Source organism: Curtobacterium sp. PhB190 (assembly GCF_004365385.1).
In the GTDB taxonomy this organism is placed as follows: Bacteria; Actinomycetota; Actinomycetes; order Actinomycetales; family Microbacteriaceae; genus Curtobacterium.
Genome location: NZ_SODN01000001.1, coordinates 400,043 through 456,995, shown reverse-complemented (window position 1 = coordinate 456,995; position 56,953 = coordinate 400,043). Strand labels below are relative to the sequence as shown.

The window sequence follows — 56,953 nt, the reverse complement described above, 5'->3', positions numbered from 1 at the left end:
GCGATCGCTGCCGAGATCGCCTCGGTGACCCGCGCGAGGTCGGCCGGAGCCACCTCGATGTCGAACCCGCGGCGCCCGCCGGAGACGAAGATGCTGTCGTACGCCAGGGCCGACTCGTCGAGCACGGTCCGGATCCGGGACTTCTGGCCGACCGGGCTGATGCCACCGACGACGTACCCGGTGCGCTTCTCGGCGAGGGCCGGATCGGCCAGTGTCGCCTTCTTACCCCCGACCGCCGCTGCGATGGCCTTGAGGTCGAGCCGGTTCGCCACCGGCACGATCGCCACCGCCAGTGCGCCGTCGACCGAGACGACCAGGGTCTTGAAGACCTGCTCCTCGCGGAGGCCGAGTGCGGCGGCGGCCTCCTCGCCGAAGTTCGTGGCGCTCTCGTGGTGGTCGTACACGTGCGGCGTGTACGACACCCCGGCTCGGTCGAGCGCGACGGTCGCTGGGGTGCTCGGCGAACCTGCGGTCATGCGGCGATCCTCTCCCGCGCTGCCGTCCTGTCCGTGGCGGCACGCGGGCGTTACGCTGAACCGACCATGACCGTCGCCCTGCTGATCCTCCGCGCCGCCGCCGCGCTGGTGCTCGGGGCGCCCGCGGTCGGCGACCCCGCAGCCGGCGCCCTGCCGCTGCTGGCAGTGGCCGCGCTCGGCCTGACGGCCGTCGCCGTGGCGGTCGTCGTTGCACAGGTCCTGGCCACGGTGCTGGCGACGGTGCTCGGGCTGCGGTCGACGGGCGTCGAACCCGCTGCGGTACCGGATCTCGTCACCCGCATCGCGTGGAGCCACCCCGATGCCGACGGGCACGTCCGATCGCGTGCTCCGGGAGTCGTCGCCCCGGCCTGACCACCGACCGGTGGCCGGGCCCCTCGTGACCCCTCCTGCGAACCACCACCGATCGGAACCGTCATGGACCTGTCCACCCTGCCCCTCGTCGGCCCGCTGCTGCAGGGCGGCGCGGACCTCGTCGCCGCCCTGACCGCGGCCCTCTCCCCCGCCACCGGATCGTTCGCCGCGGCGATCGCCGTCGTGCTCCTCACCCTGGCCGTCCGGGCCGTGCTCGTGCCGCTGTCCGTCCTGCAGGTCCGAGCGGAGCGCGACCGACGTCGGCTCGCGCCGCAGCTCGCCGCCCTGCGGAAGCGCCACGGGAAGAACGCCGAGCAGCTGCAGCGCGCCGTCCAGCAGCTCTACACGAACGAGAAGGTCTCACCCCTGGCCGGATGCCTGCCCGTCCTCGCGCAGGCTCCGGTGCTGTCCCTCGTCTACGCCCTGTTCACGCACGCGTCGATCGGCGGAACGGCCAATGCCCTGCTCGAGGCCACCTTGGTCGGGGTCCCGCTCGGGCACTCGCTCGTCGTCACGCTGACGTCGCCGCTCTGGGTGCACGCTTGGGTCGTCATCCTCCTGCTGGCCGTGCTCGCCGTCGTCGTGGAGCTCAGCCGCCGCGCGAACCTGCGCTGGAACCCGCTGCCGACACCCGAGCGGGGCGCCCAGGTGCCCGGTGCGGCAGCGACCACCGCGATCGGACGGTTCGCGCCGTTCATCACGGTCGTGTTCGCCGCGCTCGCGCCACTCGCCGCCGCGCTGTACGTCGTGACGAGCGCCGCGTGGACGGCGGGCGAGCGGGCCGTGCTGCGCCGGGTGATCCGGTAGCGCGGGCGCGTGACGTCGGGCCCGGCGTCAGCCGCCCTGGCCCTCCTGCTGCGGCCCCTGGTCCACCGGGTCGTACTCGGTGCCGCGACCCTGTTCCTCGTCGGCGGTCGGCACGTGGCGCTCCGTGCCGGTCCCGCCGGGGCTCGTGGCCACGTAGTCGGCCTCGCCGGACTGGGTGTCGTGGCTCAGCGGCTCGAGGGTCTCCGGGGCGACGTCGTGTCGCGGTTCGGGTTCGGTGCTCATGCGTCACGCCTACTCCCCTCGTTCTGGGTGCGCGCCGCCGCCCCGGCAGTGCCACGATGAAGGGAGTCCACGCGACCGGCAGATCGGGAGTGCGCATGGCCCACGACGACGTGGCAGCGGAACGGGCACGGCTCGAGGCCGTCGCCTGGGGAGCGGCATCGAGCCCCGCCGACGCGGCGCGCGCCCGGATCGCGCTGCAGGACCTGGCGAGCGGGCGGCGGCCGGGTGGACGGCGAGCGGTCGCGGGAGTCGCCTCCGACACGGGGCCCGACGGGCGGCCGGGAGGCACGGCCCCGGCCAGCGGGCAGGTCGCGTCCCCCGAGCGGTCGGCTCCACTGCCCGGCTCGTCGCCAGAACGGTCGGCTCCACCGTCCGTGCCCTCGCCGGAGCGCCCGGCCCCGCAGCGCGCGACGGTTGCTGCCGAGCCGGATCCATCGCTGCGAACGGACCCGACCCCGCGAACGGATGCCGGACCGTGGGCGGCGACCGAAGCCCGAGAACCCGACCGTCCCGACGACACGGGTGACGACGGCGGGGGTGAGCCGGGCCTCCCGGTCGGACCGACGCGACGGTCCCGGTGGCGCACGCTGCTCTGGACGGAGCGGCCACGCGTCTGGATCGCGCTCGGCGCGGCAGCGGCGGTCGGGGTGGCGTTCGCCGCCGGCACCGTCGTCGGGCCCGTGCGCGGCGACGTCGCAGCGGCACCGAGCGTCACGCCGACGGCGGGCACGGTCACGCTCGAGCAGCTGCTCGACGTGCCGCAGACGTACGCCGACCAGCTGCCGGGGCCGGTGGAGGCACCCGTGAGCCTGCACTCCACGCGGCTCCTGTTCACGAACCGTGCGTTGGACGGCGGCTCGTTCGACACGCCGTGGGCCGTGTGGGCCGGGGTCGGCACGGACCGGTCGACGATCTGCCTGGTGGCGACGGCGAACCGGATCGAGTCGTCGACGGCGTGCTTCCCCCGCGAGGCGGCACTGCACGGCTCGGTGTCGATGTCCGCGCAGTCGATGAGCGGGACGTTGACGATCGCGCTCCGGGGCGGCGGCGTGCAGGGTCGGGTGACGAACGAGAACTGAGGGCGCGGATTGTTGGAGCGCTCCGAGAATCTCCGCTGACCCCTCGCGGGCTGCGGTCCATCGTGCCACACTGGATGAGCGCACTCGCCGTGGAGTCGTACCCACATCACCCACATCCACAGCGAGCGCGCCCCGCAGACCTCCCGGTCATCGTCGTTCCCCCGAACGGCACCGTCGCGCGCTCGCCCGTGCCCCGGAGGAGGTCAGCAGCGTGTCCACCAACACCACCACCTCGGCCGTGTCGACGAACACGCGGCCGATCACCGTCACCACCCAGTCCATCGTCGGCATCGCCGTCCTCGGGTTGGCGACGTTCTTCGCCATCACCACCGAGCTCATGCCCGTCGGGCTGCTCGGCACGATGAGCGCCGACCTCGGTGTGTCCGAGGCCACCATGGGCATCGTCGTCACCGTGTACGCGGGCGCCGTGGCACTCCTGGCGCTCCCGCTCACCGCCTTCACCGCCAAGCTCCCCCGCAAGGCCGTGCTCGTGTCGACGCTCGTCGGCTACACGGTGTCGAACCTCATGATCGCGTTCGCACCGTCGTTCGCCGTCGTCTGCGCCGGCCGGGTCGTCGGCGGCATCGCGCACGCGCTGTTCTTCTCGGTCGCCTCGGCGTACGCCACCCGGATCGTGCCGCCGCGCCTGGCCGGTCGCGCCATCGCGTTCGTGTACTCGGGCAGCTCGCTCGGCTTCGTGCTCGGCGTGCCCGTCGCCACCTGGGTCGCGCAGCACATCGGCTGGCGTCCCGCCGTGTTCTCGATCGGTGTCGCCGCCGCCGTGCTCGCCGCCGTGGCGCTGCTGTTCCTGCCCGCCGTCAGTGGTGCCTCGTCGCCGCACATCGGGTCCCCGAAGGCCTGGGCACGCACCGGGCTGCTGTCCGTCGTGATCGCCGACCTGCTCCTGTTCGCCGGGCACTACGTCGTCTACACCTACGTCGGGCCCTACGCGATCGACGCGGGACTCGACGCCTCGATGGTGAGCGGTGCGCTGCTCGTCCTGGGCGGCACCGGGGTGATCGGCCTCTGGCTCGCGGGCATGTTCGTCGACCGGGCGCCCCGCCAGACCCTCATCGCCGCCGTCGCCGTGATGGCCGTCGCGTTCGCCGCGATGCCGTTCGTGCACGGCTCCCTGGTCGGCACGATGGTCGTCGCCGGCGTGTGGATGGCCGCGAACGGCACGACGGGCACGCTCTTCATGGCTGCCGCGATCCGTTCCGGAGGCGTCTCCCCCGACATCGCCGGCGCGCTCATCAACGGTGCGTCGAACATCGGCATCGCGGGCGGTGCAGCCATCGGTGGGCAGGCGCTCGGGATCGTCGGGTTGCAGTACCTGCCGTTCGCCGGTGGTGCCGTGCTGCTGGGGTCGCTCGGGGTCGTCGTGCTGGCGCGTCGGGGCTTCCCGGTGCACACGGTCGGGCAGGAGCACCTGTCGACGTCGTCGATCGAGGCGATCACGTCCTCGCTCGCGGTGGTCACCACGTCGGTTCCCGTCGTCGGTCGGGCGATCCAGACCCTGACGGGCTCGGTCGCGACGGTCACGGGCTCGCACCGCACGCAGTAGCGCGGCGCGCGGGCGGCGCGGCGTCGGGTGGCGTCGTCGTCGTCGTCCTCGTCGGCCTCGCGCTGCGCCGAGGTTCCGAAATCTCGGCATCTCGGCGGTCCTGGCGGCGATCCGTGGAACCTCGGCGGTGCAGCGGCGGCATGCCGTGGAACCTCGGCGTCGAGGCCCGGGCGTGGCGTCGTCGCGGCGGCGCGTGGCGGCGTGTGGCGAGGGGCCGCGGCGACATGCCATGCGCGCGGCGTCGAGGTTCCACGAACTGCCGTTCGCGTTGCGCTGAGGTTCCACGAACTGCCGTTCGGGACGCCGAGATGGGCAGATTTCGGAACCTCGGGGGTGGGGCGGCGGCGTGTCGCGGGCGACGGCGGGGCCTCGGGTCGTGCACCAACGACGAAGGGCGGGCCGGCATCGCGCCGGGCCCGCCCCTCGTCGTGACCGATCAGTCCTGCAGGTGGCTCCGGCGACGGTTGCGCACCGCGCGGTAGGTCAGCAGCGCCGCACCGAGCAGCACGAGCACCCCGGCCGCGATGAGCCCGGGCTTCAGGTCCGCACCGGTGTAGGCCAGCGTCCCGCCGTCACCGACGTCACCCGAACCAGCGGCCGGCGCGTTGCCCGATCCTCCGGCAGCCGGCACGGTCGGCACCGCGGTCGGCGAGTTGCTCGGCGTCGGTGCACTGGGCGACGGCGACGGAACCGGGGTCACCGCGGCCTCGACCACGAAGGCGAGCGGGGTCGCAGCGCCGTCCTCGGGCGTGACGACGGTCACCGGGGTGGCGCCGTCGACGTCGACCGTGATCGTGTACTCGGTCGTCGGCTGCAGGTCGACCAGGTCGAACGCGCCGTCGGAGTCGGTGGCCACGGTCACCGGCGGGCCGGCTTCCGGGTCGGTCGGCGTCGCGACGACGTCCACGCCGGCGACCGGGTCGCCGTTCGTGTCGACCACGGTGCCGGGCTGGTCGGTCGTGATGACCTCGGGCGCGGCGGCGGACGTGAACGGCAGGTCCGACGTGACGCTGGTGCCCGCGACCGCGGCGATGCCGGTGTTCGCGGTGTCACCGGTGGCACCCGCAGCGGGGACCACCGTGCGGGCCGTGTAGGTACCGGCGGACGTGGCGAACGTGTAGCGGCCGTCGGCGTCGGTGGTGTCCGATCCGACGACGGCGCCGCTCTCGTCGAGGAGCTCGACGACCACGCCGGCGGGCACGGGCGTCCCGTCGAGGGAGACGACGCCGGTGATCGTCGCGATCACGGCGGGCGGGGCGACGATCGGCTCCGGCTCGACCGGTGCTGCATCGGCGTCACCGGTGGTGATCGACACGGGCGGCTCGTCGGCGACGGAGACGTCCAGCTCGGTGCCGGCGGGCAGGTCGGAACCGGTGTAGACGCCGTCGCTGTTCGTCGTGGTGTCGACCAGCGTGTCGCCGGTGTCCGGGTCGGTGATGACGACCGGGACGTTCGAGACCGGGTTGCCGTCGTCGTCGGTCACCGTCCCGATGACGGACGTCGTGTCGTCCGGCGACGTGAACGCGAAGTCGGCGGTCTTGTCGACGCCACCTGGTGTGCCGGCGACGGCGAGCGAGACACCCGTCACCGTGGCGTCACCGTCAGCACCAGCGGGCGGGGTGATCTCGACGCGGTAGTTCGCGATCACCGGCAACTGCGGGAACACGTAGTTGCCGTCGGCGTCGGTGGTCGTCGTGTAGACGGTGCCGCGGGGTGCGGTCACGGTGACGGTGGCTCCCGGGATCGGCGTGCCGTCGAGGGTCGCGGTGCCGCTGATCGCCGCGGTGCGGTTGGCGAACCAGGTCTGGTACACCGGGAACCCGCTGCGCTGCTGGTACGTGATGGTCAGGCTCGTCAGCGACGCGGTCGGCGTGAACCAGGCCGAGGCGCCCGCGGTGTCCGACGCGGCGGCGTTGCCGGTCAGCGTACGCGTGGCGGCGTCCCAGGTCGGCTGGTCCTTGCCGGTGGTGCCGTCGGGGTCGGGGGTGCACGACCAGCCGCCGGCCGTCGGAGCAGCCGAGCACGAGTTGTAGGAGCCCTGGTACCCGAGCTGCTCGGCGGTCGCGGCACCACCGCCGGCCACCGTGGCGGAGATCGTCGCCTGGTCGGCGTCGATGTCCCCGAGGACGAACGACCAGCTCTGCGCGCCGGGCGTCGCGCCGTCGAACGTGTAGGTGGTGGTCGAGGCCGAGTCCCCGTTGGGACGATCAGCCTGGGGCCGCTGGTTCATGTACGTCTGCGCACGACTCGTGCCGTAGACCCCACCGACCGGCGTCCCCGCGGACTGCCACGTCGACGCCCCGCTGATCACGGTCGACTGCCGCGAGTTCGAGGTGAACGTCGTGGCGGGGAACCCGGGCAACGTCATCGTGCCCGTGTACGCCTTCGACGCCCCGCTCAGGGTGAACGTGCCCCAGTTGCCCGCGGGCTCCGCCGAGGCGCTCGTCGCGCCGCCGATCGCGAGTCCTGCTCCGAGCGCGAGGGCGGTGAACCCTGCTGTGACCGTGCGCCAGCGCCGCATGTGTACTCCCCTGGTGGTCGCGCCGGCCCACCCGACACCCGGTCAGGTTATCCACGCCCCGTGACCCTGTCCGCACCGTCACCACATCGTGACTCACCCGCAACGGGCGATGCGCTCACCGGGCCGCATCCGGCCCATCGAGCAGTGCATCCACCGCGGCGACCTGGCCCGCGACGAGCAGCTCCCGCGCCTCGGCGACCGGCACCCACCGGGCGTCGTCGACCTCCGGCACGTCGACGAACCGTCCTGAACCGCGTGGCAGCTCGAGCCGGACGGTGTTGCTCCGCACGACGACGACCTCGAACGCCGGGGCCGGGGCGGCGAACACCCGGACGCGCTTGCCCGAGGCCTGCCGGAACTCGCCCAGGTCCGTGACGTCGTCGGCGGCCACGGGTGCGGGGACCCCGATCTCCTCACCGAACTCACGCAGGGCCGTCTCGAGCGGGTCCTCGCCGGGTTCGACGAGTCCCTTCGGGACCGACCAGGCACGTGGCCGGCTCCGCCAGAACGGCCCGCCCATGTGCGCGACGAAGACCTCCGGCCCGGCCGGACCGGTCCGGTGCAGCAACAGTCCGGCGCTCACCACCACGCCTGCGAGACTACGCGGCGTCGGACGGGAGGCCCGGCTCACGTCCGCCGCTCGCGGTCACCACCGCGCACGGCCGGTTCCACCGCTGCGCACGGTCGGTTCCACCGCCCCCGACCGGAGTACCGTGTGGCGCACGGAGCGCCAGGTGACGCCCCCGAAGCCTGCGACGGAGGAGGCCGATCGGGATGGACGAGCGATGGACGACGGTGACGTTGGCCGCCGATGCGGCGATGCCCCACGACGAGGCCCTGCGGTGGATCGTGGCCCGCGCCGACGCCGGTGTCGAGCGGCTGCGGATCATCGGCGCCGACCACGCGCTGGAGGGCCGGACGCCGGTCGCCGACCAGCTCGCCGAGGCCGCGCGGACCGCTCTGCCCGGTGTGGCGGTCGAGGTGCACCGGCACGCGGGCCCGTTCGCCGCAGCCCTGGTCGAGGAGTCGGACGGCGGCGACCTGCTCGTGATCGGGAGCTTCCGCCACCGGCGCGGATCGACGGCCGGCGGTGACCCGGCGCGGGTCGCCGAGCGTGCTGCCGTCCCGACCGTGGTCGTGCCGGAGGGTCCGCACCCGATCGACGGTGACGTGGTGCTCGCGGTGGAGGACCCGATCGACGAACGTGCGGTGTCGATCGCCGTCGACGAGGCCGTCCGGCGGAACCGACGGCTGACGCTGCTGCGCGCGTGGGAGATGCCCGTGCTCACCCGGACCGGGCTGACCGACTTCGCCGAGGACCCGCTCCGGTGGCGTACGAGCAACGCCGAACTGCTGCAGCGGGTGACGTCCGTGCTGGCCGCACGGTACCCGTCACTCCGCCTCCGTCCGCTGCTGGTCGAGGGCCACCCGGGTCACGCGATCGCCTCGCACACCCGCCGGGCGTCGCTGGTGGTGCTCGGTCGCGGGCACGTGCGCGCGCTCTCGGGCTCGTTGCTCCACGACGTCGTGCGCGAGACCGCCGCCCCGGTCTGCGTGGTCCCGCCGGCGGCGCACCCGGACAGCCGAGCGGCCACGGCGACCGAGACCGCCGGTGGGATCAGCCGGCGAGGGCGCGGATCGCGGCGGCCATCCGCGCGGTCAGGTACGTGACGCCGCGCTCGTTCGGGTGCAGGGCGCCGGCCTTCAGGTCGATCTTCCGCAGGTCGCCGGAACCAGTGAGGGTCACACCGGCCACGTAGCGCTTCGACGCGGCGCACGGCGAGTGGTCCTGCGTGCTCGCGAAGACGTCGACGAACCGCACCCCGGCGGCGGCGGCAGCGGACCGGGAGACCTCGTTGAGCTCGTCCTGGACACCGTGCAGGTACTCGACGTCGGTGTCCGTGAAGGGGTAGGTGTCCGACGGGAACGAGCCCGCCAGGGTGCCGAGGTCGAGTGCCGACCGGAAGCAGCCCTTCGCGGGGGTGTCCTCGGCGTCCGGGAAGATCGCCGGGTACCCGAGGAACACGACGACGGCGTTCGGGGCGGCCCGCTGCACCGCGCCGAGTGTGTCGGCGATGCCGAGTGCCACGCGCGACTGGATCTTCACGGCGAGCTGGTCGACGCCGTCCTGCACGAGGGTGCTCTCGCACGACGGGGCGTCGCGGCCAGAGAACACCGGGCCGTTCGCGGAGATCGCCAGGCACGAGGCCGCCGTGCCGAACAGGTCGGCGTCGTTGCCGCCGATCGTCAGGGTCACCAGTCGGGTGCGGTCGGACAACGACTCGATCTGCGGCGGGACGCCCTTGAACTGGTGGCCCGTGGTGACGTCGTCGCTCGTCGCGCCGGCGCACGTGACGTCGGTCAGGGTGAGCCCGAACTGCGCCGCGAGCCGGTGCGGGTAGTCGCGCGCCGACTGCACGCAGGCGTTCGTGGGCAGCCCGGTGCGGTCCCTCAGGCCGTACCCGGCCGAGTAGGAGTCGCCGAGCGCCACGTACTCACTGCCCGGCGGGATCGCGTCGAGCGTCTCGGTGGGGTCGGCGGTCACGGGGTACGGCTCGGGCACCGGCCACATCGGCGCCGCGGAGGCCGGCGGCGCGCCGACGGACCCGCCGAGGCCCGCCGCCACGAGACAGACGGCGCCGACCACCGCCAGGGCAGTGCGCAGTGGTCGGCGGGCGATCCGGAGCAGTCCCGGCCTCAGCGGCGTCCGAGACGACGCTCGCCGCCGCTGCCCGTGCGGTACTCGAGGCCGTAGTGCTGGAACAGCTCGGGCTCGGTCGCGGCGTCGAGTTCACCGTCGGTCGCGATGGAGGGCGCGTCCTTCACGAGCTTCTTCGGGAAGGTCACGCGCAGGTGCTTCGGTGCGACGGTCGCCCCGACGAGGGGGACGAACACGAGCTTCTGGAAGCCGACCATCCCGGTCGTGAGCGCACCGAACGCCGGCTCGGACGTGGCGGTGTCGTAGTAGATGCTCTCGAGCGTCCCGACCTTGTCCTCGGCCTCGTCGACGACCGGCAGGCCGATCCAGTCACGGATGTTGGCGGCTTCGAACACGAAGGACTCCTTCCGAGTGCCCGGTGGGTCCGGGTGGCTCTCGGTCGACGCTACCGGTCGGTCGCCTGTGCGGTCACCCCGAGCACGTCGAGCCGGTCCACCGCGGCGAGCACGTCGGCCGCGCCGACCGCCAGGATCGCCGGGTCGGGGTCCTCGGCGAAGACGTCGCCGCGCCGGACCGAGGCATCGGTGAGGACGATGTGCGGACCCGATGCGGGCGGTCCCCAGGCCTCCGGCGGCGCCGGTCCGAAGAGCACCACCGACGGCACGCCGTAGGCGGTCGCGAGGTGCGCCGCACCGGTGTCGACGGTGACGACGAGCCGCGCCGCGGCGATGACGCCCGCGAACTCCTGCAGCTCCAGGGAGCCGGCCAGGACCGCCCCCGGCGCCAGGCCGGCTGCGTCCGCGACGGCACGTGCACGGGCGACGTCGTCCGCGCCTCCCGTCAGGACCACGTCGGCACCGCGCTCCCGCAGTCCGCGCACCACGTCGGCGAAGCGGTCCGTGGGCCAGTGCCGCGCCCCGTGGAAGGCACCGACGTGGACGACCGCGGCGTCGGCGACCACGGGCGGTGCCGCCGGGCGGTCGACGGCCACGTCGTCGGCGTCGGCGGGGACGCCGTGCCAGGTGAGCAGGTCTGCCCAGCGGTCGCGTTCGTGCACGTCCGTCGGCCACTCGGGACCGTCGTGTCCGTGGGTCGGGTCGGCGTGCCCGATGACCCGACGGGGCTGCAGGGCGGCGATCAGGTCGGACGACTCGGGGCCGGCGCCGTGCAGGTTCACCGCGACGTCGACCGTGCCGGCGGGAAAGATGATCGGGTGGTCGAGGCCGTGCTGCGCCAGGTGGACGTCCACGGCGGGGACGAGCTCGACGACGGGCGCCAGCCACGCCGTCGTCGCGAGGGTGATGCGGTGGTCGGGGAAGGCCCGTCGCAGGGCGCGGAGCGCGGGGACGGCGACCAGGAGGTCGCCGAGCTTGATGGCGCGCAGGACGACGAGTTCCGGGCGTCCGTCGGCGGCGGGCAGGGTCTCGAGTGCGGTCACGGGCGCGACGGTAGGCGGTGCCCGCTGGTGGCGTCGGCAGCGGGCGCGTTCCCCGGCTGTCCTGAGCCGGCACGCGGCCGCCGACCGGTACTCCGGTGCCATGCCCCTCGCACCGGACCGCGCGATCCGCGGCCTGCTCTTCGACCGCGACGACACCCTCGTCGTGGACGTCCCGTACAACGCCGACCCGCGCCTGGTGGTGCCCGTCCCCGGTGCCCGTCGTGCCGTGGAGCGGGCTCGTGCAGCCGGGCTGCTGCTCGGCGTGGTCACGAACCAGTCCGTGATCGCGAAGGGCCTCGCGACGCGCGAGCAGGTCGACGCGACGAACGCCCGCGTGGACGCGCTCGTCGGGCCGTTCGACGTCTGGTGCGTCTGCCCGCACGACGCCGGCGACGACTGCGCGTGCCGGAAGCCGCGGCCGGGCATGGTCCTCGACGCCGCCGAGCGACTCGGGGTCCCGCCGGAGGCGCTCGTGCTGGTCGGCGACATCGGCGCCGACGTGCAGGCGGCGCGGGCCGCAGGGGCGCAGGGCGTGCTCGTGCCGACCCCGCGCACGCGGCCCGAGGAGGTCGACGACGCCGAGACCGTCGCGGCGACCCTCGCCGAGGCCGTCGCCCTGGTGATCGCCGCGGCCGGACCGTCGACCGTCGAGACGGACCGCACGTGAGCCGTCCCCGCGTCCTGGTGGCGCGCCTCGACTCGTTCGGCGACGTCCTGGTCGCCGGCCCCGCCGTCCGCGCCGTCGCCGCCGGGGCCTCGCACGTCACGATGCTGTGCGGGCCGCAGGGCGCCCCGGCCGCCGAGCTGCTGCCCGGCGTGGACCGCGTCCGGGTGTGGGCAGCGCCCTGGGTCACCGAGACGGCGCGGCCGATCGACGACGCCGTGCTCGCCGAGTTCCGCGCGCTCGTCGCCGAGGAGCGACCCGACGAAGCGGTCGTCCTCACCTCGTTCCACCAGTCGCCGCTGCCCCTGGCGCTGCTCCTGCGCCTCGCCGGTGTCCCCCGCGTCTCCGGGGCCTCGGTCGACCACCCGGGGGCGCTCCTCGACGTCCGCCTGCGACCCGGCGAGGACCTGCCCGAGGACATCCCAGAACCCGAGCGTGCGCTGCGGATCGCCGACGCGGCCGGGTTCCGGCTGCCGCCGGAGGACGACGGGAGGCTCGTGGTGCGTCACGACGCCGTCGCACCCCGGTCCGTGGCCGGGCTGGGACGGTACGTGGTCGTGCACCCCGGCGCCAGCGTCCCCGCCCGGTCGTGGCCGGCATCGCACCACCGGGAGCTCGTCGCCGCGTACGCCGAGCGTGGCGTGCCCGTCGTCGTCACCGGCTCGCCCGGGGAACGCGACCTGACCGCGGCCGTCGCCGGTGCCACCGGCATCGACCTCGGCGGTCGGACCACGCCCGCCGAGCTCGCTGCGGTCCTGGCCGGTGCGGAGGTCGTCGTCGTCGGCAACACCGGGCCGGCGCACCTCGCCGCGGCGGTCGGCGCACCGATCGTCAGCCTCTTCTCACCCGTCGTCCCCGCCGTCCGGTGGGCACCGTACGCACCGCTGGTCGAACTGCTCGGGGACCAGGCCGCGCCGTGCCGGCTCAGCCGGGCCCGGGAGTGCCCCGTCGCGGGGCACCCGTGCCTGTCCACGGTGCGCATCGAGGACGTGCTCGCGGCCCACGAACGGCTGCTCGACCGCGCTTCGCGGATGGAACCGAGAAGTCTGCGGAGCGCGCCAGAAGGTGCTGCGTAGCGTCCGCCACTGCTCCCCCTTCTGCTCGTGCCCGACCGACCGAAAGGCTCCGCATGCGCATCCTCGTCTGGCACGTGCACGGCGGCTGGATGGACGCGTTCGTCCGCGGCCCGCACGAGTACCTGATCCCCACCACGCCGGCGCGCGACGCCTGGGGCCTTGGTCGTGGCGGGCGCGCCTGGCCGGCGTCGGCGATCGAGATCGACCCCGCCGACGTCGCCGACGCCGAGGTCGAGGTGGTCGTCCTGCAACGCACCGAGGAACTCGACGCGGCGAAGCGCCTGCTCGCCGGACGCGACGTGCCGATCGTCTTCGTCGAGCACAACGCGCCCCGCGTCGACGTGCCGAACAGCCTGCACCCGTTCCGCGACCGCGACGACCTGACCATCGCGCACGTCACGCACTGGAACGCGCTCATGTGGGACTGCGGCACCACGCGCACCACGGTCGTCGAACACGGCGTCGTCGACCCCGGCCCGCGCTACACCGGCTCGCTCGACCGCCTCGGCGTCGTCATCAACGAGCCCGTCCGTCGGGACCGCGTCGTCGGCACCGACCTGCTCCCCCGCTTCGCGGCCGTGGCACCCGTCGACGTCTGGGGCATGGGCACCGAACGGCTGCCCGAGCTCGGCTTCGGGGACGCCGTGGTCGCCCGCGGTGACGTGCCCTCGGACCCGATGCACACGGCCCTCGCCGAACGCCGCGCGTACGTCCACCCGAACCGGTGGACCTCGCTCGGCCTGTCGCTCCTCGAGGCGATGCACCTGGCGATGCCGGTGCTGGTGCTCGCGACGACGGACGCGGCCCGCACGGTGCCGGGCGAGGCCGGCGCGATCGCGACGGACGTCGAGGAGCTGGTGCGGGCCTCCCGGATCCTCGTCGAGGACCCCGACGAGGCGCGCCGACGGGGTGCCGTGGCGCGGGAGGCCGTGCTCGCACGGCATGCGCTCGGCCGCTTCACCGCCGACTGGGACGACCTGCTCGACGACGCCGTGACCCGCGGCGCCCGGCGCGACCGGGCGGCGTCGGCCCCGACTTCGGCCACGACTTCGGCCGCGACTTCGGCCACGACTTCGGCCACGTTCGAGGGGAGCCTTCGATGAAGATCGCGATGGTGTCGGAGCACGCGAGCCCGCTCGCCGTGCTCGGCGGCGTCGACGCCGGTGGACAGAACGTCCACGTGGCCGAACTGTCCGGGGCGCTCGCGGACCGCGGGCACCAGGTGACCGTCTACACCCGGCGTGACGACGCATCCGCGCCGGTCCGGGTGCCGCTGCGACCCGGGGTCGACGTCGTGCACGTCGACGCCGGTCCGGCGCGGCACGTGCCGAAGGACGAGCTGTTCCCCTTCATGGGGACGTTCGCGTCGGTGCTCGCCGCGGAGTGGTTCGTGGACCGGCCCGACGTCGTGCACGCCCACTTCTGGATGTCCGGGCACGCGGCACTCGACGCCGTCGCGCAGGTGCAGGCCCGGACCGGCGGCACCCGCATCGCCGTCGCGCAGACCTTCCACGCGCTCGGCGTCGTGAAGCGTCGGCACCAGGGCTCGGCCGACACGAGTCCCGCCGAGCGCGAGTGGCTCGAACCGGCCGTCGGACGGAGCGCCGACCAGGTCGTCGCGACGTGCTCCGACGAGGCCTTCGAGCTCAAGGCCCTCGGCGTCCCCCTGCAGCGCATCTCCGTCGTGCCGTGCGGCGTCGACGTGGCGCTGTTCCGCCCCGACGGACCCGTCGAGGAGCGCGGCCGTCCGCAGCGGGTGCTCACCGTGTCGCGGCTGGTCCGGCGCAAGGGCGTCGGCACGACCATCGCCGCACTCGCCGCCCTGGTCGCCGAGGGGCGCGACGTCGAACTCGTGGTCGTCGGCGGTGCCGGTGTCGCCGGGGCCGACCTGGTGGACGACCCCGAGTACCAGCGGCTCGACGCCCTCGCCCGGTCGCTCGGGATCCGTGACCACGTGACCTTCCGCGGACAGCTGGCGCAGCACGAGATGCCCGCCGTGTACCGGAGCGCCGACGTCGTGGTCTGCGCACCCTGGTACGAGCCGTTCGGCATCGTCCCGCTCGAGGCGATGGCCTGCGGTCGACCCGTCGTCGCGTCGAGTGTCGGTGGGCTCATCGACACCGTCGTCGAGGACGGCACGGGCCTGCACGTCCCGCCGCGCGACGAGGCCGAGGTCGCCGCTGCCGTCGGCGCCCTGCTCGACGACCCGGACCGCCGCGGATCCCTCGGCCGGGCCGGCCGTGCACGCGCGGAGTCGCGGTACACGTGGCAGAAGGTGGCCGCGGACAGCGAGCGCGTGTACGAGCGGCTGCTGGCCGGTGCCGTCGCCGTGGCCGCGCCGACCACCACGGCGGGCACACCGCAGCGCGCCGCCACGGCGGGCGCACCGCAGCGCGCCGCCACCCACGCCGGACGGGTCCCGCGTGCCGCACAGCAGACCGAGAGGACCGCCCGATGACCATCGACCAGCAGCCCGGCATCGACGAGCACACCACCGCGAGTGCGCGCATCGTGCTCGACCACGTCGCCGCCTCGGTCCCCGTGATCGCCTCGCTCGTCGACCACCACGACCACATCGCCGCCTGGGCCGACGACATCGCGGCCCGACTCGTCGCAGGTCGGCGCCTGCTCGCTGCGGGCAACGGCGGGTCGGCCGCCGAGGCGCAGCACCTGACCTCGGAGCTGACCGGACGCTTCGACGGCGACCGCCCCGCCTACTCCGCGATCTCGCTGCACGCGGAGACCTCGGCCGTCACGGCGATCGGCAACGACTACGGCTTCGACGAGGTCTTCGCCCGACAGGTGTCGGCGCACGCACGGGCGGGTGACGTCGTCGTGCTGCTGTCGACGAGCGGCAGGAGCCCGAACCTGCTCCGCGCCGCGGAGGCCGCCCGTGCCGTCGGCGCCCGGACGATCGCCATGACCGGGCCCCGGCCGAACCCCCTGGCCGAGGCCGTGGACGACGCGATCTGCATCGCTGGGCAGTCCGCCAACGTGCAGGAGGCGCAGCTCGTGCTCGTGCACGCCCTGTGCCGGGCGATGGAGCCCGCTCTGCGCCGCGGGGTCCGGCGATGACGCCGCAGCGACCGGCCGCGCAGCACCCTGCGGATCGTCGTCGCCTGCGGATCGTCGTCGTCGGCGACACGTTGCTCGACGTCGACGTGGCCGGCACCAGCGATCGGCTCAGCCCGGACGCACCCGTGCCCGTCGTCGACGTCACGACCGACGACCGCCGCGCCGGGGGTGCCGGACTCGTCGCCACGATGCTGGTGCGCGACGGACACGACGTCACCCTGGTCACCGTCCTGGGCGACGACAGTCGTGCGCAGGAGCTCCGCGACCTGCTCCCCGACGTCACCGTGGTCGCCGGGCCCTCCGGCGCCCCGACGCCGGTGAAGACCCGCGTGCGCGTCGTCGACCACGCGCTGGTCCGCATCGACGAGGGCTGTGCGACCCCGCCCGTGCCCGAGGCCACCGACGCCATGACGGCCGCCCTCGACGACGCCGACGCGATCGTCGTCGCCGACTACGGCCGCGGGGTCGCCGCCGCTCCGGCGCTGCGGGAGGCCCTCGCACGCGTCGCCGAGCACACCCCCGTGGTCTGGGACCCGCACCCGAAGGGCGCCGCACCCGTGCCCGGCATCACCGTGGCCACCCCGAACGCCGCCGAGGCCCGCCGGTTCACCGACGTCGAGGGCCACGGCGTGCCCGTCGCCACCGTGCCCTTCGCCACCGTGCCCTTCGCCACCGTGCCCTTCGCGACCGTGGCCGCGGCGGCCCTCGTCGAGCAGTGGGGTGTCGGTGCCGTCGCGGTGACGCTCGGCGACCGCGGAGCACTCCTCGCTGACGACCGTTCGGACAGCCGCTTCGTGCCGGCACCCTCCGTCACCGCCGGCGACCCGTGCGGCGCCGGGGACCGGTTGGCGGCCGGTGTCGCCGTGGCACTGGCCGGTGGAGCGGACGTCCCTGGAGCCGTCGCCGCCGGCGTGGTCGCGGCCTCCGAGTACCTGGCCGCCGGCGGCGTCACCGCGCTCTTCGCCGACGACGGCCCTGCGCCGCTGCGGGTACCGGGCGCCGACCGCGACGCGCTGCGCACCGTGCACGAGGTCCGGAGCGCCGGCGGCACCGTCGTCGCGACCGGCGGCTGCTTCGACCTGCTGCACGCCGGGCACGCCCGCACCCTGTCGGCCGCGCGGGCACTCGGCGACTGCCTGGTCGTGTGCCTCAACTCGGACAGTTCGGTCCGCGCGCTCAAGGGTCCGGAACGGCCGATCATGACCCAGGACGACCGCGTCGAACTGCTGCTCGCCCTGGACTGCGTCGACGCCGTCGTGGTGTTCGACGAGCACACCCCCGACGAGGCACTCCGCCGGTTCCGCCCGGACGTCTGGGCGAAGGGCGGCGACTACACCGCGAGCGAGCTGCCCGAGGCCGCAACCCTCGCCGAGTGGGGCGGACGAGTCGTCACCGTCCCGTTCCACCCCGGCCGCTCGACGACCCGCCTGGCTGCAGCCCTCGAACACGTCGGCTGAACCCGACGGACCCACGCCCCTACGGAAGGAAGTCCATGCCCGTCCCCACCACCCCCATCGGCCGCGTCCTCGTCACCGGCGGCGCCTCCGGACTCGGCGCGGCGGTCGTCGCCGCGGTCGTCGAGGCCGGCGGCACCCCGATCGTCCTCGACCTGCGCGTCGACGCGGTGTCCGAGGGCATCGACGCCGTGGCCGTCGACGTGTCGGACACCGACGCGGTCGAGCAGGCGGTCCGCCAGGCGGCCGACCGTCACGACGGACTCGACGCGGTCGTGACCGCCGCGGGGATCGACACCCCGGCACCGATCGACGCGATCTCGTCCGGCAACTGGGAGAAGATCGTCGCGGTCAACCTCATCGGCACCGCCTCGGTCGTCCGCGCCGCACTGCCCGCCCTCGAGGCAGCGCACGGACGTGTGGTCACGATCTCGTCGTCGCTCGCCCTGCGCGGCGTCGGCGACGGCACCGCGTACTCGGCGTCGAAGTTCGGCGTCCGCGGTTTCTCGCAGGCCCTGGCCGCCGAGACCGCCGGCCGCATCGGTGTCACCAACGTGATCCCGGCCGGCATGCGCACGAACTTCTTCGCCGACCGCACCGAGCAGTACAAACCGGGTCCGGACGCGCAGCTCATCGAGCCCGAGTACGTCGCGAACGCGATCCTCTTCGCGTTGTCGCAGCCGGCCGGCTGCGAGATCCGGGAGCTGTCGATCATGCCCGCGACGGAGCCGAGCTGGCCGTAGGCGCTCGCTGCGCGCCGCGCCGCTGCCAGGCGCGTTGGTCGTCGCCACGGTGCGGCCGGGAGGCGCGGTGCCGGTCGTGCGCCGGGCTTCCCGTCCGTCGGTCTTGTCACGTTGCCTGCGCGGTGCGGCGTGCGCCAACTGGTGCGGGGTTGACGGCGTGGTGCGCGCCTGTGGCGCCGCACTCAGCGGTCAACGGCGCACGGGGTGGGGACGTGCGCACGGTGCGGACGGGAGGCGCGGTGCCGGTCATGCGCCGGGCCTCCCGTCCGTCGGTCTTGTCACGTTGCCTGCGCGGTGCGGCTTGCGTCGTCTGGTGCGGGGTTGACGACGTGGTGCGCGCTTGCAGCGCCGCACGCAGCGGTCAACCGCGCACAGGGTGGGGACCTGCGCACGGTGCGGCTTGCGTTGCCTGGTGCGGGGTTGACGGCGTGGTGCGCGCTTGCAGCGCAGCACGCAGCGGTCAACCGCGCACGGGGTGGGGACGTGCGCACGGTGCGGTCAGACGGTGCCGCGGTCAGACGGTGCGGAGCAGGTCGGCGACGTCGTCGAGGACCAGTTGCGGGTCGATCTCGTCGACGTAGGACGGGTCGTGCGCGCAGCGCTCGGCCGTCCACCCCACCTGCGTGACGTCGATCCCGCAGACCGGGCAGCGCGTGACGAAGGACAGGTGCACGCGGTGGCGCCCGCGGTCGAAGGGCCCGGCGTTGACGACGTTGCCGAACCAGAACACGCCGACCGTGGGGGTCCCGACGGCGACCGCCAGGTGCCGCGGGCCGGAGTCGTCGCCGACCATGACGTCGGCGGCGGCGAGCACGGCGGGGAGCTCGCGGAGCGGCACGGCGGCGGTCAGGTCGTGCACGCGTCCGGCGAGGTCGGCGGGCAGCGCGTCGACGATGGCGGTCGACGCCTGCACGTCGGACGCATCGCCGACGAGCACCACGTCGTCCCCGGCGGCGAGCCGGACACGGGCGACCTCGGCGAAGCGCGAGGGGCTCCAGCGCCGGCGCGGGTCGGTCGCTCCGGGGTGGATCGCCAGGAGCCGGGTGCCGTCCCCGGCGACCCCGAGCCGCTCGCGGACCGCCGCCCGCTCGTCGTCGGACACGTGCACCCGCGGATCGAGCGTGACGGGGGCGGCCCCCGCGAGCGACACGACCTCGAGGGCACGCAGGACCTCGTGCTGGTAGTACACGTAGCGCACCCAGCGCTCGAGGACCTCGGCGTCCTCGGTCGCGGTGCCGACGGTGTGCCGGGCGCCGAGCCGGAGCAGGAACGGGTTCGAGTTGCGACCCCCACCGTGCAGCTGCACCGCGAGGTCGAACCGGCCGGACAGCCGCGCGAAGAAGTCCTCGGCATCAGGAGCGTCGTCGCCGGCGTCGCGGACACCCGGCGCGACCGGGAGTTCCTCGAAGGCGTGCACGGCGTCGGTCCGACCGCCCAGGACGGCTGCCGCGGCGGGCGTGCCGAGGAGGGTGGTGCGCGCGTCTGGGTAGGCCGCGGCGAGGGCTTCGAGGGCGGGCACGGCGAACATCAGGTCGCCGAGGCCCCCGCCGCGGAGCACCGCGATCTCGGTCACGCCGTCGAACCGTTCTCCGCCCACACCGATCTGCTGCACGTCTCTCGTCTACCGGTCGGGTGCCTGAGGGACGTCCAGCACCGGGCGGCGGACGGCCACCGATGGACACGAAGCGCGGAGTCGAGTCGGCACACAGCGGTGTCCGAGCACCGTCTGACCCCCGCCCGCCCTCCGGAAGGACACCATGACGATCGCACCCGCTGCTGCCGACGCCGCCACGGACCTGGTGGTGACCGACCCCGTCGACGGGACGGTCGCGTCGACCGTGCCCCGTGCCTCCGAAGCCGAGGTCCGCGATGCGGTCGCCCGCGCCCGGGCCTCTACCGGCGCCTGGGCGCGCACCGCCCCGGCCGAGCGCGGGGCGCTTCTCCACGCGGCGGCCGAGCACGTGCGCGCGCACGCCCAGGAGCTCGCCGACCTGAACACCCGCGAGACCGGCAAGGTGCCGGGTGACGCACTCGGTGGGGTCGAGGCCGGCGTCGGAACGCTCGTGCAGTACGCCGAGCTCGGACCGGTGCACCGCGGCGAGGCGCTGCGCGGGCAGTTCGGGGCCGCCGATTGGGCCGTCCCACACTCCCGCGGGGTCGTCCTCGCGCTGACGCCGTGGAACGACCCGGTCGCCGTGGCCTGCGGGATCCTCGGTGCCGCGATCGTCACCGGCAACACCGTGGTGCACAAGGGCAGCGAGCGGTCCCCCGCCACCATCGCACGCCTGAACGCACTGCTCGCCGAGGTCCTGCCCGACGGCGTGCTCGTCGGCGTGGACGGGGACGGGTCCACCGGCGAGCTGTTGCTCGCCCAGGAGGGCATCGACGCGTACGCGCACGTCGGGTCCACCGCGACCGGTGACCGGCTGTCCGAGGTCGCCGTCGCGACCCGAGCCCACGTGGTCCGTGAGAACGGCGGGAACGACGCGGTCGTCGTCGATGCCGACGTCGACCCGGCGTGGGCGGCCGCCCAGGTGGCGCTCGGCGCGTTCGCCAACACCGGGCAGATCTGCACCAGCGTCGAGCGCGTCTACGTGCACCGTGACGTCGCCGAGCCCTTCGTCGCCGCCCTCGTGGCCGAGGCGGAGCGGCGCACCGCCGCACCCGCGACGACCTACGGTCCGCTGGTCGACGACCGGCTGCGCAGCACCGTGCAGGCGCACGTCGACGACGCCCTGCAGCGCGGTGCCTCGGCGCGGACCGGTGGGGTCACCCCGGACGGCGTCGGATCCTTCTACCCGGCGACCGTGCTCACCGGGTGCACCGACGACATGCTCGTGATGACCGAGGAGACGTTCGGGCCGATCGCGCCGGTCCGCGTCGTGGCCGACTTCGACGAGGGGCTCCGGCTCGCCGCCGCCGACCGCTACGGCCTGGCCGCCACCGTCCTGACGAACGACACCGGCCACGCCCTGCGCGCCGCCGCGGAGCTGCCGGTCGGCACCGTCAAGGTCAACGCGGTGTTCGGTGGTGCGCCGGGCGGCAGTGCCCAGCCACGAGGAGCCTCGGGAGCGGGTTTCGGGTACGGCCCGCACCTGCTCGACGAGATGACCACCACCACGGTCGTGCACCTCGAGCCTGCCCCCGCACGCACCGTCGGCGGCACACGATGAGCGTCGACGTCCGGCTCGTCCGCGACCTGGTCGCCACGATCGACGACCGCGAACCGCTCGTCGTCGTGATCGGCGACTGCATCCTCGACCGGTGGACCGTGGGCGAGGCCGAGCGGGTCTCACGCGAGGCACCGGCACCGGTCGTCCGGGTCACCGGGACCATCGCGGTGCCCGGCGGGGCGGCGAACACCGCGGTGAACGCCCGCGCGCTCGGCGCCCGCGTCCGGATCGTCGGACTCATCGGCGACGACGAGGCCGGTGACGTCCTGCGCGAACGGCTCGAGACCGCGGGCGTCGACACCGCGTTCCTGGTCGAGATCGCCGGTGCGCGCACCACCACGAAGTCCCGCGTGGTCGGTGGCGACCGGGTCGTGGTGCGGGTCGACGACCTGGCCGGCACACCGACCGCCGACCACAACGAACGGCTGGCACGTGCCGTCGCCCGAGCCGTCCGCTGCGCCGACGCCGCGGTCGTCTGCGACTACGGACTCGGCGTCCGTGCCGAGGACGTCGTCCCGGTGCTCGACCGCGACCGCCCTGGGTCGATCGTCGTCGACGCGCACGACCTGCCCCGCTGGGCGTCGTTGCGACCCGACCTCGTCACGCCGAACGCCGGCGAGGCCGCAGCACTGCTCGGACGCGACCTCGGGACCGGCGCCGACCGGGTGGCCGCCGTCCTGGGCGCACGCGCCGACGTCCTCGCCCGGACCGGTGCCCGCGCGGCCGTCGTCACGCTCGACCGCGACGGCACCGTGCTGCTCGAGCGCAGCACGGACGAGGGTTTCCGCACCCGTGCGGTGCCGGCCTCGGAGCAGCAGGCGTCCGGAGCCGGGGACACGTTCTGCGCCGCCGCGACGGTGGCGCTCGCGGTCGACGCGTCCGTCCGCGACGCCGTGTCCGTTGCGCAGGCCGCCGCCGACGTCGTCGTCCGCGAGGCCGGTACGTCGGTGTGCAGCGCCGCCGCCCTGCTCGACTCGGTGTCGGCACCGGCAGCCACCGTCGTCGACCACGACGAACTCGCGGCCGCCGTCGAACAGGCCCGTCAGGCCGGTCGGCGCGTGGTGTTCACGAACGGCTGCTTCGACGTCGTGCACCGTGGGCACACGACGTACCTGCGCCAGGCCCGGGACCTCGGTGACCTGCTCGTCGTGGCGCTGAACGACGACGACTCGGTGCGACGGCTGAAGGGCCCGGAACGCCCGATCAACCCTGCCGAGGACCGCGCCGGGGTGATCGCCGCCCTGGCCTGCGTCGACCTGGTGACGGTGTTCGCGACCGACACCCCGATCCCGCTCATCGAACGGCTGCGCCCCGAGGTCTACGTCAAGGGCGGTGACTACTCACCCGAGATGCTCCGCGAGACGGCGGTCGTGCGCGGGTACGGCGGTGAGGTGGTCATGGTCGACTACGTCCCCGAGCACTCCACGACGGCCGTTGTCCGGCGCATCCGCGAAGCCGCGGCCGCATCGGCCGGGTCGGCGAAGCCACCCGCGGCGTCGGCCGGGTCCGCGGTGCCAGCCGCCGCGACCACCGCGACCGCAGCCGCGACCGACCCCGAGGGGACCACGCACGGAAAGGTCATACCGCAGTAGGGGGTCGTCGAGACCCCGGCGGGATGGCAGCGCTCCCGGCGCTCCGTAGCGTCGAACCCGTCGACGAGGTCCGTCGGCGGAGGGAGCGTCGCCGTGTTCGACCAGATCACCCCGTTCGTCGTCGAGTTGGCCGCGAGTCCGCTCGTCTACGTCGTGCTCGTCGCCCTGTGCTTCGTCGACGGCTTCTTCCCGCCGGTCCCGAGCGAGTCCGCGCTCGTAGCCGTCGCCGCCATCGCCGCGACGTCCGGCCAGCCCGTCCTGGCCGGGGTCCTGGTGGCCGCCGCGGTGGGTGCGATCGCGGGTGACTCGGTGGCGTACTGGATCGGCCGTCGGATCGGACTCGCCCGCCTGGCGCAGTCCCGACGGCCGCGGATCGCCGCGGCGTTCGCGTTCGCCGAACGGCAGATGCAGCGCCGGTCCGCGAGCCTGATCCTGGTCGGCCGGTACATCCCCGTCGGCCGGGTCGCGGTGAACATGACCGCCGGCGCGATCCGGCTGCCCTACCGTCGCTTCCTCGCCATCAGCGCGATCGCCGGGACGGCGTGGTCCGCGACCTCGGTCGGGATCGCCCTGGCCGCGTCGCAGGTGCTGCACGAGCCGCTCGTCGCCGCCCTGGTGTCGATGGTGGTCGCGGGCGGCCTCGGCATCGCGGTCGACCGGGTGATCGGTAGCATCAGCCGCAGGCGCGACACCCGTGCCGCCCGAGCGGCCGCCGCGATCGTCCCCACGACCGGCGTCCCCACGACCGACGTCCCCACGACCGACGTGCCCGCGACCGACGTGCCCACCGCGAGCACAGCACCCGTCACGCACGCCCCGTCCGCCACACCCCGAATCGTCCCCACCGGAGAGATCGTCCGACCGTGACCACCGCCCTGCTCCGCCCGCGACCGACCTGGCTGCCGCTGGCGACCCGGATCGCTCTCGTGGTCGCCGTGGTGTCCCTGTTCAGCGTCGCCGCCCCGGTGACCTCGGTCTACTACGCCGTCGCGGTCCCGCTCTCCCTGCTCGTGTCGGCGGTGCTCGCGGTCAGCATCGGCATCGCCCCGTTCGTCCCCCGCACCGCCGCCGCCGCCCACCTCGTCGGACTCGTCGTGCTCGGCCTGCTCACCGCCCCGGTCGAGACGAGCCCGTGGCCGATCCCGGTCACCGGCATCATCGGCCTGAGCGTCCTGCTCGTCGTGCTCGGGGTCCGCTCGACCTGGCGGCTGACCGCGATCGTGTGGGCCGTCGCCGCCGTGCTCCCCCTGCTGCTCGTCGCCGTGACGCCGGGCCGCTGGGACCAGCCCGCCGTGTGGGCGACGAGCTTCGTCGTGTCCGCCGGCGACACGCTCCTGGTCGCCGCGGCCGCCGTCGTCATCGGGCAGCGCCGCAGCATCCGCCAGGAGCTCGTCGCCGCCCGCCGCGACGCCGAGCTCGAGCAGGCCCGGCGCCGAACGGTCGAGGAACGCTCCCGCATCGCCCGCGAGCTGCACGACGTCGTCGCGCACAGCATGTCCGTCGTGCACATGCAGGCGGAGTCGGCCCCGTACCGTGTGGCCGACCTGCCGCAGGAGGCCCGCGCCGAGTTCGCCGCGATCGCCGAGACCTCGCGTACCGCGCTGCGCGAGATGCGCCAGCTGCTCGGCACCCTGCGCGGGGACACCGCCGCCGAGCGCGCACCGCAGCCGGACCTCGCCGACCTGCCCGCGCTCGTGCAGGCCACGCGCGCCGCCGGCATCCCGGTGGAGCTCGACGTCGACGTCGCCGACGACGTCGACCGGCTCGCACAGCTCACCGTCTACCGGGTCGTGCAGGAGGCGCTCGGCAACGTCGCCCGGCACGCGCCCGGCGCGTCCACCGTCGTGACGGTCAGGAGGCACGGCTCGCGTCTCCGGGTGGACGTCGCCAACACCGCTCCACCCGCTGGCACCGTGCCGGCCGCACCGCCCGACGACGGTGGCTTCGGCCTGGCCGGGATGCGCGAGCGGGTGACGGCGCTCGACGGCACGATCGACCACGGCCCCGTGGCGGACGGCGGCTTCACGGTCGTGGTGACCCTGCCCGTCCGCGTACCGGCGGGCGACGGGGGAAGCCGATGACGCGGGTGATGGTGGTGGACGACCAGCAGATGTTCCGCATGGGACTGCGGGCGATCCTCCAGGCCCAGGACGACGTCGAGGTCGTCGGCGAGGCCGCGAACGGTGCCGAGGCGGTGGTCGCGGCGATCCGGCTGCAGCCGGACGTGATCCTGATGGACGTCCGGATGCCGGAACTCGACGGGATCGAGGCGACCCGACGGATCACGGCGGCGCCGACGGACCGACCCGTCCGCGTGGTCATGCTGACGACGTTCGACATCGACGACTACGTGTTCGACGCCCTGCGGGCCGGGGCCAGCGGCTTCCTGCTCAAGGACGCGAGCGCCGACGAGCTCGTCGCGGCGGTGCGCACGGTGGCCGCGGGCGAGGCGCTGCTCGCGCCGCGCGTGACCCGGCACCTGGTCGAGGCGTTCGTCGCCGGACCGGTCACCGCCGCTCCGCGCACCGAGGTGCTCGACGTCCTGACCGACCGGGAGCGCGACGTGTTCCTGCTCATGGCGCGCGGGCGGTCGAACGGCGAGATCGCGGGCGACCTGTTCATCGCGGAGCAGACCGTCAAGACCCACGTGGGGCGGGTGCTGGCGAAGTTGCAGTTGCGCGACCGGGTGCACGCCGTGGTGCTGGCGTACGAGGCCGGTCTGGTCCGCCCGTCCGCCTGACGCGCCGCCGCCGTCCGCCGGGCCCCCGTCCGCCGCGCCGCTCACGTCCCCCGAGGTTCCGAAATCTGCACATCTCGCGCGCCGAAACGTCGGTCCGTGGAATCTCGGCGTCGCGTCAGCGGCGTGTCGCCCAGCCGCGCACGGGGTCGACGCGGGTCGCGGTGGGCAGACGCGACGACAGACAGACGGGAGGCCCGGTGCCAGCTGGCATCGGGCCTCCCGTCAGGGGTTGGTCGCGACTCAGGCGGCGAGGTGCGCCTGCAGGAACCAGCGGTCCTTCGTCAGACCGCGCTCGATCTCGATGACGACGTCCTGGCTGTTGAGGTCGACCTCGTCGAGACCCTCGACGGCGCGACGGACCTGCAGCAGGGCCGCGTCGATCTGGGCGATGACCTCGGTGATGGTGACGTCGGAGTTCTGGAAGCCCTGCGACAGCGGCGGCAGCGTCGTGTTGGCGGCGACGGTCGCGATGCGCGAGTCGACCGGCAGGCCGAGGGCGACGATGCGCTCCGCGGCGGTGTCGGCGTAGGCCTGGGCGTGCTCGACGATGTCGTCGAGGAGCTCGTGCACACCGACGAAGTTGCGGCCGCGGACGTGCCAGTGCGCCTGCTTGCCGTTGACGACGAGTGCCTCGAGGTCGATCACGACGGGGGCGAGGAACTGTGCCACTCCGGCGGCGAGCTCCGGCGTCGTCGAGAACGGGGACGTGGTGGTCGTGGTGCTGGTGGTGGTCGTGGTCATGTCTGAACCTCCTGCGTCGTGGTTACACCGGATCGCTGGGCCTGTCCTGACCAGTTCGGTGCTGCCGATGGACACAACCATGCCCGCTTCTCTTGTATGCCGCAAGGAAGCGGAGGCTGCCCTTACCGGCGGCGAGCAGCCGCCAGCCGGCAGCGGTCAGCCGACGAGCGTGTCGAAGCCGGCGTCGCTCAGCTCGATCTGGACGGCGGAACGCGCCCGCTCGACCCAGGGGCTGTCGGTGCACCCGATCCAGACGCTCGTGCGCGGCTCGCAGTCGGCGACGCACCACTCGGCCGCCCAGCCGGTCAGGGCGTGCGCGAGGGCCTCGCCGTGGTCGGCGAAGACGAGCGGCGACACCGCCGAGGTGCGGGCGCTGCGGACCAGCCACGTCACGGTCACGCGGGGCGGCGCGGGCAGGATGCGGATCTGCTCGTCGAGGGCGACCTCGACGAAGACCTGTCCGTACGCGTTCTCCGGCAGGTCTTCGAGCTGACGGCGGATCTCCGGCAGGTCCTCGACGCCGCCGGCGATGAGGATGCGTTCGCTGGGCTGTCGCCGGGTCCGTGCCATGCTGCAACGGTAAGGCAAGCCTTACCTCATCACAAGGGCTGCTGGCCGGTTCCGGCGATCTCCACAGCCGGCACACCGAGTTCGTGCGCCAGGAAGGTCCACATCCACGACAGCGCGACGGTGTTCGTGAGCCCCGGGACGCCCTGCGCGATCTGCGTCGCGACACCGTCGCTGTAGGCCGCGAGCTTCAGCGCCACGGTGTCCGGCTCGATCGGTCCGGCGCCGCCCGGGAACGTGCCGGCGTCGGCACCGCGGCGGATCACCCGGACCAGACAGGCCTCCCAGACGCGGATCCGCTCGGCGTACTCGGCGGCCACCTCGGGCCGGCGGGCGACCGCGGTCCAGTAGTCGGACCAGATCCGCCAGTGCTGCCGGACCTGTTCGGTGTCGTCGAACAGGGGCGCGACGAGCATCCGCAGCGCCTCGACGGGGTCGGACTCGGCGTCGACGGCGATGACGATCGCCCCGTAGAAGCGCTCCGTCTCGAGCACGACGACCTCGTTGAGGATCTCCGCCACGCTGCCGAAGTGGTACGTCACGGTGCCGACGGACACTCCGGCCTCGGCGGCGATGTCGCGCAGCCCCGTTGCGCCGACACCGTTCCGGACGATCACGGCACGGGCGGCCGCGACGATCATCGCGCGCCGGACCGCGGGACGCTGCCGGACGCGCGGCGCCGCACCCGCTGCGGCGTCCGGTGCAGCCCCCGCTGCCCCGGTCACGCCGAGGTCCTCGGGACGTCGTCGGCGAAGGTCTGCTCGGTGACCAGCACCTCGGGGGCGTCGGGGCCGCCGTCACGGGCCCAGGCCCGCACGGTGTTCACGACGTGGAAGGCCTCGGCGTCGGCGGTGACCTCGGAGGACGTCTCGAGCCGTGCCGACCAGTCCGGCTTCTCCAGGCCGATCGCCCAGCGCGACGATGCCACGGCCGAGTTCGGGTCGTCCGACCGGATGCGGTACGTCTCGCGGGCGTCCTCGCTGAAGACGAGCCCGTCGGGGTAGACCCGTCCACCGCCGTACCCGGGGTCGACGTCGAGGGTCCACTCCCCCGTCTCGACGTCGTGCGTGACGGTGCGCTGGGGCAGCTGCTCGGTCGGTGCAACGAGCTCGATCGCGAGCGGCGTCGACCGCTCGGGCTCGTCGAAGCGCACGTCGTCGTCGGTGTCGCGCGTCCAGACGGGCAGGCACACCTCGGACGCCGTCGGGTCGATCGTGACGGTGGCCTCGGTGCCGTGCGGCCAGACCCAGGGCCAGTAGGACGACGACACCGCGATCCGCAGGCGGTGCCCGGCGGCGAACCGGTGACCGGTCGCGACGAGCTGCACCGGCAGCGACGCCGGCTCACCGGGGACCAGCGGGTCGTTCCGGTCCATGCCGTCCCGCTTCGCCGCGTTGAGCACCCCGCGCGTCACGAGGGTCGACGAGCCGTCCGGCGCGACGTCGCACAACCGCACCGTCAGGGTGGCGCGGGGCTGGTCGCTCGTGACCGACAGGGTGACGTGCGCGTTGCCGAGCAGGTCGAACGCCCGGCCGACGGGCAGGTCGAAGCAGACGGAGCGGCCGTCCTCGGCACGCTGGTCGGGTGGCAGGTCGGTCGCGTTGCCGAACGGGAAGAACCGTCCGGCGTCGGCGCCGGTGTGCTGCGGCGACCGGACGACGACCGGCCCGTCCTCGCCGCCGCGGAGCGTCGCGAGCGGCAGCGCACGCCGGTGCGTCGCCGCCGAGGGCCACGCCTCGGCGCCGACCCACCGGCCCCGTCGCGACGCGTAGTAGGTCGCCGGGGCTTCGCCCTCGTTGATCCAGGCGCGGAGCGCGGGGTCCGCCTCGACGCCGGTGTCGATCCCGCGGAGCCAGCGGTCCCACCAGCGCAGCGTCTCCTGCAGGAACCCGATCGACGGTCCGGGTGCGAGACCGCGGTCCGGGTACTGGTGCGACCACGGTCCGACGATGCCCTTGACCGGGGACTGCACGTTCGACACCAGTCGGAGCACGGCGTCGCGGTACGGGTCCGCCCAGCCACCGACGGCGAGGACCGCTGCACCGATGTTGCCGTAGTCCTCGGCGGCGCTGCCGTGCCGCCAGTAGTCGTCGCGTTCCTGGTGCGCGAGCCACACCGGCGTCATCGGGCGGTTCGACTCCAGCCGCTCGCGCCACCGGTCGACCCAGTCCGTGCCGACGACCTCGGGCCGGGGCGGCCGCGAGTTGAACGCGAACATCGTCGCGCCCCACGCCGCCATGTCGATGCCGAGCACCGCTCCGCCGACGTAGTGCACGTCGTTGTCGTACCGGTCGTCGGTCGAACACACCGTGACGATGGCCTTGAGGGCAGCGGGCGCACGCGCCGCCAGCTGCAGGGCGTTGAACCCGCCCCACGAGATGCCGAACATGCCGACGGCACCCGTCGACCACTCCTGCTCGGCGAGCCAGGCGATCACGGCCTCACCGTCGCGGAGCTCCTGCTCGCTGTACTCGTCGTCGAAGAACCCGTCCGACGAGCCGCTGCCCCGGATGTCGACCCGGACCGAGGCGTACCCGTGCTGGGCGTACCAGGGGTGCCGTTCCGAGTCGCGGGGCGCGGTCCAGTCGTCGAGCCGGTACGGCAGGTACTCGAGCAGCACCGGCACCGGACCGTCGGGCGACGCCGGCGACCAGATCCGGGTGTGCAGCCGGAGGCCGTCGGGCATCGGGATCCACTCGTCGCGCACGGTCACGCCGTCCGGCAGCGAGTCCGGCGCGCCGATGGCGGTGAGGGCCGAAGCGTCGGCGTACTCCGAGCGATCGCGGCTCATGCGTCCTCCCAGTTCCGGGTCAGGTGTCCGTCGCCGTGGTCGGTCCAGCCCTCGGTGTGCCGCCAGCGCGGCACCCCGTCGCCGACGTCGGGCAGCTCGGTGCTGCCCGGCTCGAGCGTCGCGGCCAGCAGCGTCGACGTGTACGGGTGGTTCGGGCCGGTGAAGACCCGCTCGGTCGGTCCGATCTCGACGATCCGGCCGCCAGTCATCACGGCGACCCGGTCGGCCACACCCCGGACGACGGCCAGGTCGTGGCTGATGAACAGGCAACTGAGCCCGCGCGAGCGCTGCAGGTCGGCGAGGAGCGCGAGGATCCCGGCCTGCACCTGCACGTCGAGCGCGGTGGTGATCTCGTCGGCGACGACCAGGCGCGGCTCGGCGGCGAGGGCCCGGGCGATGCCGACGCGCTGCCGCTGCCCACCGGAGAGCTGCGCCGGCAGCCGCTCGGCGAACTCCGGGCCGAGGCCGACCTGGGTGAGCAGCTCGCCGACGCGCTGCCGCGAGGACGTGCCCGTGAACAGCTTGAGCGGTCGCCCGATCGCCGCGCCCACGGTGCGCCGCGGGTTGAGCGACGTGTCGGCGTTCTGGAACACGAGCTGCACCGCACGACGAAGGTCCGGGGACCGTCCGGCGATCGGCTCGCGCAGGTCGCCGCTCACCGTCCCGTCGTCGAACGAGAACGTGCCCGACTCGGCTGGAACCAGGCCGGCGAGGGCGGTCGCGAGCGTCGACTTGCCACTTCCGGACTCCCCCACGACCGCGAGCGTCTCACGCGGTGCGATCGTGAAGGAGACGCCGTCGACGGCGGCCGGCAGGCCGCGTCCGTAGCGGATCACCAGGTCCTCGGCGGTCACCACGGGACGGACGAGCGGTTCGGGAGGAACGGTTCGGCCGGCCGTGGAGGCGACCGTCGACGAGACGGTCGCCGTCTCGGGCACGTGCCCCGATCCTCCCGGCCGTCGCCCGTCCGGCACCGCGGCCAGCAGGGCACGCGTGTACTCGTGCTGCGGGGCGGCGAAGAGCGCCGCCGTGGCGGCGTGCTCGACGATCTCGCCATCGCGCATGACGGCGATCTCGTCCGCCATCGCCGACACGACCCCGAGGTCGTGGCTGACGAGCAGGACGGCCATGCCGAGCTGGCGGCCGAGGTCAGCGATCAGGTCGAGGACGGCGGCCTGGGTGACGACGTCGAGCGCCGTCGTGGGCTCGTCGAGCACGAGCACCCGCGGGCGTGCGGCGACGGCCATCGCGATCGCGATGCGCTGCTGCTGCCCGCCGGAGAGCTGGTGCGGGTAGCGGCGGACGATCGCGTCGGGGTCTGGCAGCCGGACCAACCGGACCAGCTCGGCGACGCGCTCGGGGCCGTCGGGTTCGCGGTGGGCGCGCAGGGCCTCGCGGATCTGCTCGCCGACGCGCATCGACGGGGTGAGCGCCTGGCCGGCGTTCTGCGCGACGACGGAGGCGACGCCGCCGCGGAGCTCGCGGCGGCCGGACGGTGACAGCGCGAAGACATCGTCGCCGCCGACGCGGACCGAGCCGCCGACGATCGTCGAGCCCGCCCGGAGGTGCGCGAGCAGGGTCCGGGCGACGGTGGACTTGCCGCTGCCGGACTCCCCGACGAGGCCGAGGGTGCGCCCGGCGGGGATCGCGAAGGAGACGCCGCGCACCACGGGGACCAGGCGCTTGCCGGCCGCGTAGGAGATCGCGAGGTCGTCGACGCGGACGATGGGGTCCGTGGCGGTCGCCGGTGCGGCCGGTGCGGTGTCGGTGTGCGTCATGCGCTCACTCCCTTCGTGGCGCGGTCGACGCCGAGCGACTTGCTCAGGCCGTCGGCGGCGAGGTTGAGCCCGATCACCAGGGTCGCCAGGGCGACGATCGGTGCGAGCGTGCCGAGCGGCACCACGGTCAGCGCGGTGCGGTTCTCCTGCACCATCAGCCCCCAGTCGGGCGTCGGTGGGTTGGCGCCGAAGCCGAGGAAGGACAGCGACGCGACGAGCAGCACGATCCACGAGGCCCGCATGGCGTACTCGACGAGCACCACGTCGAGGACGTTCGGCAGGATCTCGCGGAACACGATCGACAGCGCGCGTTCACCCCGGGCCCGGGCGGCCGTCACGTAGTCCTGCGTGATGACGGTGCGGGCGGCACCGCGGACGACGCGGGTCACGGCGGGCGCGTAGACGACGGTGACGGCGAGGACGATCACCCAGAGCCCGGCGTCGAAGACGGTGACGACGACCAGCAGGGCGAGGATCGACGGCACGCTGAGCAGGGCGTCGACGACGCGCATGACGGCCTCGTCGAACCAGTTGTCCGCGTACGCCGTGATGCAACCGAGCACCGTGCCGACCGCGACGGCGATCGTCGTGGCCAGGAAGGTCACGAGCAGGGCGTACCGGCCGCCGTTGAGCGTCCGCGACAGCACGTCACGGCCGTACTGGTCGGTGCCGAGCCAGTGCGTCCAGGTCGGGCCGGCGAGGACGTCGCCGGCGTTCGTGGCCACCGGGTCGTACCCGGCGATGACCGGTGCGAGCAGGGCGAGCACGACGTGCAGGGCGATGAGGCCGAGGCCGATGCTCAGCGCCGTCGAGCCGCGCAGGGGCGCGAGGGCCCCGGCGAGGACGACGCGTCCGGGGCGGCGGGTGGCGGTGGCGGTCATGCGGCGGCCTTCCTGGTGCTGCGCGTCGTGCGCGTGCGCGTGCGCGGTCGCCGCTGGCGGGTCCGCAGCTTCGGGTCGAGGGCGAGCGCCACGAGGTCGGCGGCGAGGTTGCAGACGACGTAGATGACGGCGCTCAGGAGCGCGATCGCCTCGATCGTCGGCAGGTCGCGGTTGAAGACCGACTCGAGCATGAGCTTGCCCATGCCCGGGTAGTTGAAGACGTTCTCGACGACGACGACCCCGCCGAGCAGCCAGGCGACGTTGAGCGCGACGACGTTCAGCGTCGGCAGCAGCGCGCTCGGCACCGCGTGCTTCCAGACCACGCGACGCATCGTCAGGCCCTTGAGCTCCGCCGTGGTGACGAACTCGGACGCCATCACGTCGATGGTCGAGGAGCGGGCGGTGCGCACGATGTAGGCGGCCATCGCCAGGGTGAGCACGATGATCGGCAGCCAGATCGTCGGCAGGAGTTCTCCGACCGTGGCGTCGCTCCCCCGCAGCACGACGGCGGGGAAGACCGGCAGGCCGATCGCGAAGAGCAGCACGAGCACGGTCGCGACCATGAACTCGGGCACGCTCATGACGACGAGGCTGACGATCGAGATCACCTTGTCGGACGGGCGACCCCGACGGACCCCGGCGAGGACGCCGAGCGTCAGGGAGACCGTGACGCCGACGAGCATCGCGGGGACGGCGATGAGCATGCTGTTGCGGAAGGCCGTGAACAGTGTCGGGGCGACGGGTTCACCGCTGACGAGCGAGGTGCCGAAGTCGCCGTGCACCGCACCGCCGAGCCACTGCAGGTAGCGGAGCCAGACGTTCTGGTCGAGACCGAGCGTCTCGCGCAGCTGCTTGACGGCATCGGGGGTGGCGTTCTGCCCGAGCAGCTGCTGGGCGACGTCGCCGGGGAGCGCCTGCACCGCGAGGAACACGAAGAGCGAGGCGAGCACGACCGTGAGCACGGCGATGCCGACCCGGCGGAGGACGGGGACGAGGACGTCCGACGGGGTGTTCTTGGTCGTCATCGGCGCAGTCCGATCCGGAGGTAGTCGAACTCGAAGCCGTACTCCGAGTAGTTCACGACGTCGCGGGACAGCCCCACGAGCCGGTCGCCGAACATCGGGGTCATGTCGGCCCCGTCCTCGACCACGAGCCGCTGGGCGTCCTGGTAGAGCGTCAGCCGCTTGGCGTCGTCCATCTCGGCGCGGGCATCGTCGAGCAGCCCGTCGAAGGTCTCGTTCGACCACGCGCTCTCGTTGTAGGACGAGCCCGTGCGGAAGATCTGGTTGAGGAGCTGGTCGATCGGCCGGCCGGTGAACCAGTAGCTCACCATGAGCGGCTTCTGCATCCAGATCTGCGTGTAGTACGAGTCCGCGCTCGCGTTGCGGACCGTCAGGCGGATGCCCGCGTCGGCGACGGCGTCGCGGTAGGCGACCGCCATCGGCGTGAAGACCGACTCGTAGCTCGACGTGTAGATCGAGGTCCGGAACCCCTCGTGACCGGCCTGCTTGAGCAGTGCCTTCGCCTTGTCCGGGTCGTACTCGCGGTGGTCGTCGACGAACGCGGCGAGCTGTGGCGGGACGGGGTTGTCCCACCCGGGCGAGCCGGTGCCCTGCAGGGCGGTGTCGACGATCTGCTGCGGGTCGTAGGCGAGCTTCATCGCCTGGCGGACCCGCGGGTCGCTGAACTCGTCGCTCGTGGCGAGCATCGGGATCGTGTACCACTGGGCGTTCTTGGACCGGGCGACGGTGGCGCGGTCGGACGCGGACACCACCCGAGCGGTCGCGAAGTCCAGGTTCGTCTGCGAGATCAGGTCGATCTGGCCGGCGAGGAGCGCGTTCACCCGGGCGGTGGTGTCCTGGATCGAGTAGAAGTCGATGCCGTCCAGCGCGGGACGCCCGGCGAAGTGGTCGTCGAACGCCTCGACACTGCCGGCACCGGCGGGGGTGAACGCGGAGAGCCGGAACGGACCCGTCCCGATCCCGGTGCGGCCGATGTCGGCGATCGCGGCCGCCGGCACGATGTAGCACTGGTACGCGGTGAGCAGCGACGGGAACTCGGCGTTCGGCTTGGTCAGCGAGAACCGCAGCGTGTACGGGTCGGTCGCACGCATGGAGTCGGCGTCCATCACCTCGCCGAGGACCCCGGCCTGCGGGCTGCCGGTCTTCTCGTCGAGGATGTGCCGGATGCTCGCGATGGCGTCGTCCGCGGTGAAGCGGCTGCCGTCGTGGAAGGTGACGCCACGGCGGAGCGAGAACGTCCACTCGGTGCCGTCGGCGTTCGCGGACCACTCCTCGGCGAGGTCGGGCACGGTGGTGCCCTGCTCGTCGAGCTTGACGAGCCGGTTGTAGAGCGCGCCGAGGTACTCGTACGCCGACAGGGAGCTGGCGGAGTCGAGGGTCTCGGCGGCCGAGGCGGCCGGGCGCGCGATGCGCAGGCGACCGCCGCGTCGGGCGACGCCGGTGGCCGCCGCTTCGGGGATGGTGGGCGTGCCGGCGTTCGCGCCGGAGCTGCACCCCGTCAGGGTGAGCAGGCCGAGGCCGGCGAGGCCGGCGGCGCCGGTGAGGAGCGCTCGACGGCTCGGGCCGCGGGCGTTCCGGGGTTCGGGGACGATGGGCTGCATTCGGGGTGGCCCCTCCTGTAATCGTTCCGGTGAACGATAGAGGGAACCCAGCGATCCCCCAACTCCTGCTCCTCGTCCTCCGGAGTGTTTACGAACTCGTTACACGGGCGCCGCCGGCACGGAGCATGATCGGACCATCCCGTCCGAGGAGGATCATGGCGACGTTCACCAGGGGGTTCGGTGGCCGTCGAGCCGACCGCGACGACACCCGCATCCCGCCCGGCCAGACCCTGGTGCGCGACTGGCCCGTCCTGTCGGCCGGTGCCACGCCCGACGTCGATCCGGCGTCGTGGGTCTTCTCGATCCGCGCCGAGAACGGTCTGCACACCTGGACGTGGGACGAGGTGCACGCGCTCGGCGTCGAGGACGTCACCGTCGACATCCACTGCGTCACCCACTGGACCAAGCTCGACATGCCGTGGCGCGGTGTCCCCCTCGACCGCCTGTTCGAGGACGTCGAGACGTCGCTCGACTACTGCATGGTGCACAGCACCGGCGGGTACACGACGAACGTGCCGCTCGACGAGCTGCTGGACGGCAAGGCGTGGATCGCGTTCGAGGCCGACGGCGAACCGCTCGAGCCCGAACACGGCGGTCCGGCGCGCCTGCTGGTGCCGCACCTGTACTTCTGGAAGAGCGCGAAGTGGGTGAGCGGGTTCGTCATGCAGGCGGACGACGAACCGGGCTTCTGGGAGAACGCGGGCTACAACCTGCACGGCGACCCGTGGAAGGAAGAGCGGTACTGGTGACGGTTCCCGACACCGACGTGTCCACCGACCTGGAGGCCCGGATCGCGCCCGCCGGTCGGCCCGCGCCCCGCAGGCGGCCGGCCTGGCACCCCGCGACGGTCGCCTCGGTGGAGCGCGAGACCCCGAACGCACGTCGGGTCGTCCTGGACGTCCCGACGTGGCCGGGGAACGACCCGGGCCAGCACCTGGACCTGCGGCTCACGGCCGAGGACGGCTACCAGGCATCCCGCTCGTACTCGATCGCCTCGGCGGGTGACCGGCCCGACGTCGTGCTCGCCGTCGACCGCGTCGAGGGTGGCGAGGTGTCCCCGTTCCTGGTCGACGCGGTCGAGGTCGGCGACGCGCTCGAGGTGCACGGGCCGCTCGGCGGCTGGTTCGTGTGGCGCCCCGGCGCGTCCGACCGTCCGGTGCAGCTGATCGCCGGCGGCTCGGGGATCGTGCCGCTCGTCGCCATGGTCACCGCGCACGCCGAGGCCGGGGACCCCGCACCGTTCCGGTTGCTCGTCGCCGTCCGGACCCCCGACGACGTCTTCTTCCGCGCCGAACTCGACCGGGCCGTCGCCTCCGACGCTCCGCTCGAGGTGACCACCGTGTACAGCCGGACCGCTCCACCCGGGTCCGCCGTCCCCGCGGGACGGCTGACCCGCGATGCGCTCGCCGCCGCGGTCTTCCCACCCGACGCCGGGGCGCTCGTCTACGTGTGCGGCTCGACGCCCTTCGTCGAGCAGGTGCTCCGCTGGCTCGCCGACCTCGGACACGACACCACCGACGTCCGTGCCGAACGGTTCGGGGGCAGCTGATGACCGTCGTCGACGGCAACGCGCTCGCGGGGGTCCTGTCCGAGGTGCTCGGACCGGAGCCGACCGTGACGGTGCTGTGTTGTGCGGGGTGTGGGTCCCGCGGATCGGTCGCACGCACCGCCGTGTACTGCTCGGCGATGGGCTCCGTCGCCCGGTGCCGGACGTGCGACACCGTGCTCGTCACGGTGGTCGAGGCCGGCTCCGCGCGCTGGATCAGCCTCCCCGGTACCCGAGCCACGCTGATCCCATTACCCGAGGATCGCGGCTAGCGCAATCACCGACCGCATCTCGTGCGGAGTTCTTGCGGTTTTCCGCATGCCCCGAACTGGGGTCCAATCCGACCGAGACGATGCTCCGGATGACTCTTCGGGACATCGCTGGGCCACCCACCCGGCGTCTCCACTCGGGGCAGTGCGGCCTCTGCGTCCGGCGGGCGCGGGTACCCGAAGCCTGCGCCCCCGGATGCGCCCGCTCACGGCGCCCGGGAACGACAGAACCCCCGGTGCTGCTCTGTGAGCAACCCCGGGGGTCCTGTTCCGTCCGAGCGGATGACGAGATTCGAACTCGCGACCCTCACCTTGGCAAGGTGATGCGCTACCACTGCGCCACATCCGCATTCGCACGCCGTGTGGGCCGTGCGGAGTCGACTGTACCCGATCCCGGGCCCACGGACGTGTTCTGCGGCAGATCCGGGCGTGTCCGGTGTCGCGAGGCGCGGCCCGGCGCGGCCCGGCGCGGTCGTCAGGCGCGGTCATCAGGCACGGTCATCAGGCACGGAGGAGTTCGATCGGAGCATGAGCTACGTGCACGACAACCCGGGCGGGACCGAGGCCCACGGCGTCGACCTGATCGACGGTGACACCCCCGCCATCCGCATCCTGGTGCACGGCGACCTGCCGACTACGATCGAGCACGAGGGGCGGACCTGGCTCGCCACCGGTGACGCGCACGACGACGGTGACGACCAGGCACCCCCGATCGCGATCTACCGCCCGGTCTGAGCCGCGCTCGGCGGTGGGCCGGGTGCCCGTCCGGGTCAGTGGCCCCGGACGTCGCCCGTCAGGATCGCGTGCTCGGCGCCGGCCGACAGCTCGTCGTGCAGCGCGTCCGCGAAGAACTCCCCCGCACCGAGGCTGACCAGGTGCGTGAGCGCACCGCCCACGTCGACCAGCCCGGGGTTCCACTCGTCGTGGAGGGACGCGCGGACGTGCCCGGACTCGTGCACGACGACGACCCCGATGTGGTCGTGGGCATCGCCGACCTCGAGCACGGCGTCGTACACGACGGGTTCGGTGTCCTCGCCGAGGGGCTCCAGGTGCACCTCGCCGATCCCGGGCCACTCGGTGCGGAACACGGGCAGGTCCGGCGCGTGCAGGTGCGGGGCGCGTTCGTCGGTGACGGACTCGATCTCCCCCGACGTCAGGTACTCGTCGACGACCTCGTGGATCCGGTCGTGCAGTCCGGGCTCGTACTGCCACCAGCGCTGGTGCACCGCCCGGAGCCAGTCCTGCGTCGCGGCGTCGGCCGAGGCCGAGGTCCCGACCAGCTGCGGTGCCGTGCCGGGCGATCCGACGACCTCGAGCTGCTCGTCGTGCGTCTCGACGGTGATGGACCCGGTGGCCTCGTCGGGGTGCACGCCGTGGACATCCTCGGGGGCCGCGGCCCAGATGCTCGCCGGGAGCTTCGGCGGCAGGGCGAACGCGACTGCGATCGCCGGACGTGCCAATGCTTCGTCGAGCGCGTCGCCGAGGTGCACCTCGTCCGAGCGGGACCCCATGACGATGCCGCCGGTCGGGGGCACGGCGGCCAACCGCTCGAGGTCCTCGTGGTCGGCGTTCATCGACGCGAACACGGGGGTGTCCGCCCACTGGACGAACTCGCCGGCCGCACGGTCCTGGTCCTCGAACGGCACGTTCCAGACCGAGGGGTCCGCGAGCACCCACGACGCCGATCGACCGGCGGGGCCACGGCGCACGGCGTCGACCACGGCGGGGACGAGTCCGGGCAGCCCGCGGTACGCCGGTCGCACGGTGAGGCGGTCGAGCGCCAGCAGGTCCGGCTTGCCGAGCATCTCGGCGGCGTGCGTCTGCAGCGACAGGAAGGTCTCGCCGGTCGCGTCCGGCACGACGATCGCCGCGGCGAAGTCACCGTCGACGTCGGAGACCTGGTACCCGAGCACCAGTGCCTCGACCGACTCGGGCGAACGGCTCGTGTACGCGGCGACCTCGGCGACCGACACCGCTTCGGCCTCGTCGTCGGTGATGGGCACCCGGACGTCGATCACCCACCGGTCGACGTCCTGGCCGGGGTAGGCGTCGCCGTCCTCGTCCGAGATCGTGATGTGCACGAGCCGCAGGGAACCGTCCCACGCGTCGTGGACGTGCTGGGCGATGGCGGCTTCAGGGTCGTCGGTCACGGACGCCACCGTATCGGTGGCGGACCGGGCACGTGGTCAACCGTGCTGCGCGACCATCGCGTCGACGCTCCGCATCGCGGTCGCCAGGATGGTGAGCACCGGGTTCACCCCGCCGTTCGTGACGTGCACCGAGCCGTCGGTCACGCGCAGGTTGTCGTGTCCCCACACCCGGCCGAACGGGTCGACGACCGACGTCGCCGGATCCGTCCCCATCCGGAGCGTGCCGGCCTGGTGCTGGCCACCGCTCGTGCCCCGGACCGGACCGTGCAGCTCCGCCACGCGCGTGGCGCCGGCCGCGCGCAACCAGTCGCCGCTCCGGGCGCTGGTGTGGTCGCGAGCACGGACGTCCTCCGGGTGGACCCCACCGCTGAACGACGCCACCGGGATGCCGTACCGGTCCGTCACCGCGGGGTCGACCCGGACGCGTGCGTCGGCCGTGGTGACCTCCTGGATCGGCCCCATTATCCGCATGCTGCGCCGCGCCAGGTCCCGCATCGCGTGCTTGCCGTCGAGCCCGGATCGCGGCGCGAGCCCCGTGCCGACGAGGTACTGGTACGTGTTCGACGGCGTCGCGATGAACTCGTTCGCCAGGATCCCGCCACCGATCTGCCCGGGCACGCCGTGCCGGTAGTCGGTGGTGGCGATCGACGGCCCCGGTCCGAGACCGTCGTCCACCACGTCGTCGAAGACCCCCATCGCGCCGCCGTAGACGTGGCCCTGCAGGTGCCGGCCGACCTGGTCCGCACCGTTGCCGATGCCGTCGGGCTCCTGGTCGCTCCGGCTGTTCAGCAGGAGCCGTGCCGACTCCACCGCTCCGGCCGCGACGACGACCTCGGCGGCGTCGACCTCGGCCCGCCAGTCGCGGCCGTCCGCGGTGCCGACGATCGTGACGCCGACCACGCGGCCGGCATGGTCCGTGCGCAGTCGGGCGACCCGCGACTCGAGCACGATCGACGCGTTCCCGGTGGCGAACGCGCGGGTCAGCATGGTGTTCTGGCTGCCGTTCTTGGCGTCGACCGGGCACGCGAAGCCGACGCACATGCCGCACTGTTCGCACGCGCGGCGACCCAGGTACGGCGTCGAGTTGATCAGGAGCGGGACGTGCACCGTCGAGATGCCCAGGGCGTCCGCGGCGGCGGCGAGCCGGTCCCGCGCTGCCCCGGACGGCAGCGGTGGCATCGGTCGCGCGCGCGAGCGCTCCCCGGACCACGGACCGTCGACGTCACCGCCGCTGACCCCGATCTCCCACTCGGCGCGCTCGTACCAGGGCTCGAGCTCGTCGTACCCGAACGGCCAGTCGGCCAGGGCGCTGCCGTCCGGCACGCCGTACGTCGACGCCATCGCGAAGTCCCGCGGCCCGAACCGCCAGGCCTGGGCACCGTAGACCCGCGTGCCGCCCCCGGCCGTGACGGCGTTGTTGTGCCACCCCGGCGACGAGGGACGGAGCACCAGGAGCTCCCGACCGTCCGCCACCGTCCGGGGGTTGCCGACGTCGGACGGCCCCGAACGCGGTGCCACGCCCCAGCTCGACCGCGGGTTCCGGATGTGGTCACGGCTGAGTTCCGCGGTGCCGGGCCACCCACCGGCCTCGACCACGAGCACGCGCCGACCGGACTCGGCGAGCCCGCACGCCGCGACGCCCCCGCCGGCGCCCGACCCGACGACGACCGCGTCGTACCGGTCGGCCAGCTGCGACGGGTGCAGGACCGAGGGCGCTGCGGTCGGTACCGGTACCGGTACGCTCCAGCCGTCCGGCGGACCGGGCTGCCACCCCACCATGTCCCATGAGCGCTCCCCCGCGTTCCCGCCGTTCCCCGCGTCGGCGTAGTAGCCCGCGGCCACGAGCTCGGCGAACCAGGTCCAGTCGGGATCGTCCTCGTCCTGGGCCTCGTCGACGCCTTCGTGGTCGTCCGCGTGCGCGACGACGGCTCGGAGCCGGTCCAGCCAGTCCGGCCGGTCGACCAACACCCCGGCCAGGAAATCGAGCGCGCCGGCCTCGGACGCCGACGGGTACTCGTCCGCCGGCACCACCTGGTCGACCAGGGAACGGAGCCGTTCGTCGTACGTGCGGAGGAACTCCTGCGCCGCGGTGGCCGCGTGGTCCGTCATCGGTCCTGCCTCTCGAGCAGCGCCGGTGCCGCCCCACGAGCACCGTAACGGACACGGCAGGGTCCGAGGCCGGGCTCAGCCGCCGATGCCCTCGAGGTCGAGCAGGTCGTCGTCGCTCAGCACGACGGCGGCACCCTCGATGTTCTCGCGCAGGTGCGCCCGCGACGACGTGCCCGGGATCAGCAGGATGTTCGGGGACCGGCGCAGCAGCCATGCCAGGGCGACGGACATCGGCGTCGACCCGAGCCGTGTCGCCACGGTCGAGAGCACCTCGGACTGCAGCGGAGAGAAGCCACCGAGCGGGAAGAACGGCACGTAGGCGATGCCCTCGGCCGCGAGCCGGTCGATGAGCGGGTCGTCCTGCCGGTTGGCCAGGTTGTACAGGTTCTGGACCGACACGATCAGTGCGATCCCCTGCGCTTCCGCCACCTGGTCCGTCGTCGCGTTGCTCACCCCGAGGTGCCGGATGACCCCCTGTCGCTGCAGGTCGACCAGCGTCTCGAAGGCTCGGGCGATCGGCCCCGCGACCGGACCGTTCGCGTCGCCCAGCCGCAGGTTGACGAGGTCCAGCACGTCGACGCCGAGCGTCTCGAGGTTGTCGTCGACCTGTGTACGCAGCTGGTCGGGTTCCCGTGCAGTCGGCCACCCGCCGCGGGCGTCGCGTCGCGCGCCGACCTTCGTCGCGATGACGAGGTCGTCGGCGTACGGGTGCAGCGCCTCGTGCAGCAGCTCGTTGACGACGCGGGGACCGTACGTCTCGGCGGTGTCGATGTGCGTGATGCCGCCCGCGACGGCGTCCCGGAGCACGGCGACGGCCTCGTCGTGGTCCTTCGGCGGCCCGACGACCCGGGGACCGGTGAGCTGCATCGCGCCGTAGCCGAAGCGTGTGACGGGCATGTCGCCGAGGCTCCAGGTTCCGCCGGGCAGGCGAGGGGTGGTGGTCATCTGATCTCCTTCGGGGACGTGCCGACGCCGAGGGCGCAGCGCAGCGCACTCGTGACAGCCTGCTCGCGCCGGGGGCGGCTCGCACGACACCGACGCGCGTTCCGGCCCACTTGCAGCGGACGGCCCACTTGCAGCAGACGCCCCACCGGACGTACTCTCCTGCCAGAGGGCAAAACGCCTCGTCGCTCCGGCGGCCAGGCACCCACACGCGGTCTCGGACGAGTCGCCACTTCTTCATCGAAGGAGTGCACGTGTCCACCCGTTCCCCCGCCCGGCTGCGCGACGCCGGGATCGCCCTCGCTGGCCTGTCCGCCGTCTTCCTGTTCGAGATGCTCGACAACTCGGTGCTGAACGTCGCCCTGCCCACCATCGGCCGTGAACTCCACGCGTCGACGACCGGACTGCAGTGGGTCACCGGCGCCTACTCGGTCGTCTTCGGCGCCCTCATGCTCCTGTTCGGCGCGGTCGCCGACCGGTTCGGCCGACGCCGGGTGATGCTCGTCGGCCTGGTCCTGCTCGCGCTCTCCGCGCTGGCGACCACGCTCGTCACCACGACCGGCGAACTCATCGCGGTCCGCGCGCTCATGGGGCTCGCGGCGGCCATGACGACGCCCGGGTCGATGGCCCTGGCCTTCCGGCTCTTCGACACCGACGCCCTGCGGGTCCGGGCGCTGACGGTCATCTCCACCGCGGGCCTGGTCGGGCTCGCGGTCGGTCCGACGGCGGGCGGCTTCGCCCTCGCGGTGGCGCCGTGGCAGGCCCTGCTCCTGGTGAACGTCCCGATCGCGGCGCTCGCGTTCATCGGCATCCGAGCCGGCGTGCCCGCTGACCGACCGGAGGACCTGCACCCCGACCGGATCGACGTGACCGGCGCGCTGTTCGGGAGCACGGCCCTGGTCGGTGCACTCGGGACGCCCACCCTCTTCGCGGAGGCGGGCAGCGCCTCCTGGCCGGGGTGGACCGGCGTCGTCGTGACGGTCGCTGCGGTGGCGGCCTTCGTGCAGCGGGAGCGCACCGCGGCACAGCCGCTGCTCGACCTGCGCCTGCTCGCCCGTCCGCTCGTCGCGAGCGGTCTCGCGTACAAGGCGGCCTCCGGACTGGCCGTCTCCGGCCTGTCGTACATGGTGACGCTGCAGCTGCAGTTCGCCTGGGGGTGGTCGCCGGCGCTGGCCGCGATCGGGACGCTGCCGCAGGTGGTGGTGCTCCTGGCGTCCGGGCGATTCGTCGGCCCGTTCGTGCAGCGGGTGGGCCTCGGCCGCGCGGCCTGGCTGAGCGCCGGTGCCGTCGTCGCAGGACTCGCGCTCTTCACGGTCGGCGGCCGAGCCGGGTACGGCTGGGTCGCCGCGGCACTCGTCCTCGTCGCCGCGGGGATGCGGGTCGTCGGGGTCGTCGCGGGCAACAACGTGCTCCAGGGCCTGCCGTCGAACCGCACGTCGGTCGGTGCAGCGCTCGTCGACACCTCGAGCGAGCTCGCGACCGCCGTGGGCATCGCGGCGACCGGGACGGTGCTGGCGCTGCTCGTGCCGGGCAGCATCGCGTCGACGTCGTGGACGGCGGACCGGCTGGCCACGTTCGAGGACGGGATCACCGTCGCGGGCGTCGTCCTGACGGTCGTCGCCGCCGTGCTCGTCGCCGTCGGCATGGCCCGCGCGACGACCCGCGCGGGCACGCCGGTGGCCGAACCGGCTCAGACAGCGCTGTAGCCGCCGTCCGCCGCGAGCACGGATCCGGTGATGAACGACGCCGCGTCGCTCGCCAGGAAGACGACGCTCGGCGCGATCTCCTCGGGCAGGGCGAAGCGCTGCTGCGGCGCGTCCTCGATCCAGTACCGCCGGAACTCCGGGGAGTCCACCGGCGCCATCTCGGTCTTCACGTACCCGGGGGCGACGGCGTTCACGCGGATCCCGTACTTCGCCCACTCGACCGCGAGCGACTTCGTCAGGTGGTGCACGGCGGCCTTCGACGCGTTGTACGCCGGCTGCCACTGCGGCCGGTTCACGATGAGACCAGACATGCTGCCGATGTTCACGATCGACCCCGAACCGGCATCGCGCATGTGCGCGCCGACCGCCGTCGACGTCTTCCACAGTGCGCGGACGTTGAGGTCGAACACGTCGTCCCACTCGCTGTCGGGGACGTCGAAGGCGTCCCGGTGGTGGCACGTGCCAGCGTTGTTGACGAGCACGTCGAGGCGGCCGAGGGCCGCCATCGCCTCCTCGGTCATGCGCGCCACCTGCTCGCCGTCGGTGATGTCCGCCGTGATGGTGACGAAGTCGTGGCCGGCATCCGCGGCCTCGGCGGCGACCAGGGCGTTGCGCTCCGCGGAGCGCCCGACGATCGCGACGCGGGCGCCGGCCTCGGCCAGGCCGAACGCGAACGCCCGGCCGAGTCCCTGGTTGCCGCCGGTGACGAGGGCGGTCCTGCCGGTGAGGTCGAAGGGTGAGGTCATGGAGCGGGCGCCTTCCTGAGCGGGGTCGGCGCGGTGCACCGCGTCGACGAGGTACCGCCCTGCGTACACGACCCGGCCGGGAGGCGCGGCGTGCGTCCGCCCCGTACCGCGCCTCCCGCGCTGGTCACCATCACCGCGTCCGGTCGCTCAGTGCGTGTCGGTCGCGTTCCGCCGGTCGAGCTCGACGAGCATCGCGGCGGTGTTCCGTAGCACCCTCGGCGTCTGCAGGAGGGTGACGACCAGGAACACGAGGAACATCGCCGCCGCGAACCAGAAGACCGGCCGCCCGGTGACGGCGAGGGACACCTCGAGGACCATCGCCAGCACGAACACGACGGGTCCGAACCACCGCTGTCGGCGGTACTGCTGCTGGTAGTGCTCGAGCGCCTGGCGCCACTGCGCCGGGTCGGCATCAGCGGGCAGTTCGCCGCGCCTCACCGCTCGACCGAGTGCACGATCACGCGCTGCCGGGCCGACGCTCCGGCGCTGCCGACCGATCCAGAGCCCGAAGATCACGCCGAACGCGGCGCCGGTCACGGCACTCGCTGTGCCTCGGATCCAGACGGGCACGTCGGCGGGCATGGTGACGAACGTCGACAGATACCAGAACCCGCCGAACGCGACCGCGAGGACGATCATCACGGCCCACAGCGGCCACCTACGCATCGAATCCATATCGCCATCGTGCCAGCCGAGCGCGGCGGTCGTCCGGAACGACGAAAGCCCCCGGCGGGACCTGGTGGTCCTGCCGGGGGCTTTCTCGTGGTGGGCGATACTGGGATCGAACCAGTGACCTCTTCCGTGTCAGGGAAGCGCGCTACCGCTGCGCCAATCGCCCAGATTCCCTGTCTGAACCGGGGTTCGTACAGGATCTGGAGGGTGTTGCTGGAGGTGGGGACGGGATTCGAACCCGCGTGGACGGCTTTGCAGGCCGCTGCCTAGCCTCTCGGCCACCCCACCATCGAGGTTCACGTCTCCGTGAGTACCCGAACGGTGGGATACCCTCTGGTGAGTCGTGGGACTTCGAGAAGCCCCACACTCGAGCGGATGACGAGATTCGAACTCGCGACCCTCACCTTGGCAAGGTGATGCGCTACCACTGCGCCACATCCGCACTTGTATTTCCGCTGTCGCGGCGACGACGTAAACTCTATACGAACCCAGGGTCATCCACCAAAATCCATCCCGTTCACCGGGCGTGTCCCCCGAGTTCATGCGGATCCGGCCGGTTCAGTACCCCTCGCAGACCGCGCGCCACACCCGGGGCGCGCGCCGTGTTCGATGCACCGCCGGACTTCGGCTACTATCGACTCGCACGAACAGTGCAGGGGGCGATTGGCGCAGTTGGTAGCGCGCTTCGTTCACACCGAAGAGGTCATCAGTTCGAGTCTGGTATCGCCCACCCTTGAGACAGAGCCCGACGCAGCAGCGTCGGGCTCTTGTCATCTCACCGGGCCGCATCATGCGGGCCACACCATCAGCACGATCGGACGAAGGGGCGCATGACCGACGTCGACCTCGAGTTCGCCCGGGTCCGAGCGGTCCTCGACCGTCCGACCCTGCGCCTCATGTCTCGCCCGACGAGCGCGACGGTCCTCGCCGTGTTCCGCACGGTGTTCGACCGCGACGTCCAGTACGTCCCCGCCGACCGCATGCACCTGCAGGTCGAGGAGCACGTCGCCCGCCTGCAGGCCTCGGGTGCACGCGTACCCGCGAGCGAACAGCACGAGCAGAGCGAGCAGGACCCCCGACCGAACGGCCGCGCCCTCTGCCGTGAGTGGGTGGCGGCACAGTGGCTGGTCCGCTCCAACTCCCCCGACGGCGACGAGCAGTACTCGCTGACCAGTCACGCGCTCGAGGCCCTGAGCCTCGTCGACGCCCTGTCGGCCGACCGCGCCCTGATCAGCGAGAGCCGGCTGGCGATGATCGTCGACGCCGTGCACCGCTGGGCCGCCCGCGCCGAACCGGACCCCGACGTGCAGATCCGCCGCATCGACGCCCAGATCGCCGAACTGCGGGCCGAGCGTGAGCGCCTGGAGCACGGCGACGACGTCGTCACCGTCGAGGACGACCGGATGCGCGACGGGTACACGAACATCTCCGACCTGATCCGGCAGCTGCCGAGCGACTTCAAGCGCGTCGAAGAGGCCGTCGCGACGATGCACCGCTCGATCGTCGAGGACTTCCGACAAGAGGTCCGCCCGATCGGCGAGATCCTCGACGACTACCTCGCGCGCACCGACAACCTGATGCAGGCGACGCCCGAGGGCCGCGCGTTCGAGGGCGCCTTCGAGCTGCTGCGCGACGACGCCCTGCTGCTCCGCCTGCGCGACGACATCGCGACGATCCTGTCCCACTCGTTCGCCGACGGCCTCGGAGCCGGTGAGCGTCGCGCGTTCCGCAACACCGTGACGATCCTCCGCCAGGGCATCGAGGACGTCCTCGCCCAGCGGCGTCAGCTCACCGCGACCCTGCGCGACCAGATCGTCGCCCACGACGTGGTCCGCGACCGTGAGCTCGACGCCGTGATCCGCTCGATCAACCGCGGCCTGGCGACGCTGATGGACCAGGGCGGTGCGCGCGACCGCATCCCGCTCCCCCTGCTGCCGGCGTCGGCCGAGGTCGGCACCCTGCGCGAGCGCTTCTACGACCCGGACGCCGAGTCGGTGCCGCCACCCATCGAGGAACCCGACGACGACGTCTTCGAGGACCTCGACGTCGAGATGCTCCGCAAGCACGGCGGCCCGCTCCTGACCGAGCTGCGTGCCGCGCTCCGGTTCGCCGAGGCCGACTCGAGCGTCGACGCCTTCCACGGGCTACCGCCAGAGCAACGTCGACCGGTGGAGCTCTTCGGCCTCGCCCACCTGCTCACCGGACGCGACGACTTCGAGTCCGCCGCGCACGTCGCCGAGCACCGCACGGTGCGCCCGGACGGCAGCCCGGTCACCTTCCACATGCCCACCGCTGCGCTCGCTGCCGAGCACGCGCCGGTCGGCGATCCCCACGACGACAACGCACAGGAGGCACGGTGAGCGACACGACGCCGGCACCGGTCGACGAGACCGTCCCGTACGACGACCCCGCAACGGTCGTGCAGGACGACGAACGCGACGAGTCCAGCTTCGCCCTCTTCGAGGGCGACGAGGGCCGGCTCGACGAGCACCAGCGCCGCGCGCTGGTGGCGCTGCTCCGGCACTCGTACGTCAGCTCCCGCACCCACCCCGACGAGTGGCGTGGGGTGCTCGACGCCGAGTTCCAGTTGCGGTCGCGACTGAACGACCTGTTCCTCGAGCTGCACGTCGACCGTGACCGCGAGGTCGCGTGGAAGCGCCAGGCCCGTTCGGAGAGCCAGCGCCGCACGTTCCCCACGTTGCTGCGCGATCTGCCGTACACCCGCGAGGAGACGATCGTCCTGGTCTACCTGCGGATGCGCCTGCGCGCCGACGCCCGACCGGGTCCGGACCAGGTCGTCGTCGACCGCGCGGAGATCCTCGGGCACGTCGCCGGGTTCCGACCGGCGACCGCGACCGACCGCACGCGCGACGAGGGCCGGGTGGCGAAGGCCGTCGAGCGCCTCGTCACGGCGCGCATCCTCATCCGCACCTCGGACCCGGACCGCTTCCGGGTGGCGAGCGTCGTCGAGGTGCTGCTCCCCCTGGAGCGCCTGCTGGAACTGGACACGTGGCTGCGGACCACCACCGCGCACGAAGACGCGACCGATCAGGGCGGCGAGCCGACCGACGGAGCCGCCACGGGCCTCCCGGCAGACGGCGAACCCGAGACCGACACCGACGACGACGGCGAGACGGAAGCATGACCGACACCTTCCAGATCCCCGCGCTGTTCGACACGGTCGCGCAGTGGCGCGCAGAGTCGATGCAGGTCGTGAACTGGGGCGGGTTCCACGGCCACCGGCAGGTCGAGCTGTCCGGCACCGCGACCCTCATCTCCGGCGCGTCCGGCACAGGCAAGTCCACGCTGATGGACGCGTACCTGGCCGTGATGATGCCGTCCGACGTGCCGTTCAACGGCGCCTCGAACGACGCCACGACGGGTCGCGCGCGCAGCGCCGACCAGCGCAACCTGCTCACGTACCTGCGGGGCAAGGTCGACACCCGCCGTGACCCCGAGTCCGGTGCCCTGCGCGACGTCAACCTGCGCGGCGACGACCAGACCACCTGGGGCGCGGCCGCGGTCACGTTCCGGAACGACGACGAGCGGCGCTTCACGGTGCTGCGGGCGTACATCGTGCCGAAGCGCGCGCGTGGCGTCGGCGACATCCAGATGACCATGGCGACGGTCGACGACACCTTCGACCTGCGTCGGCTCGAGGAGTTCGTGCCGACGCGCTTCCACCACCTCGAGCTGACCGGTCGTGTGCCCGGGCTCGTGATCCGCGACACCTACCAGGAGCTCGCGTACACGCTGCAGACCCGGCTCGGCATCGGCGACTCCGGCGGCGGGAACCGGGCGATGCGCCTGCTCGCACGCATCCAGGCCGGGCAGCACCTGCCGACGGTCGACGCGCTGTACAAGTCGCTCGTGCTCGAGACCCCGGGCACCTACGAGGCCGCCGACCGCGCCCTCGCGCACTTCTCCGCGCTCGACGAGGCGTACGAGGCGATGGACACCGAGGAGCGCAAGGTCCGCATCCTCTCCCCCATCACCGACCTGCACGACGAGATCGAACGGTCGAAGGCCGCGGCCGAGGCCCTGGACGGCATCGCCACCGGCGCCGAGGTCTCCCCGTTCGCGCACTGGACGGCCTCGCGGAAGCGGGACCTGCTCGACGCCGAGGTGGACCGCAACGGCCGGGAGCGCACCGCCTCCCGCGCCGAGGTCGCCGCCGCCGAGGCCCGGCACGCCGCAGTGGAGATCGAGCTGCGTGACGCCGAGGCGCGGCTCCGCGACCAGGGCGGCAACGCGCTCGCCCAGCTCGAGGACCGCATCGAGCGACTCACCCGTGAGCGCGACGCGGTGGTCCGGACCCGGGCGACCTTCGACGAACGCACAGCGGTGCTCGGCACGTCCGTCGCGACCGAGGCCGACTTCACTGCCGCGCAGCGCAGCTCGCACGAGTTCCTCGGTTCCTACGCTGCTTCGCGCTCGTCGTTGGACGACCGCCGCGACGCCCTGACGCGCGAGGAGTACCCGCTGCTCGACCGGGAGCGCTCGCTGCGGCAGGAGCGGCAGTCGCTCGAGCACCGTCAGGGCGCGATGCCCCTGCCGATGCACGAGGCCCGGCTCGCGATGGCCCGGGCCGCCGGCATCGACCCCGCCGACCTGCCGTTCGTCGCCGAACTGCTCGACGTGCAGCCCGGCGAGGAGCGCTGGCGCACGGCGATCGAGTCCGTGCTGGCCCCCGTCGCCCGCACCCTGCTGGTCGACCAGGACCGCCTCGGTGCGTTCAGTGAGGCGATCGACGCACTCCGCCTGCCTGTCCGCGTGCAGTTCGAGGGCGTGCCGACCGGACCGCACCTGGACCTCGACGGCGATCCCGCGATGGTCTCCGGCAAGCTCGCGATCAAGCACTCGCCGTTCAGCACCTGGGTGCGGGAGCGGATCGAGTCGGACCGCACCGACGCCCGCTGCGTCACCGACGCCTCGGAGCTCGGTGGTGGTGGCCGACGCGTGACCGAGTCCGGGCAGCTCCGCGACGGCCGACGTGGTGCGCACGGTGACCGCCGCCAGGCGAACGTCATCGGCTTCACGAACGAGGCCCGCGTCGCCGCCGTCGAGCAGGAGCTCGCGTCGATCGCGCAGGACCTCGCCACGCTCGAGGCCCGTCGCACCGACGTCGCGCAGGACCTCACCGCGCTCGACGTCCTCCGCGCCGCGCACCAGCACGTGGTCGACGTGACGTGGGACGCCATCGACGTCCAGGGCGTCGAGACCTCGCTCGCCCGCCTCGACGAGGAACGCCAGGCGCTCCTCGCCGCCGACGACGGCCTCCGGACCCTGCGCGCCTCGGTCGCCCGCCTGCGGAAGTCGCTCGACGAGACCGCCGACCGCCGCTCCGCCGCACGGCTCTCCGTGCAGCGCCTCGAGGAGCGGCACGCCGTGCTCGTGGACGGCCAGGACGCCGCCGCCGAGATCCTGTCGCGTTTCGACGACACCCCCGAGTCGTTGCCCGACGACGAGCAGTCGCGACTCCTCGCCGAGACGTTCGCCGAGGTCGGGGCACCGGACGGTGTGGACGGTTTCGACGACGCGACCCGACGGCTCCGGCGACGCCTCGAGGAGCGGCTGTCGCAGGCACTCGACGGTGCCGCAGCGGCCTCGACGTCGTTGACGCTCACGTTCCAGCGCTACCAGGACGCCTGGCCGGACCCGAACCTCGGCACCGGCGTCGCGTCGTACCCGGACTACCACGCCATCCTCGACCAGATCGTCGCGACCGGCCTGCACGCCCGCCGCACCGAGTGGCGTCGGCGGCTGTCGCAGTGGAGCGGCGAGGACCTCGTGCCGCTCGCCGGGGCCTTCGACCGGGCCGTCGTCGAGATCGAGGAGCGCCTCGAACCGGTCAACGAGATCCTGCGGGACCTGCCGTTCGGCGCCAACCGCGACCGTCTGAAGATCCAGATCCGGCGGGTCACCCGCGAGGACGTCACCGCGTTCCGCCGCGAGCTCCGCGCCCTGTCCGCCTCGGTCGACGCCGAGCTGACCGACGACGTGCTCGAGACCCGGTTCCGTCGGCTCCGGCGCTTCATGGCCGTCATCCGCCCCGACCCGGACGCCGCCCGTGGCCGCACCACGCAGCGCGACGCCGTGCTCGACGTCCGGCGGCACATGGAGATCACGGCGGTCCGCTACGACACGTCGGGCAACGACCTCGGTGTGTACTCGTCGCTCGGTGACAAGTCCGGTGGTGAGACGCAGGAGCTCGTGGCGTTCATCGTCGGTGCGGCGCTCCGCTACCAGCTCGGCGACGAGACCCGGCCCCGGCCGCGGTTCGCCCCGGTGTTCCTCGACGAGGCGTTCATCAAGGCGGACTCGGAGTTCGCCGGTCGTGCGGTCACCGCGTGGCTGCGGCTCGGGTTCCAGCTGGTGGTGAGTGCGCCGCTCGACAAGGTCACGGCGCTCGAGCCCTCGATGGAGCGGCTGCTCTCGATGCGCAAGCACCCCAAGACCGGTCACTCGTCCATCACCGAGATCGCCCGGGTCCCCGCCGACGCCTGACGCTTGCCGAGAGGTCACGAACTGTCGGATGGCGGCGGCGCTGTCGACAGTTGGTGACCACTCGACGCGCTTCCGGCGGGGTGTCCTGACCACCCGGCACACGCTGTGGGAACGGCCGACGGCGGCCTGGAGGCGCGGTGCGGGCCCGCCACGGGCGTCCCGGCCGCTCGTCCGCCGGTCGCAACACCCCGCTCACCTTCGCGCACTGGTCACGATGCGTCGCCTGGCGGCGCCGCCGCCGACGGCCTGCGACCAATCGGAGCACGGCCGACGGGATGTCGTGGCCACCCGGCGGGTGCTTCGTCAGCGTGTCGACAGGCGCCGCACAGACGTTCCTTGACCACTCGCCGCTACGGTGAGGGCGTGTTCGGACGCCGCTCCCCCAAGCCCCGCCCCGACGACGCCCCCGGCCTCGGCATCGGTGCGCTCGTGCAGGTCATCGACTCCGCGGAGGGCGGCGAGCGGTGGGCCGACGAGCCGATCGGTGTGATCGTGGCTCCCGGTGGCAACCAGATCGTCGGCTACCCCGGCGTCGGCGAACCGCTGTCGTGGACCGTCGCGTTCGAGGAGCCCGTGTACACGAAGGACGGCCGCGGCCCCTTCGAGCGCGCGACCGTCCTGAGTCGTCAGTTGGTGCCGATCACGACCGGCAGCGGCGAGTAGCCCAGCGGGCTCAGTACTCTTCGGAGCCGCTCTTCATCATGGCGGCGACCGCCATGCAGCAGCCCACACCACCGAGGACGCCGATGCCGATGATGATGCCGGCGATGAGTTCGAGCATGGGGTGACTCCTTGGTTGCTTCGGCCGTGTGGCTTCCCTCAGGTTAGCGGATGCCGCGACGGATCAGCGGATACCGCGCATGAGCTTCAGGACCGGCTTGGCCAGGACGAGCAGGACCACGCCGACCGCGACGGCGACGAGACCGAGCACGGCGAAGTACGGCGCCTCGTTCGCCGGGTCGTAGTACTGCGACAGCACCCCGGTGACGGCGGTGCCGAGCGACACGGACAGGAAGAACAGCGCGACCATCTGCGTCTGGAACTTCGGCGGCGCGAGCTTCGTGGCGACGGACTGCCCGACGGGTGACAGCAGCAGCTCGGCGAGCGTGAAGACGAGCAGGATGCCGACCAGGGCGAGCAGCGGCGTGCCGTTCTGGCCCGAGCCGACGAAGGGCAGGAACAGCAGGAACGCGACGCCCATGATGCCGGTGCCCAGGCCGAACTTCGTCGGGGTCGACGGCTGGCGGTCGCCGAGCTTGGTCCAGAGCGCCGCGAAGACCCCGGACAGCACGATGATGAAGACCGGGTTGATCGACTGCACCCACGAGACCGGCATCTCCCACCCGAAGAGCGAGCGGTTCAGTCGCTCGTCGGAGTACACCGTGACGACGGTGAACTGCTGCTGGTAGAGCGACCAGAACACGGCGCTGCCGATGAAGAGCGGGATGAACGCGAACACCCGCGAGCGCTCCTGCGCCGTGATGCCGCTCGTCAGGATGACGACGAAGTACCCGATCGTCGCGAGGATCACGATCGCGACGACCACGGTGGGCAGGTTGCCGACGTTCAGCAGCCCGGTCAGGACGGCGACCGCGATCACGACCAGGGCGACGACGACCCCGACGCCGATCAGCGGCAAGCGTCGGCGATCGACCGGGTTCGTGACGTGGCGGACTGTGTCGGGCAGGTTCTTCCGACGGATGGCGTACTGGACCAGGCCGGCTGCCATGCCGACGGCGGCGAGCCCGAAGCCGTAGTGGAAGCCGAGCGAGCTCTGCAGCAGCCCGGTCAGGAGCGGCCCGAAGAACGCACCGAGGTTGACGCCGAGGTAGTACAGCGAGAACCCGGCGTCACGGCGGGGGTCTTCGCGGCTGTAGAGCCCACCGACGATCGTCGTGGCGGTCGCCTTGAGTCCGCCGGACCCGAGCGCGATGAGCACGAGCCCGACGCCCACGCCGGCCACCCCGGGGATGAGCGCCAGGGCGATGTGGCCGAGCATGACGACGATCGCGCTGCCGAACAGTGTGCGGTCGGCACCGAGCAGCCGGTCGGCGATCCACGCGCCGATGATCGTGAACAGGTACACGGCGCCGCCGTACGCGCCCATGATCCCGGTCGCGATGCCCTTGTCGATCCCCAGGCCGCCCTGCGTGACCGTGTAGTACATGTAGATCAGGACGATGCCCTGCATGCCGTAGAACGAGAAGCGCTCCCAGAGCTCCACCGCGAAGGGCGTCGACAGCTCGAACGGCTGTCCGAAGAAGGTGCGTTTGGGCTTGGGATCGTGTCCCGTGGTGGAGCCTGACATGTCGGCCAGTCTGCCCCGCGGGCCGGTGGCGCGCCCAATCGTTGATGGGTGCTCATCAAATCGATCGACGCGTGCAGTTGGAGGGTTCCCACCATCGTGGTCGGTCCGTGCCGGGCAGCGTTGTGCGGCCCGCACGGCGTTCCGCCGGCTCCCGGCGGTGGTGTCTAGCGTGGGGAGCGCAACACCGGACACCGCAGTTCAGGAGGACTCCGACCATGGTCGACACCGCATCCGCGCAGCACACCGGCACGCCCACGGCGAAGCACGACGCCGGCGTGAACCCGGGCAAGAACGCCAGCGAGAACTCGGGCAAGCACACGAGCGAGAACTCGGGCAAGCACACGAGCGACAACGCGGGCAAGCCCACCGACATCCGCATCGACGTCGACATGGTCGAGACCCTCCTGCTCGGCCGCTGGGCCGAGGACCGCCGGATCTCCCGCCGCCTCGTGCTCGACCCCGCACTGCACAAGACCGAGGGTCTCGGCACCATCGAGCACCGTGCCCGCGCGTTCGAGCAGCTGCAGATCCTGGTCGACGCCGGAGCCATCCAGCGCCCGTACCCGCCCGAGCTCGGCGGCCAGGACAACCACGGCGGCAACCTGGCGGCGTTCGAGGAGATCACCACCGCCGACCCGTCGCTGCAGATCAAGGCCGGCGTGCAGTGGGGCCTGTTCGGCTCCGCGGTGCACCACCTCGGGACCGCGCGGAACCACGAGGAGTTCCTGCCCGGCATCATCGGGTTCGACGTCCCCGGCTGCTTCGCCATGACCGAGACCGGCCACGGTTCGGACGTGCAGAACATCGCCACGTCGGCCACGTACGACCCCGCCACGCAGGAGTTCGTCGTGCACACGCCGTTCCGCGGGGCGTGGAAGGACTACATCGGCAACGCGGCCCTGCACGGCAAGGCGGCCGTCGTCTTCGCGAAGCTCGTCACCCAGGGCGTCGACCACGGCGTGCACGCGTTCTACGTGCCGCTCCGTGACGACGACGGCGCGTTCCTGCCGGGCGTCGGCGGCGAGGACGACGGCGTCAAGGGCGGCCTGAACGGCATCGACAACGGCCGGCTGCACTTCGACCACGTCCGCGTCCCCCGCACGAACCTGCTGAACCGCTACGGCGACGTCGCCGAGGACGGCACCTACAGCTCGCCGATCGACTCGCCCGGACGCCGCTTCTTCACGATGCTCGGCACCCTGGTGCAGGGCCGCGTGTCGCTCGACGGTGCCGCGGTCGTCGCCCAGAAGATCGGGCTGCAGATCGCGCTGACGTACGCGATGCAGCGCCGGCAGTTCCCGACGGCGGGCGGTGTCGAGGGCGTCCTGCTCGACTACGGCCGGCACCAGCGCCGGCTCATCCCCCGTCTGGCGACGGTGTTCGCGCAGTCGTTCGCGCACGAGCAGCTGCTCCGCACCTTCGACGACGTGTTCAGCGGGCGTGCCGACACCCCGGAGCGCCGCGAGGACCTGGAGACCCAGGCCGCCGCGTTCAAGTCACTGTCGACGTGGTCCGCGCTCGACACCCTGCAGGAGTGCCGCGAGGCCTGCGGCGGCGCGGGCTTCCTCGCCGAGAACCGCCTGACGAGCCTGCGCGCCGACCTCGACGTCTACGTGACGTTCGAGGGCGACAACACCGTCCTGCTGCAGCTCGTCGGCAAGCGTTTGCTCACCGACTTCCGGAAGCGGGCGCCGCGCGACGCCGCGTCGACCGCGAAGTTCGTCGCCTCGCAGGTGGGCGCGAAGCTCGCGGACGCCTCGGGCCTCCGCCGCCTGGGCCAGACCGTCGCCGACCGCGGGTCGCTCGCCGCGAGCGTCACCGACCTGCACGACCCCGCCACGCAGCGCGCGCTGCTCGCCGGCCGCGTGGACACCATGGTCACCGAGATCGGGCTGCGGTTGAACACCGCCGGCAAGGACCGTGCCCGCCAGGTCGTGCTCCTGAACCGGTCGCAGCACGAGCTGATCGAGGCTGCGCGCGCCCACGCGGAACTCATGCAGTGGGACGCCTTCACCGAGGGGCTCGACGCGGTCCCCGAGGGCGACACCCGCCGGGTCCTCGTGTGGCTGCGCGACCTGTTCGCGCTCGGGCTGCTCGAGCAGCACCTCGACTGGTACCTGGTGCACGGCCGCCTGAGCGCGCAGCGTGCCCGTGCGGTGTCGGCGTCGATCGACCGGCTCGTGGCGCGGCTCCGTCCGGTGGTCCCGCAGCTCATCGAGACCTTCGGCTACGAGCCCGGCCACGTGCGGGCGCCGATCGCGCTCGGCGAGGAGCAGGCGCGCCAGGACGAGGCCCGTGCGTGGTTCGCCGCCGAGGCGGCAGCCGGACGACTCCCCGAACAGGAGAAGAAGCCCCGCGCGTAGCCGCCCGGCCCGCGCCCCGCCAGCGTCATCGCGCCCCGAAGAGTCGGGGCGCTATGCCCGCCACGGGGCGCGCTCGCCGACGACGGTGCGACAACGACCGCGCCCGGCCCGGACTACGCCCGGTCGGCCCCGCCGCGGTCGCCGAGCGCGGCACGCAGCCGCGCCTCGGCGTCGTCACCGGAGGCACCGGTCGCGCCGGCAGCCGCAGCGGCCTCGGCGTTCGCCTCGGCGACCGCCCGCACGACCTCTTCACGCTGGATCTTCACCCCGCGTGGTGCGTCGATGCCGATCCGGACGCCGTCGCCCCTGGCGTCGAGGACCGTGATGACGATGTCGTCACCGACGAGGATCCGCTCGCCGACCTTCCGCGTGAGTACCAGCACCCGCTCAGCCTAGCGACAGGACGGGGACCCCCAGCAGGTCGACGGACTCCGGCGTGGCGGTCTCCCCCGCGCCGATCGCGACGACACCGGCCACCGGCAGCCGTGTGGCCACCGCGGACACCATGGCCGCGGTGTCCTCGGGTTTCCGTCCGACGTCGACGACGACCCAGACCTGGTCGGCCTCGATCCCTTCGC

General features: G+C 73.0%; 51 protein-coding genes and 5 tRNA genes (2 of these 56 cut by a window edge). 28 read left to right on the top strand and 28 right to left on the bottom strand.

The window, feature by feature from the left end:
- On the bottom strand, positions 1-476 hold the 5' portion of the coding sequence (gene ybaK / locus EDF47_RS02070) for a Cys-tRNA(Pro) deacylase (protein WP_111084051.1). Its footprint begins 10 nt before the window's first position; the window shows 476 of its 486 coding nt (coding positions 1-476); it begins with the start codon at positions 474-476; the stop codon falls past the left edge of the window.
- A 66-nt stretch (positions 477-542) separates the two neighbouring features.
- On the opposite strand from ybaK, the gene EDF47_RS02065 reads away from it, so the two are divergent.
- A complete protein-coding gene (locus tag EDF47_RS02065; protein WP_131880084.1) occupies positions 543-848 on the top strand; it encodes a DUF6412 domain-containing protein in 306 nt (101 codons plus the stop codon).
- A gap of 63 nt (positions 849-911) precedes the next feature.
- Positions 912-1,655, top strand: a complete 744-nt coding sequence (gene yidC / locus EDF47_RS02060) for a membrane protein insertase YidC (RefSeq protein ID WP_131880082.1) — start codon at positions 912-914, stop codon at positions 1,653-1,655.
- 27 nt (positions 1,656-1,682) lie between these two features.
- Here the strand turns inward: yidC and EDF47_RS02055 are convergent, their stop codons facing one another.
- Positions 1,683-1,898, bottom strand: a complete 216-nt coding sequence (locus tag EDF47_RS02055; RefSeq protein ID WP_131880080.1) for a hypothetical protein — start codon at positions 1,896-1,898, stop codon at positions 1,683-1,685.
- A gap of 95 nt (positions 1,899-1,993) precedes the next feature.
- On the opposite strand from EDF47_RS02055, the gene EDF47_RS02050 reads away from it, so the two are divergent.
- Positions 1,994-2,977 (top strand): hypothetical protein, encoded by a 984-nt coding sequence (locus EDF47_RS02050; RefSeq protein ID WP_131880078.1) that lies wholly within the window; start codon positions 1,994-1,996, stop codon positions 2,975-2,977.
- Between the two features lie 211 nt (positions 2,978-3,188).
- Positions 3,189-4,541, top strand: coding sequence for an MFS transporter (locus EDF47_RS02045; protein ID WP_131880076.1), 1,353 nt, complete (start codon positions 3,189-3,191; stop codon positions 4,539-4,541).
- Positions 4,542-4,977: 436 nt separating this feature from the next.
- Here the strand turns inward: EDF47_RS02045 and EDF47_RS02040 are convergent, their stop codons facing one another.
- A complete protein-coding gene (locus EDF47_RS02040) occupies positions 4,978-7,062 on the bottom strand; it encodes a carboxypeptidase regulatory-like domain-containing protein (protein ID WP_133936622.1) in 2,085 nt (694 codons plus the stop codon).
- 115 nt (positions 7,063-7,177) lie between these two features.
- Positions 7,178-7,651, bottom strand: coding sequence for an NUDIX domain-containing protein (locus EDF47_RS02035; protein ID WP_243648778.1), 474 nt, complete (start codon positions 7,649-7,651; stop codon positions 7,178-7,180).
- Positions 7,652-7,836: 185 nt separating this feature from the next.
- Here EDF47_RS02035 and EDF47_RS02030 point away from each other — a divergent pair, with 185 nt between their 5' ends.
- Entirely contained in the window at positions 7,837-8,733 is an 897-nt protein-coding gene (locus EDF47_RS02030) for a universal stress protein (protein WP_131880070.1), read from the top strand.
- On the opposite strand, the gene EDF47_RS02025 is transcribed toward EDF47_RS02030, so the two are convergent.
- From EDF47_RS02025 to EDF47_RS02015, 3 genes are all read right to left on the bottom strand, one after another.
- Positions 8,681-9,607: an SGNH/GDSL hydrolase family protein gene (locus EDF47_RS02025; protein WP_165932376.1), complete on the bottom strand. Its 927-nt coding sequence runs from the start codon at positions 9,605-9,607 to the stop codon at positions 8,681-8,683. The two genes, EDF47_RS02030 and EDF47_RS02025, sit on opposite strands and share 53 nt — an antisense overlap.
- A gap of 152 nt (positions 9,608-9,759) precedes the next feature.
- Positions 9,760-10,116 (bottom strand): PRC-barrel domain-containing protein, encoded by a 357-nt coding sequence (locus EDF47_RS02020; RefSeq protein WP_111084060.1) that lies wholly within the window; start codon positions 10,114-10,116, stop codon positions 9,760-9,762.
- A 50-nt stretch (positions 10,117-10,166) separates the two neighbouring features.
- Positions 10,167-11,159 (bottom strand): glycosyltransferase family 9 protein, encoded by a 993-nt coding sequence (locus EDF47_RS02015; protein WP_133936623.1) that lies wholly within the window; start codon positions 11,157-11,159, stop codon positions 10,167-10,169.
- Positions 11,160-11,259: 100 nt separating this feature from the next.
- On the opposite strand from EDF47_RS02015, the gene EDF47_RS02010 reads away from it, so the two are divergent.
- From EDF47_RS02010 to EDF47_RS01980, 7 genes are read left to right on the top strand one after another with little or no spacing between them, the layout of a single operon-like run.
- On the top strand, positions 11,260-11,826 hold the full coding sequence (locus EDF47_RS02010; protein WP_133936624.1) for an HAD family hydrolase: 567 nt from the start codon (positions 11,260-11,262) through the stop codon (positions 11,824-11,826).
- Complete coding sequence (locus tag EDF47_RS02005; RefSeq protein ID WP_243833987.1) at positions 11,823-12,899, top strand: glycosyltransferase family 9 protein; 1,077 nt, start codon at positions 11,823-11,825, stop codon at positions 12,897-12,899. The genes EDF47_RS02010 and EDF47_RS02005 overlap by 4 nt, the downstream gene beginning before the upstream one ends.
- 53 nt (positions 12,900-12,952) lie before the next feature.
- Positions 12,953-14,002 (top strand): glycosyltransferase, encoded by a 1,050-nt coding sequence (locus tag EDF47_RS02000; RefSeq protein ID WP_133936625.1) that lies wholly within the window; start codon positions 12,953-12,955, stop codon positions 14,000-14,002.
- Positions 13,999-15,357 carry a glycosyltransferase gene (locus tag EDF47_RS01995; RefSeq protein ID WP_133936626.1) on the top strand — a complete coding sequence of 453 codons (1,359 nt, stop codon included), beginning with the start codon at positions 13,999-14,001 and terminating at the stop codon, positions 15,355-15,357. The genes EDF47_RS02000 and EDF47_RS01995 overlap by 4 nt, the downstream gene beginning before the upstream one ends.
- On the top strand, positions 15,354-15,974 hold the full coding sequence (locus EDF47_RS01990) for an SIS domain-containing protein (protein WP_131880059.1): 621 nt from the start codon (positions 15,354-15,356) through the stop codon (positions 15,972-15,974). Before EDF47_RS01995 ends, EDF47_RS01990 begins: the two co-directional genes overlap by 4 nt.
- A 44-nt stretch (positions 15,975-16,018) precedes the next feature.
- A complete protein-coding gene (locus EDF47_RS01985) occupies positions 16,019-17,431 on the top strand; it encodes a PfkB family carbohydrate kinase (protein ID WP_131880231.1) in 1,413 nt (470 codons plus the stop codon).
- Positions 17,432-17,466: 35 nt separating this feature from the next.
- Positions 17,467-18,171 (top strand): SDR family oxidoreductase, encoded by a 705-nt coding sequence (locus EDF47_RS01980; protein WP_131880057.1) that lies wholly within the window; start codon positions 17,467-17,469, stop codon positions 18,169-18,171.
- A 514-nt stretch (positions 18,172-18,685) separates the two neighbouring features.
- On the opposite strand, the gene EDF47_RS01975 is transcribed toward EDF47_RS01980, so the two are convergent.
- On the bottom strand, positions 18,686-19,783 hold the full coding sequence (locus tag EDF47_RS01975; protein ID WP_131880055.1) for a glycosyltransferase family 9 protein: 1,098 nt from the start codon (positions 19,781-19,783) through the stop codon (positions 18,686-18,688).
- Positions 19,784-19,928: 145 nt separating this feature from the next.
- On the opposite strand from EDF47_RS01975, the gene EDF47_RS01970 reads away from it, so the two are divergent.
- The 5 genes from EDF47_RS01970 (at position 19,929) to EDF47_RS01950 (ending at position 25,676) form a co-directional block, all read left to right on the top strand.
- Positions 19,929-21,344, top strand: coding sequence for an aldehyde dehydrogenase family protein (locus EDF47_RS01970; RefSeq protein WP_131880053.1), 1,416 nt, complete (start codon positions 19,929-19,931; stop codon positions 21,342-21,344).
- Positions 21,341-22,936, top strand: coding sequence for a D-glycero-beta-D-manno-heptose 1-phosphate adenylyltransferase (gene rfaE2, locus EDF47_RS01965; RefSeq protein WP_131880051.1), 1,596 nt, complete (start codon positions 21,341-21,343; stop codon positions 22,934-22,936). Before EDF47_RS01970 ends, rfaE2 begins: the two co-directional genes overlap by 4 nt.
- A 93-nt stretch (positions 22,937-23,029) precedes the next feature.
- A complete protein-coding gene (locus tag EDF47_RS01960; protein ID WP_131880049.1) occupies positions 23,030-23,803 on the top strand; it encodes a VTT domain-containing protein in 774 nt (257 codons plus the stop codon).
- A complete protein-coding gene (locus EDF47_RS01955) occupies positions 23,800-25,017 on the top strand; it encodes a histidine kinase (RefSeq protein ID WP_131880047.1) in 1,218 nt (405 codons plus the stop codon). The genes EDF47_RS01960 and EDF47_RS01955 overlap by 4 nt, the downstream gene beginning before the upstream one ends.
- On the top strand, positions 25,014-25,676 hold the full coding sequence (locus tag EDF47_RS01950) for a response regulator transcription factor (RefSeq protein WP_123292794.1): 663 nt from the start codon (positions 25,014-25,016) through the stop codon (positions 25,674-25,676). The genes EDF47_RS01955 and EDF47_RS01950 overlap by 4 nt, the downstream gene beginning before the upstream one ends.
- Before the next feature lie 240 nt (positions 25,677-25,916).
- Here EDF47_RS01950 and EDF47_RS01945 read toward each other — a convergent pair whose 3' ends face one another.
- From EDF47_RS01945 to EDF47_RS01910, 8 genes are all read right to left on the bottom strand, one after another.
- Positions 25,917-26,417 carry a DNA starvation/stationary phase protection protein gene (locus EDF47_RS01945; protein WP_111084072.1) on the bottom strand — a complete coding sequence of 167 codons (501 nt, stop codon included), beginning with the start codon at positions 26,415-26,417 and terminating at the stop codon, positions 25,917-25,919.
- A 156-nt stretch (positions 26,418-26,573) separates the two neighbouring features.
- Positions 26,574-26,987, bottom strand: a complete 414-nt coding sequence (locus EDF47_RS01940) for an SIP domain-containing protein (RefSeq protein ID WP_123292793.1) — start codon at positions 26,985-26,987, stop codon at positions 26,574-26,576.
- Between the two features lie 29 nt (positions 26,988-27,016).
- Positions 27,017-27,709 (bottom strand): TetR family transcriptional regulator C-terminal domain-containing protein, encoded by a 693-nt coding sequence (locus EDF47_RS01935; protein WP_243833986.1) that lies wholly within the window; start codon positions 27,707-27,709, stop codon positions 27,017-27,019.
- A complete protein-coding gene (locus EDF47_RS01930; RefSeq protein WP_133936627.1) occupies positions 27,706-29,775 on the bottom strand; it encodes a CocE/NonD family hydrolase in 2,070 nt (689 codons plus the stop codon). Before EDF47_RS01930 ends, EDF47_RS01935 begins: the two co-directional genes overlap by 4 nt.
- Complete coding sequence (locus EDF47_RS01925; RefSeq protein ID WP_133936628.1) at positions 29,772-31,553, bottom strand: ABC transporter ATP-binding protein; 1,782 nt, start codon at positions 31,551-31,553, stop codon at positions 29,772-29,774. The genes EDF47_RS01930 and EDF47_RS01925 overlap by 4 nt, the downstream gene beginning before the upstream one ends.
- Positions 31,550-32,434: an ABC transporter permease gene (locus EDF47_RS01920; protein ID WP_111084076.1), complete on the bottom strand. Its 885-nt coding sequence runs from the start codon at positions 32,432-32,434 to the stop codon at positions 31,550-31,552. The genes EDF47_RS01925 and EDF47_RS01920 overlap by 4 nt, the downstream gene beginning before the upstream one ends.
- Positions 32,431-33,459: an ABC transporter permease gene (locus EDF47_RS01915; protein WP_131846836.1), complete on the bottom strand. Its 1,029-nt coding sequence runs from the start codon at positions 33,457-33,459 to the stop codon at positions 32,431-32,433. Before EDF47_RS01915 ends, EDF47_RS01920 begins: the two co-directional genes overlap by 4 nt.
- Entirely contained in the window at positions 33,456-35,057 is a 1,602-nt protein-coding gene (locus tag EDF47_RS01910) for an ABC transporter substrate-binding protein (RefSeq protein ID WP_131880039.1), read from the bottom strand. Before EDF47_RS01910 ends, EDF47_RS01915 begins: the two co-directional genes overlap by 4 nt.
- A gap of 155 nt (positions 35,058-35,212) precedes the next feature.
- Here EDF47_RS01910 and EDF47_RS01905 point away from each other — a divergent pair, with 155 nt between their 5' ends.
- The 3 genes from EDF47_RS01905 to EDF47_RS01895 are packed head-to-tail and all read left to right on the top strand — an operon-like array spanning position 35,213 to position 36,875.
- The gene (locus tag EDF47_RS01905) at positions 35,213-35,806 is read left to right on the top strand and encodes a molybdopterin-dependent oxidoreductase (RefSeq protein ID WP_131846838.1); all 594 of its coding nucleotides are present in this window, start codon (positions 35,213-35,215) and stop codon (positions 35,804-35,806) included.
- Positions 35,803-36,606, top strand: coding sequence for a ferredoxin reductase (locus EDF47_RS01900; RefSeq protein WP_133936629.1), 804 nt, complete (start codon positions 35,803-35,805; stop codon positions 36,604-36,606). The genes EDF47_RS01905 and EDF47_RS01900 overlap by 4 nt, the downstream gene beginning before the upstream one ends.
- Positions 36,606-36,875 (top strand): DUF6510 family protein, encoded by a 270-nt coding sequence (locus EDF47_RS01895; protein WP_133936630.1) that lies wholly within the window; start codon positions 36,606-36,608, stop codon positions 36,873-36,875. The genes EDF47_RS01900 and EDF47_RS01895 overlap by 1 nt, the downstream gene beginning before the upstream one ends.
- Before the next feature lie 274 nt (positions 36,876-37,149).
- On the opposite strand, the gene EDF47_RS01890 is transcribed toward EDF47_RS01895, so the two are convergent.
- A tRNA-Gly gene (locus tag EDF47_RS01890) sits at positions 37,150-37,221 on the bottom strand.
- Positions 37,222-37,400: 179 nt separating this feature from the next.
- Between EDF47_RS01890 and EDF47_RS01885 the strand changes: the two genes are divergently transcribed.
- A complete protein-coding gene (locus EDF47_RS01885; protein WP_111084081.1) occupies positions 37,401-37,607 on the top strand; it encodes a hypothetical protein in 207 nt (68 codons plus the stop codon).
- A gap of 35 nt (positions 37,608-37,642) precedes the next feature.
- Here EDF47_RS01885 and EDF47_RS01880 read toward each other — a convergent pair whose 3' ends face one another.
- The 3 genes from EDF47_RS01880 to EDF47_RS01870 all read right to left on the bottom strand — a co-directional run bounded on the left by EDF47_RS01880 (position 37,643) and on the right by EDF47_RS01870 (position 42,076).
- Positions 37,643-39,022 (bottom strand): hypothetical protein, encoded by a 1,380-nt coding sequence (locus EDF47_RS01880; RefSeq protein WP_132100385.1) that lies wholly within the window; start codon positions 39,020-39,022, stop codon positions 37,643-37,645.
- 36 nt (positions 39,023-39,058) lie between these two features.
- Positions 39,059-41,131, bottom strand: a complete 2,073-nt coding sequence (locus EDF47_RS01875) for a GMC oxidoreductase (protein WP_133936631.1) — start codon at positions 41,129-41,131, stop codon at positions 39,059-39,061.
- A 75-nt stretch (positions 41,132-41,206) separates the two neighbouring features.
- Positions 41,207-42,076: an oxidoreductase gene (locus EDF47_RS01870; protein ID WP_279586379.1), complete on the bottom strand. Its 870-nt coding sequence runs from the start codon at positions 42,074-42,076 to the stop codon at positions 41,207-41,209.
- A 251-nt stretch (positions 42,077-42,327) separates the two neighbouring features.
- Between EDF47_RS01870 and EDF47_RS01865 the strand changes: the two genes are divergently transcribed.
- The gene (locus tag EDF47_RS01865) at positions 42,328-43,779 is read left to right on the top strand and encodes an MFS transporter (protein ID WP_279586380.1); all 1,452 of its coding nucleotides are present in this window, start codon (positions 42,328-42,330) and stop codon (positions 43,777-43,779) included.
- Here the strand turns inward: EDF47_RS01865 and EDF47_RS01860 are convergent.
- The 5 genes from EDF47_RS01860 to EDF47_RS01840 all read right to left on the bottom strand — a co-directional run bounded on the left by EDF47_RS01860 (position 43,764) and on the right by EDF47_RS01840 (position 45,639).
- Entirely contained in the window at positions 43,764-44,525 is a 762-nt protein-coding gene (locus EDF47_RS01860) for a glucose 1-dehydrogenase (protein WP_133936632.1), read from the bottom strand. The genes EDF47_RS01865 and EDF47_RS01860 overlap by 16 nt on opposite strands.
- A 147-nt stretch (positions 44,526-44,672) precedes the next feature.
- Positions 44,673-45,200 (bottom strand): hypothetical protein, encoded by a 528-nt coding sequence (locus EDF47_RS01855; RefSeq protein ID WP_133936633.1) that lies wholly within the window; start codon positions 45,198-45,200, stop codon positions 44,673-44,675.
- A gap of 88 nt (positions 45,201-45,288) precedes the next feature.
- Positions 45,289-45,363 (bottom strand) — tRNA-Val (locus tag EDF47_RS01850).
- Positions 45,364-45,411: 48 nt separating this feature from the next.
- Positions 45,412-45,485 (bottom strand) — tRNA-Cys (locus tag EDF47_RS01845).
- A gap of 82 nt (positions 45,486-45,567) precedes the next feature.
- Positions 45,568-45,639, bottom strand: a tRNA-Gly gene (locus EDF47_RS01840).
- A 215-nt stretch (positions 45,640-45,854) separates the two neighbouring features.
- On the opposite strand from EDF47_RS01840, the gene EDF47_RS01835 reads away from it, so the two are divergent.
- The 5 genes from EDF47_RS01835 to EDF47_RS01815 all read left to right on the top strand — a co-directional run bounded on the left by EDF47_RS01835 (position 45,855) and on the right by EDF47_RS01815 (position 52,367).
- Positions 45,855-45,927 (top strand) — tRNA-Val (locus EDF47_RS01835).
- A gap of 100 nt (positions 45,928-46,027) precedes the next feature.
- Entirely contained in the window at positions 46,028-47,557 is a 1,530-nt protein-coding gene (locus tag EDF47_RS01830) for a DUF3375 family protein (protein ID WP_123292769.1), read from the top strand.
- Positions 47,554-48,342 (top strand): DUF4194 domain-containing protein, encoded by a 789-nt coding sequence (locus EDF47_RS01825; protein ID WP_133936634.1) that lies wholly within the window; start codon positions 47,554-47,556, stop codon positions 48,340-48,342. Before EDF47_RS01830 ends, EDF47_RS01825 begins: the two co-directional genes overlap by 4 nt.
- Complete coding sequence (locus tag EDF47_RS01820; protein WP_131880007.1) at positions 48,339-51,704, top strand: SbcC/MukB-like Walker B domain-containing protein; 3,366 nt, start codon at positions 48,339-48,341, stop codon at positions 51,702-51,704. The genes EDF47_RS01825 and EDF47_RS01820 overlap by 4 nt, the downstream gene beginning before the upstream one ends.
- A 336-nt stretch (positions 51,705-52,040) precedes the next feature.
- The gene (locus EDF47_RS01815) at positions 52,041-52,367 is read left to right on the top strand and encodes a hypothetical protein (protein ID WP_131880005.1); all 327 of its coding nucleotides are present in this window, start codon (positions 52,041-52,043) and stop codon (positions 52,365-52,367) included.
- A gap of 181 nt (positions 52,368-52,548) precedes the next feature.
- Here EDF47_RS01815 and EDF47_RS01810 read toward each other — a convergent pair whose 3' ends face one another.
- Positions 52,549-54,012: a peptide MFS transporter gene (locus EDF47_RS01810; RefSeq protein WP_123938080.1), complete on the bottom strand. Its 1,464-nt coding sequence runs from the start codon at positions 54,010-54,012 to the stop codon at positions 52,549-52,551.
- A 389-nt stretch (positions 54,013-54,401) separates the two neighbouring features.
- Between EDF47_RS01810 and EDF47_RS01805 the strand changes: the two genes are divergently transcribed.
- Complete coding sequence (locus tag EDF47_RS01805; RefSeq protein ID WP_243833991.1) at positions 54,402-56,375, top strand: acyl-CoA dehydrogenase; 1,974 nt, start codon at positions 54,402-54,404, stop codon at positions 56,373-56,375.
- Positions 56,376-56,488: 113 nt separating this feature from the next.
- Here EDF47_RS01805 and csrA read toward each other — a convergent pair whose 3' ends face one another.
- Positions 56,489-56,758, bottom strand: a complete 270-nt coding sequence (gene csrA, locus EDF47_RS01800) for a carbon storage regulator CsrA (protein WP_111084126.1) — start codon at positions 56,756-56,758, stop codon at positions 56,489-56,491.
- Between the two features lie 4 nt (positions 56,759-56,762).
- On the bottom strand, positions 56,763-56,953 hold the end of the coding sequence (locus tag EDF47_RS01795; protein ID WP_133936636.1) for a hypothetical protein. 742 nt of this gene lie beyond the right edge of the window; only the last 191 of its 933 coding nucleotides appear in the window; its start codon lies beyond the right edge, outside the window; its stop codon occupies positions 56,763-56,765.

Excerpts from the sequence above, each read along its gene's own strand:
- EDF47_RS01925 (WP_133936628.1), bottom strand. The coding sequence starts at position 31,553 with ATGACGCACACCGACACCGCACCGGCCGCACCGGCGACCGCCACGGAC.
- yidC (WP_131880082.1), top strand. The coding sequence starts at position 912 with ATGGACCTGTCCACCCTGCCCCTCGTCGGCCCGCTGCTGCAGGGCGGC.
- EDF47_RS02065 (WP_131880084.1), top strand. The coding sequence starts at position 543 with ATGACCGTCGCCCTGCTGATCCTCCGCGCCGCCGCCGCGCTGGTGCTC.
- EDF47_RS01885 (WP_111084081.1), top strand. The coding sequence starts at position 37,401 with ATGAGCTACGTGCACGACAACCCGGGCGGGACCGAGGCCCACGGCGTC.
- EDF47_RS01950 (WP_123292794.1), top strand. The coding sequence starts at position 25,014 with ATGACGCGGGTGATGGTGGTGGACGACCAGCAGATGTTCCGCATGGGA.
- EDF47_RS02030 (WP_131880070.1), top strand. The coding sequence starts at position 7,837 with ATGGACGAGCGATGGACGACGGTGACGTTGGCCGCCGATGCGGCGATG.
- EDF47_RS01910 (WP_131880039.1), bottom strand. The coding sequence starts at position 35,057 with ATGCAGCCCATCGTCCCCGAACCCCGGAACGCCCGCGGCCCGAGCCGT.
- EDF47_RS01875 (WP_133936631.1), bottom strand. The coding sequence starts at position 41,131 with ATGACGGACCACGCGGCCACCGCGGCGCAGGAGTTCCTCCGCACGTAC.
- EDF47_RS02010 (WP_133936624.1), top strand. The coding sequence starts at position 11,260 with ATGCCCCTCGCACCGGACCGCGCGATCCGCGGCCTGCTCTTCGACCGC.
- EDF47_RS01980 (WP_131880057.1), top strand. The coding sequence starts at position 17,467 with ATGCCCGTCCCCACCACCCCCATCGGCCGCGTCCTCGTCACCGGCGGC.
- EDF47_RS01915 (WP_131846836.1), bottom strand. The coding sequence starts at position 33,459 with ATGACGACCAAGAACACCCCGTCGGACGTCCTCGTCCCCGTCCTCCGC.
- EDF47_RS01820 (WP_131880007.1), top strand. The coding sequence starts at position 48,339 with ATGACCGACACCTTCCAGATCCCCGCGCTGTTCGACACGGTCGCGCAG.
- EDF47_RS01895 (WP_133936630.1), top strand. The coding sequence starts at position 36,606 with ATGACCGTCGTCGACGGCAACGCGCTCGCGGGGGTCCTGTCCGAGGTG.
- EDF47_RS01990 (WP_131880059.1), top strand. The coding sequence starts at position 15,354 with ATGACCATCGACCAGCAGCCCGGCATCGACGAGCACACCACCGCGAGT.
- EDF47_RS02040 (WP_133936622.1), bottom strand. The coding sequence starts at position 7,062 with ATGCGGCGCTGGCGCACGGTCACAGCAGGGTTCACCGCCCTCGCGCTC.
- EDF47_RS02055 (WP_131880080.1), bottom strand. The coding sequence starts at position 1,898 with ATGAGCACCGAACCCGAACCGCGACACGACGTCGCCCCGGAGACCCTC.
- EDF47_RS01830 (WP_123292769.1), top strand. The coding sequence starts at position 46,028 with ATGACCGACGTCGACCTCGAGTTCGCCCGGGTCCGAGCGGTCCTCGAC.
- EDF47_RS01860 (WP_133936632.1), bottom strand. The coding sequence starts at position 44,525 with ATGACCTCACCCTTCGACCTCACCGGCAGGACCGCCCTCGTCACCGGC.
- EDF47_RS01920 (WP_111084076.1), bottom strand. The coding sequence starts at position 32,434 with ATGACCGCCACCGCCACCCGCCGCCCCGGACGCGTCGTCCTCGCCGGG.
- EDF47_RS02050 (WP_131880078.1), top strand. The coding sequence starts at position 1,994 with ATGGCCCACGACGACGTGGCAGCGGAACGGGCACGGCTCGAGGCCGTC.
- EDF47_RS01940 (WP_123292793.1), bottom strand. The coding sequence starts at position 26,987 with ATGGCACGGACCCGGCGACAGCCCAGCGAACGCATCCTCATCGCCGGC.
- EDF47_RS01805 (WP_243833991.1), top strand. The coding sequence starts at position 54,402 with ATGGTCGAGACCCTCCTGCTCGGCCGCTGGGCCGAGGACCGCCGGATC.
- EDF47_RS01970 (WP_131880053.1), top strand. The coding sequence starts at position 19,929 with ATGACGATCGCACCCGCTGCTGCCGACGCCGCCACGGACCTGGTGGTG.
- EDF47_RS01995 (WP_133936626.1), top strand. The coding sequence starts at position 13,999 with ATGAAGATCGCGATGGTGTCGGAGCACGCGAGCCCGCTCGCCGTGCTC.
- EDF47_RS01855 (WP_133936633.1), bottom strand. The coding sequence starts at position 45,200 with ATGGATTCGATGCGTAGGTGGCCGCTGTGGGCCGTGATGATCGTCCTC.
- EDF47_RS01945 (WP_111084072.1), bottom strand. The coding sequence starts at position 26,417 with ATGACCACGACCACCACCAGCACCACGACCACCACGTCCCCGTTCTCG.
- EDF47_RS01810 (WP_123938080.1), bottom strand. The coding sequence starts at position 54,012 with ATGTCAGGCTCCACCACGGGACACGATCCCAAGCCCAAACGCACCTTC.
- EDF47_RS01905 (WP_131846838.1), top strand. The coding sequence starts at position 35,213 with ATGGCGACGTTCACCAGGGGGTTCGGTGGCCGTCGAGCCGACCGCGAC.
- EDF47_RS02000 (WP_133936625.1), top strand. The coding sequence starts at position 12,953 with ATGCGCATCCTCGTCTGGCACGTGCACGGCGGCTGGATGGACGCGTTC.
- rfaE2 (WP_131880051.1), top strand. The coding sequence starts at position 21,341 with ATGAGCGTCGACGTCCGGCTCGTCCGCGACCTGGTCGCCACGATCGAC.
- EDF47_RS01870 (WP_279586379.1), bottom strand. The coding sequence starts at position 42,076 with ATGACCACCACCCCTCGCCTGCCCGGCGGAACCTGGAGCCTCGGCGAC.
- EDF47_RS01930 (WP_133936627.1), bottom strand. The coding sequence starts at position 29,775 with ATGAGCCGCGATCGCTCGGAGTACGCCGACGCTTCGGCCCTCACCGCC.